The following is a 48,265-nucleotide window of genomic DNA, read 5'->3' as shown; positions in this document are numbered from 1 at the left end:
TAATCCGCGAAGAACCTTTTTTTGTGCCCTGTTGTAGGAGCCCACTTGTGGGCGACATCTTTCGCGACAACGCTTCAGGCCCTGTTGCCCTGTCGCCAAAAGCATCGCGCACAGGTGTGCGCTCCTACGGGGGTCGAAAAAAAACCCGCCTTGCGGCGGGTTCTTTTCAAGATCTTATTTGATCTTGCCTTCCTTGTATTCCACGTGCTTGCGGATGACGGGATCGTACTTCTTGATCAGCATCTTTTCCGGCGTGTTCTTCTTGTTCTTGTCCGTGGTGTAGAAGTGCCCGGTACCCGCGGAGGAGATCAGGCGAATCTTGTCGCGCTTGCCAGCCATTGTCGGACTCCTTTAGATCTTTTCGCCGCGGGAACGGAGGTCGGCCAGCACGGCTTCGATGCCGTTCTTGTCGATCGTACGCAGGGCGTGGTTCGAAACGCGCAGCTTGACCCAACGGTTCTCGCTGGCGACCCAGAAGCGACGCTCGTGCAGGTTCGGCAACCAGCGGCGACGGGTCTTGTTGTTCGCGTGCGACACATTGTTACCAGTGCGCACACCCTTGTTGGTGACTTGGCATCTACGGGCCATGCGGGCCTCCTAAGATTGGGTTCAACCGCCCTTTGGCCAGGACGGCAACGGCCCAGCCGCGACCCGTGAACACAGGGCGCCACGCGATGGCTGGAGGTGGAGCGATTCCCGCCAGTTCGAGGCCCGCATCGCGTGACGGGCCTGCCCGTGGTTACGGGTTGGCAGAGGGAAGCCGGGCATTCTCCCAGATCATGCCCCCTTCACGCAAGCCATGTGTGCGCTTGCCCGGGTTGTGTGAAACAATCCCGGCTTTCGCGCCACGCGCGCGAAGACCTACCCCAAGACGCAAGATTTCCGAGGATTGAAGACCATGGCAGACATCACCGCCAACGGCCAGGCCGGCCAGCCCCAGCTCGTGCTGCAGAAGATCTACGTGAAGGACGCTTCGTTCGAAGCCCCCAACGCCCCGCAGATCTTCCAGGAAATGGGCGAGACCGAAGCCCAGCCGCAGGTCCAGCTCAACCTTGGCCACAAGGCCGTCGACCTCGGCAACGACCTCTTCGAAGTGGTGCTGTCGCTGACGCTCACCTGCTCGCTGGGCGAGCGCACCGCCTACCTGGCGGAAGTGCACCAGGCCGGCATCTTCGGCATCGGCGGCTTCACCGATGAAGACCGCGACGGCATCCTCGGCTCGTACTGCCCGAACCTGCTGTTCCCGTATGGCCGCCAGATGGTCTCCGCCATGGTCCAGGAGGGTGGTTTCCCGCCGTTCCTGCTCCAGCCGATCAACTTCGACGCCCTCTACGCCGAACAGCAGCGCCAGCAGCTCGAGGGCGCCGGTGCCCACCCGCTCAACAGCTGAGCCCACGTGACGGCTCCTTCCCGACCCACCGTCGCCGTCCTCGGCGCCGGGTCCTGGGGCACCGCGCTGGCCGCGCTGCTGGCGCGCAACGACGTCCCCACGCGCTTGTGGGGGCGTGACGCCAGCGCCCTGGCCGAGATGGCCACGGCGCGGCGCAACCTGCGCTACCTGCCGGATCTCGACCTGCCGCCCGAGCTGGCCTACGAGGCCGACCTCGCCAGCGCCCTGCGCGGGGCGGGCATCGTGCTCATCGTGGTGCCCAGCCACGCGTTCGCGTCGGTGCTGGACGAGATCATCCCCATGCTCGACCCGGGTGCCCGCATTTCGTGGGCCACCAAGGGCTTCGAGACGGGTACCGGCCGCTTCCTGCACGAGCTGGTGAACGAGAAGCTGCCCGGGCACCCGGCCGCGGTGGTCACGGGCCCGTCGTTCGCCCGCGAGGTCACGGCGGGCCTGCCCAGCGCGGTCACGGTGCACGCCACCGACGAGGCCTTCGGCAAGGAGCTGGCCAACCTGCTCCATGCCCCGAACTTCCGCGCTTACACCGGCCACGACATCCTCGGGGCCGAGCTGGGTGGCGCCATGAAGAACGTGCTGGCGGTAGCCACGGGCGTGGCCGATGGCATGGAGCTGGGCCTCAACGCACGCGCCGGCCTCATCACCCGCGGCATGAACGAGATGCTCCGCCTGGGCGTGGCGCTCGGTGCCCGCGCCGAAACCCTCATGGGCCTGGCAGGCCTGGGCGACCTGGTGCTGACCTGTACCGGCGATCTTTCCCGCAACCGCCGCCTGGGCTTGGCCCTGGGCCGGGGTATCCCCCTGGACGAGGCCGTGCGCCAGATCGGCCAGGTGGTGGAAAGCGTGGTCACGGCCGACGAGGTGGCCCGCCTGGCGGGCTTCCACGGGCTCGACCTGCCCATCTCCGCCGCCGTGCGCGCCGTGCTCCATGGCGAGGTCACCCCGGAAGAGGGCGTGCGCCAGCTCATGGGCCGCGAACAGAAAGCCGAGTACCCCGTCGACCTGTTCGCGGGCCGCCGGGCCTAGCCCGGATCCGCCTCGCGCTTCGCTGAACCGGGCCGGTCCCGGGTAAAAAATCCTACGGGCATGCCGCCCGGCCTTTGCTAAGCTTCCTGTTTTGGTCGCGCAGGCAAGGCCGACACGGATGCAGCAACCGGACGACAAGCGCAGGCGAGCCGACCCGGCGGGGGAACTCCCCGTGGCATGGCAACGTGCCATGGGTGGCATCACGCCGAAGGCGCCCGCACCGGATCGCGTGGTGCTGGGGTTCTTTCTCGAGGGCGTCAACGACGACCATGAGCCGGCCGCCCGGCTCGATGTCGCCCCCGTGCTGCTCACGCAGGGCGAGGACGGCCGCTTCTCACGCCCGCTGCCGCTCGATAGCCGCCACCTGCCTGAGTCTGTTCTCAGTGTCGATGAGAAGCGCCTCGCGGCCACCGTCCTGGGCCTTCCTCAGACACTTCGCAAAAGCCGCAGCTACGCGCGCTTCGCCGGCCCGCTCGGCGACCAGCTGCTTGCCCAGGTACTCGACGCCGCCCCGTGCTTCTTCGGTGGCGTGGCCGGCCTGCGCCTGTCGCGCGGCGAGCCGCATGCGCTGAAGTGGCGCTGGAACGTGGAAAAGGATGGCAGCCAGAAGCTGTTGCCCGACGTGCCCGCCAGCCAGCGCTTGTTCCGCGTCGGCACCCTGTGGTTCCTCGACGCCGAGCATGCCGAGGTGGGCCCGCTCGATAGCGACCCGGCCGAAAGCGCATGGCTCGATCTGCCGCCCCTGCCACCGGAGAGCACCGGCACCTTCGTCGCCGGCCTCGGCGACATGCCCATGGGTTCGCGCGTGCCTGCGCCGCAGGTATTCGGCGAGATGCGCCGCGCCGAAGTATCCCCGCGGCCCATCCTCACGCTTCACGCGCTCACCCGCCATGCGCGCCTCGCCGCCGGCACGCCGCCGCTGGCGTACGGCCGCCTCTCGTTCGATTACGCGGGCGAACGCCTGCCCGGCCGCGGCGGCGAGCCACTGGTGCGCCGCGTGCGCAACGGCGTGCTGCTGGAAATCACGCGCCGCCGCGCCGAGGAACTCTCCAGCATGGAAAGCCTCGAAGCCGCCGGCCTCAACCCCGCGGTGGATACCGAAGGCCTCCCCTGGGACATGGCCGATACGCTGCCCGACGATGCCTGGCTGTTCCCGGGCAAGGGCTACGCGGGTGCGCTCGAAGTGAACACGCCGGCGCGCTGGCTCGCGCTGCGCCCCAAGCTCGAGGGCGATAACTTCGTCCTCGAGTACGCACCGAGTTTCCCGTTCGAGGTGCTCGAGGGCCCTGTGCATTGGTACGGCGAGGCCCGCGAGGACGATGCCGACCGCGCGTTCGACCTCGAGATCGGCATCGAGGTGGAAGGCAAGCGCGTGAACCTGCTGCCCGCCGTGGCGCAGGCGCTGGCCGAGCACCAGCTCAGCCTCAGCCCGCTGCCGGGCGAGGCGGAGGATTCCGTGTGGTACGCGCCGGTGGATGATCGCCGCCGAGTACCCGTTCGGCTGAAAGAACTCCGTGACTTGCTCGCGCCGCTCGCCGAGTACCTGGAAAAACCGCGCCAGCAGCTGCACCTGCCGCGGGTGCAGGCGGGGCGCCTCGAAGAACTCGTCCAGGCACTGCCCAGCGGCGGCTCGTTCGAGGCACCCGAGCGCCTGCGCGGTTTCACCAAGCGCCTGCGTGAAGCGGCCGAGCGCGCCAGCGATGCCGTGCCCGCGGGCCTGCAGGCCGAGCTGCGCGGTTACCAGCGCGATGGCCTGCGCTGGATGAACGCGCTGGCCGAGGCCGGCACCGGTGGCGTGCTCGCCGACGACATGGGCCTGGGCAAGACCCTGCAGCTCATCACGCACCTGCTCGCGCTGAAAGAAAGCGGCCAGCTCGAGTCCCCGGCGCTGGTGGTTGTACCGACCAGCCTGGTGCCGAACTGGGTCTCCGAAGTGGCGCGTTTCGCGCCCAGCCTGCGCCTGCTGGCGCTGCATGGCCCGCAGCGTGCGGAGACGTTCACCCGCATGGCGGAGCACGACGTCATCCTCACCACGTACGCGCTGTTGCCGCGCGACGTGGAGGCGCTGAAGAAGCAGCCGTTCTCGCTCGTCGTGCTCGACGAGGCGCAACAGGTGAAGAACCCACGCACGCAGGCGCGCCGCGCACTGCTGGCGCTGAAGATCCCGCGTTGCCTGTGCCTCACCGGCACGCCCCTCGAAAACCACCTTGGCGAGTTGTGGTCGCAGATCGATCTGGCCGTCCCCGGCCTGCTCGGCGACGAGGGTGCGTTCCGCCGACACTACCGCGCGCCGATCGAAAAACATTCCGATACCGACGTGCAGGAGCGCCTCAACCGGCGCATCGCGCCCTTCATCCTGCGCCGCACGAAGGCGCAGGTGGCATCGGAGCTGCCGGCGAAAACCGAGATCACGCGGCGCGTGGTCATGGAGCCGCGCCAGCGCGATCTGTACGAAAGCCTGCGCCTTTCGCTCGCAGAAGAATTGCGCGAGGTCATCGCGCAGCGTGGCATCGCGCACAGCGGCATCGTGGTGCTCGATGCGCTGCTGAAGCTGCGCCAGGTGTGCTGCGACCCGCGCCTCGTGAAACTCGAAGCCGCGCGTGGCGTGCGCGAATCGGCCAAGTTCGAACTGCTGATGGACATGCTGCCCGCGCTGCTGGCCGAGGGCCGCCGCGTGCTGCTCTTCAGCCAGTTCACCGAGATGCTCAAGCTCATCGCCAACGAGCTGGATCGCCGCCGCCTCAGCTATGTCACGCTCACCGGCGAAACGCGCGACCGCGCCGAGCCCGTGCAGCGTTTCCAGGATGGCGAGGTGCCGCTGTTCCTGCTCTCGCTCAAGGCGGGCGGCGTGGGCCTCAACCTCACCAGCGCCGATACGGTCATCCACTACGACCCGTGGTGGAACCCCGCCGCCGAGGCACAGGCCAGCGACCGCGCGCACCGCATCGGCCAGGACAAGCCGGTGTTCGTCTACCGCCTCATCACCGCGGGCACGGTGGAAGAGCGCATCGAGGAACTGAAGGCGCGCAAGGCGGAACTGGCCGATGCGGTGCTCGAGGGCGGTGGCAGCCGCGAGAAGCTGAGCTTCGACGAGAGCGACCTGGATGCGTTGCTGGCGCCTTCGAGCTAAAGGCAATCGCGCGCAAGCGCGCTCCCACAGTTAAGCGCCTGCATCTTGTGGGAGCGCGCTTGTTCTCGTGGGAGCGCGCTTGCGCGCGATGCGTTTGATCAGCGGCGCAGCGGCGTACCGCCAGCCTCGACGATCGCGAGCGCGGCGCCGCCAATGAGGCCGGGTTCCGGGTTCATGATGGCCTGGGTGGGCACCTGTTCCATCGTGTCGCGGAAGCGGCCCTTGGCTTCGAAGCGCTCGCGGAAATGCTTCTGGATCCACGGGATGAGGATGGGGGTCATGCCGCCGGTGAGGTAGACGCCATCCCATGCGCCGAGCGTCAGTACCAGGTCGCCCGCGACGCTGCCGAAGATGCCCGCGAACGTTTCAACCGCGCGCTGGCACATGGCGCAGCTGCCGTCGGTGGCGCGCTTGGTGATGTCTTCCGGGGTGATCTTCTCGTCGGGCTTCTGGCCCGAGATCTCGCAGATGGCGGTGTACAGGTTCTGCAGGCCGCCGCCGCTGATCAGGCGCTCGTTGGAGACACGCCCGTAGCGCAGGTTCAGCACCTTGAGGATTTCGATGTCCTCGGCGCTGTGCGCGGCGAAGCCGGCGTGGCCACCCTCGGTCTGCAGCACGCTCACCTTGTCGCCGCGGATGAGCAGGCCGCCCACGCCGAGGCCGGTGCCCGGGCCCACGACCACGAAGGTCTGTTCGTCCTTGCCGCCGATGCGCGGCACGGCGGCCCCGCCGACCTGCATCAGTTCGGTGGTGCCCTTGTCGTCGATGACCTTGTCCGGGCTCATCAGCATCACGGCCATGGACTGCGCCGCGAAATCGTTCACCAGGTGCACCCACTCGAGGTCGAGCTCGCCCGCGAGCGATTTGGCGTTGATGGCCCAGGGGTTGTTGGTGACCTTGACCGTCTCGCCGTTATCGATGCGGCCGGCGGCGGCGATGATCGCACGCTGCGCCTGGTGGCCGGTTTCCTTGAAATACTGCTTCGCGGCGTCGGCCAGCGAGGCGTAGTCCTTCACGTGGTAGCGCCGGATGCTTTCCTGGACAAGCGGTTGGTCTTCTTCCGGGTGGGCAATGCCAAAGCGGACATTCGTGCCGCCGAGGTCGGCAAGCAGGGTCGGCGCCGCGGCGCTCACGTTAGCCATGTTGGGGAACCTGTCGTATCAGGGAAGCCCGCAAGGTTGCCTCCTGCGGGGGCTCTCGTCTAGTGACGGTTTCCTCTTCACTCCGTTGACACAGCCGGGGAGTCCTGAATGGGGCCGTGGGGGTCGACACTTTGACGTAAACGATTACGTCGGCAGAATACCCCATCAGCCGGGTCCTTGGCACGCCTTCGCGCGCCAGCCCCGGCCTCATTCGGAGAGTCCTGATGGCAGCGGTCACCCTCGACAAGGTGCGCAAGGTTTACCCCAATGGCCACGTGGCCCTGAAAGAAGCAAGCTTCGAGATCGCCGATGGCGAGCTCCTGGTGCTCGTGGGCCCCTCGGGCTGTGGCAAGACCACCTTGCTGCGCATGATCGCCGGCCTCGAGTCCATATCCGGCGGCACGATGCGCATTGGTGACCGGGTGGTGAACGACGTGGCGCCGAAAGATCGCGACATCGCCATGGTGTTCCAGAACTACGCCCTGTACCCGCACATGACCGTGCGCGAGAACCTGGGCTTCGGCCTGCGCCTGCGCGGCGTGGACAAGGCGGAAGTGGACAAGCGCGTCGCCGCAGCGTCCGACATGCTCGGCCTCGATGAACGGCTCGACCATCGTCCGGCTGCGCTGTCGGGTGGCCAGCGCCAGCGCGTGGCCCTGGGCCGCGCCCTGGTGCGCGACCCCTCGGTGTTCCTGCTCGATGAGCCGTTGTCGAACCTGGATGCCAAGCTGCGCCTTTCCACCCGCGTGGAAATCGCCCGCATCCATCGCCGCGTCGGCGCCACCATGGTGTACGTGACGCACGACCAGATCGAGGCCATGACGCTGGGCCAGCGTATCGTGGTGCTCAATGGTGGCGTCATCCAGCAGCTCGATACGCCGATGAACCTCTACAACAAACCGGCCAACCTCTTCGTGGCGGGCTTCCTGGGCAGCCCGGCGATGAACCTGTTCCACGGCACGCTGCGCCGCGACGATGGCCTGCGCCTGGTGATGGCCGACGGCAGCATCACGCTGGGGGTGGATGCGCCCGCGCTGGCCGCGTACATCGACAAGCCGCTCATCGTTGGCCTGCGCCCTGAGGACCTGCTCACCACCGCCGACCACCCGGGCATCACCGAGCGCCTCCGCGCACACGTGGAAGTGGTGGAGCCGGTGGGCAACGAAGTGTTCCTCAACATGCGTCACGCGGACGAAGAGCTGGTGTCGCGCGTGCCCCCGCATTCGTCGATCCAGCCGGGCACCGATGTCGGCCTGGGCTTCCATGCCGGGCGCCTGCATTTCTTCGACCCGGAAACGACCTCGCGCATCGACGTTGCGTGAGCCCGGCGGCTGGGTAATTTCTCATATTGTGAATAAGAACCATTCTTATTAATATGGGCAGGCACCGCCCATGAAGAGGCGGCGAACCACTCCCCGATAACCGGCCGCCAGCCGGAGGCCCGTGCCTCCTTCGCAAGCTCCCGATCCCTAGCGAAGGACGATCCACGTGCGCCACTCCAGGAAGACCCACCTCGCCGCCGCCGTCGGCGCGGCGCTGCTTTGCGCCACCGCGGCCCACGCCGCCGATGCGCCCACCGCGGCGGCCGCGGCCGACGACCTGCCGCGCATCACCGTGACGGCCATCGGCTCGTCGCTGCGCTTCGACGTGCCCGCCACGGTCACTGTCATCGACCGCCAGAAAATGGACCGCCACCTGGTCGCGAACATCCGCGACCTCGTGAAATACGAGCCGGGCGTCTCCGTCGTCGGCACCGCCGGCCGCTGGGGCCTCGACAGCTACAACATCCGTGGCCTTGACGGTAACCGCGTCTCCATCCTCACCGATGGCGTGCCGGCCTCCAGTTCGTTTGGCTTTTCCACCACCGGCATGCGCGCCGGCCGCAGCTTTGTCGACCCCGACACGCTCAAGGCCGTGGAAATCACGCGCGGGCCGGCATCGGCGCTGAACCCGTCCGATTCGCTGGGTGGCACGGTGCGCTACACGACGAAAGACCCGGCGGATTACCTGCAAAGCGGGAAGGACACCTACGTTTCTGTCCGCGAGCGCTACGACAGCGCCAACCGCTCGCTGGGCACGTCGCTGACGCTGGCCGGCGGCCGCCCCGACAATGGCATCGTCATCGTGGCCAACCACGTCGAAGGCCACGACCTTGCCAACAAGGGCGAGGCATCGACGCGCAACTTCACGCGCACGCGCCCCGATCCGCTCACCTTCGACACGACCAGCGTGCTGGCGAAATACGTGCACGTGGCGGGGAGCGGGCGCGAGGACCGCGTCACGGCCGAGGTATACCGCAACAGCACCGACACCAACGTGCTTAGCGCCGTGGGCCAGGCGGGCACCACTCGCCTGCTTACCGACACCGCCGAGGACCGCGCCACGCGCCAGCGGGTGTCGGTGGGCCAGCGCTTCCCGACGCTGGCCATCGGCATCGCCGACACGCTGGCGTGGGACGCGTACTGGCAAAAATCGGAAACGGAATCCACGACGCGCACCTTGGCCAACGTGCCCACGCGCAATGCCACGTACGATCGCCTTTACCTCAGCGACCTCAACGAGAAGCTGTTCGGCGGCCACCTCACGCTGGGCAAGACGATCGACTCCGGTAGCGTGCAGCAGCGCATCGCCTACGGCGTGGAGGCCTCGCGCACCACGCCCACGGGGCAACTGGGCGGGCAGGGCACCAACATCGCCACGGGCGTGACCTCGAGCAGCTCGCCGTACATGCCCGAGAACTACCCGCTGCACTTCTTCCCGCGCAATGATACCGACCGCTATGCGGTGTTCGCGCAGGACGAGATCGCCCTCCTCGATGGCCGCCTGCGCATCACCCCGGGGGTGCGCTGGGACCACTACCGCTTCAAGCCCGACCCGGATGATGCGTACTACCAGAGCGCCTTCGTCCAGGATGGCCTCGGGGAGGTGAGCAAGAACCGCTTCTCGCCCAAGCTGGGCGTCACGTGGTCGGTCACCGATAACGTCGAGCTGTTCGGCAACTATAGCCAGGGCTTCCGCCCGCCGCTCTACAACGAACTGGCCGTGGCGTGGGGCACCGCGCGCCTCTACGGCATCGTGCCCAATGCCAGCCTCAAGCCCGAAACCAGCAAGGGCATCGAGGTCGGCGTGCGCGGCAACGGCGACCTGGGCTATTTCAGCGCCAGCGCGTACTACAACCGTTACCGCGATTTCATCTTCGGCGGGTTCACCCTGCCGCGTAGCGAATGGCCACAGTGGGCGCTCAACCAGAACCTGCTGATCGTCATGCAGGCGGTGAACTTCCCCAAGGCCACCATCAAGGGTGTCGAAGCATCCGGTGGGCTGATGCTGGGCTCGCTCAGCGATGCCCTGCGCGGCTGGCGCGTGGAGGGCAACCTCGCCGCGTCGAAGGGCGACAAGAAAACCTATGAAGGCGGCTGGTCGCCGCTCAACAGCGTCGACCCGCTTACCGCCACGCTGGGCATCGCCTACGACAACGAGACCTGGGGCGCGGAACTCGTCGGCAAGGGCGTGAAGCGCAAGTCGCGCCTCGACGACGACACGACCTTCCGCGCGCCCGGCTACGCCACGCTCGACCTTTACGCGCACTGGAAGCCGTGGGCACCGCTGGAGCTGATGGCCGGCGTCACCAACATCGCCGACCGCAAGTACTGGGACTGGGGCTCGCTGCACGGCGGCGTCCTCACCAATGTCGCGACGGGTGGTGGCATCGACGACACCCAGGCCCGCAACGCGCAGATCGAACGCCTGACCATGCCCGGCCGCGCGCTGGTCGTGTCGGCCCGTTACACCTTCTGAAGGAGGCCATGCCATGCAGGACATCCAGACCGCCCCGGCGCCGCGCATCGATATCCCGGCGCTACTCAACGGTTACCGCCGCTTGCGCGAGGCCGAGCCGGGCCTGCGCGCACGCGATGCCGCCCAGCGCCTTGGCGTGAGCGAAGGCGCGCTCGTCGCCAGCCGCGTCGGCGACGGCGTCACGCGGCTCGAAGGCGAGTTGCCCCAGATCATCCGCGACTTGCCTGCACTGGGCCGGGTCATGGCGCTGACGCGCAACGAGTATTGCGTGCACGAAAAGAAAGGCCAGTACGACCACATCGATATCGGCGGGGCCATGGGCATCGTGCTGGCGGGGGACATCGACCTGCGCCTGTTCCTGAAGCACTGGCGCTACGGGTTCGCGGTGAAGGAAGTGTCGCGCGGCAGGGAGCTGGAAAGCCTGCAGTTCTTCGACGGCGATGGCAAGGCCGTGCACAAGGTGTATGTCACGGAGGAGACCCACCGTTCCGCGTGGCGTGCGTTGCTGCATCGCTACACGGCGGCGGTGCAGTCGCCGCTCATCGATATCGTCGCGGTGGAGCAACCCCTGCCCGAGCAACAGGGCGACACAACGGTCGACGTGGACTCGTTGCGCGACCACTGGCGCGCCCTGCGCGATCCCCACGATTTTTTCGCCATGCTGAAGAAGCACAAGGTGACGCGCACGCAGGCCTTGCGCCTGGTCGGCGAGGAGTTCGCAACGCGCGTGGAAGACAGTGCGATCCGCACGCTGCTCGAAGGCGCATCGGCCGCCGGCGCGCCGTTGATGGTGTTCGTCGGCTCGCCCGGCGTGGTGCAGATCCACACGGGCCCCGTCGGCAACATCGTCATGGCCGGCCCGTGGCTCAATGTCATGGACCCCGACTTCAACCTCCACCTGCGCACCGATGCCATCGCCAGCAGCTGGGTGGTGCGCAAGCCCGTGCCCGAGGGCGTGGTCACCTCGCTCGAGTTGTACGCGGCGGATGGCACGCAGATCGTCCAGGTGTTCGGCAAGCGCAAGCCGGGCATTCCCGAGCGCGAGGACTGGCGTGCGCTGCTGGCAAACGTGGGGGTGGCGGCATGAACGCGCATCGCGTGCTGCTTGCCGCGGCGCTGGCGTTCGCGCCGGTGGCGGCCCACGCCGCCTCGCGCATCGTCTCGCTCGGTGGCGATGTCACCGAAACCCTCTATGCCATCCATGCGCAGGGCCAGTTGGCCGCGCGCGACAGCACCAGCACCTTCCCGTCCGCGGCACAGGCGCTGCCCGATGTCGGCTACGTGCGCCAGCTGAGCGCCGAAGGCGTGCTGGCGCTGCGCCCCGACCTCATCCTGGCCACGCACGACGCGGGGCCGCCGACGGCGATGGAGCAGATCCGCGGCGCGGGCGTGCGCGTGGAGTCGCTGCCCGCGTCGCGCACGCCGGCGGATATCGAAGCGAAGATCCGGCGCATCGGCGAGCTCACCGGGCATGCGGCCGAGGCGAATGCGCTGGCCGATACCGTGGCCACGCGGTTCAACGCGCTGGCGAAGGCGGTGGCCGCGATGCCGGCCCATCCGCGCGCGGTGTTCCTCATGTCGACCGGGCAGGGCAGCCCCATGGCGGCAGGTAACGACACGGCCGCCGATCGCGCCATCGTGCTGGCCGGGGGTGTCAACGCCGCGGCCGGCGTGCCGGGCTACAAGGCCGTATCGCCCGAGGCGCTGGTGGCGATGAAGCCGGAAGCCATCCTGCTGATGAAGGAACGCGAAGGCGCCGTGGGCGGCATCGACGGCGTCTTGCGGATGCCGGGCGTCGCCGATACGCCGGCAGGCAAGGCGAAGCGCATCTACTTCGTCGAAGGCCAGGCCTTGCTGGGTTTTGGCCCGCGCACCGCGGATAGCGCCGCGGCGTTGCAGGCCTGGTGGGCGTCTCGGTGAACAGCGTGGCCGCACCGCTGCCGCGGCGGCGCCACGGGCACCGGGCCATGCTCGGCGCGCTGGCGCTGCTGCTCGTCGCGGTGGCCACGTGGAGCCTCACGCGCGGCGCCATGGCGATCACGCCCGGCGACATCGCCGGTGCGCTGTCGCGCTGGCTCGCTGGCGCAGGCGCGCGTGGCGACGACAACGTGGTGCTCGCCTTGCGCTTGCCGCGCCTGGTGCTGGCCGTGATGGTCGGCGCCGCGCTCGCGACCGGGGGCACCACCATGCAGGGGCTGTTCCGCAACCCCCTGGCAGACCCGGGCCTGGTCGGCGTTTCCGCCGGCGCCGCGCTTGGCGCGGTGGGTGCGATTGTGCTGGGTGGCCAGTCGGGCTCCTGGGTCGTCGCCGTCGCCGCGTTCCTCGGCGGCCTCGCGGCGACGGCACTCGTGTTCGCCATAGGGCGGCGTCGCACCGGCGTGGCCAGCCTGCTGCTGGCCGGCGTGGCCATCAATGCCATCGCCATGGCGGGCGTGGGCCTGCTCACGTACCTCGCCAACGAGAACCAGCTGCGCGACCTCACGTTCTGGTCGCTCGGCAGCCTGGGCGGTGCGAGCTGGCCGCGCCTGGCCATCGTGGCGCCGTGGATCGTGCTGCCACTCATCCTCCTTCCACGTGCCGCCCGCGCATTGAATGCCCTGCTGCTCGGCGAGGGCGAGGCCGCCCTGCTGGGCTTCCGCCCCGAACGCCTGCAGCCGTGGCTCGTCGGGCTTGTCGCGTTGTCGGTCGGCGCCGCCGTGGCGTACACCGGCGTCATCGGGTTCGTGGGCCTCGTCGTGCCACACCTGCTGCGCATGGGCTTTGGCCCGGACCATCGTTTCCTCCTGCCGGCGTCCGCGCTGGGCGGGGCCACCCTCCTCGTTGCCGCCGACGCGCTGGCGCGCACGGTCGTCGCACCGGGTGAACTGCCCATCGGCGTGCTCACGGCGCTGGTCGGCGGCCCCTTCTTCCTCTGGCTGCTGCTCAGCCGCCGCGCCGGGGAGGCCGTGTCATGAGCCTGGCCAGGGACGGCCACCTTATCGCCCGGGGCGTCGGCGTGGTGCGCGGCGGGCGCACCATCCTCAGCGACGTATCGCTCGCCGCGCGGCCAGGCACGCTGCTGGTACTCGTGGGCCCGAACGGCGCCGGCAAGAGCACGCTGCTGGGCGCGCTCGCCGGCCGCCTGAGGCCTAATGCGGGCGGCGTCAGCCTGGACGGCATGCCGCTGGCGGCGTGGGAACCCCGCGCGCTGGCCCGGCGCCGCGCCATGCTGTCGCAGCGCGTGGACCTGGGCTTCGCGTTCACCGCCTTCGAAGTGGCGCTGCTCGGCCGCAGCCCGCACGCGCCCGACCGCGTGCGCGACGAGGCCATCGCCACGGCGGCGCTGCGGGCGGCCCACGCATGGGAGCTACGCCACCGGCGCTACACGGCCCTGAGCGGCGGCGAGCAGCAGCGGGTGCAGCTCGCCCGCGTGCTGGCCCAGGTGTGGGGCGGCGGCAGCGACGGGGCCTGGCTGCTCCTGGACGAGCCCGAGGCAGGCCTCGATATCGCCCACCAGCACTTCATCCTCCGCCGCGCGCGCGCCTGCGCCGCACTCGGCATGGGCGTGGTGGCTGTCCTGCACGACCTGAACCTGGCCGCGCGTTATGCCGACGAGGTGGCCGTGATGGCCCACGGCGCCCTGCTGCGCCACGGGCCACCGCAGGAGGCGCTGGAGACCGGCCTGCTCTCGGAGATCTACGGCATCCCGCTGGGCCGCGCGTTCGGCATCGGCGCGGCCTGAGCGGGCCTGCGACGACCTGACGCCCCGCCAGCCGCGCGCCGGGGCGTAAAATGGCGGGATAGCCACCCGCACAGGCAAGCCGATGACCTTTCCCGCCGTCCGTATGCGCCGCATGCGCCGCGATGCCTTCTCCCGCGCGCTGATGCGCGAAACCGTCCTCACCAGCGCCGACCTCATCATGGTGGCCTTCGTCGTGGAAGGCGAAGGCGTGCGCCAGCCCGTGCCGTCCATGCCGGGCGTGGAGCGCCTCTCCATCGACGAACTGGTGAAGCTCGGGGCCGAATGCGTGGCCCTGGGCATCCCGGCGCTGGCGCTGTTCCCGTCGGTCGATGCCTCGGCCAAGAGCGAAGACGCCCGCGAAGCATGGAACCCCGACGCGCTGTTCCAGCGCGCCACGCGTGAGCTCAAGCAGCGGTTCCCCGGGCTTGGCCTCATCGGCGATGTCGCCCTCGACCCGTACACCACGCACGGCCAGGACGGGCTCATCGACGCCGAGGGCTACGTCATGAACGAGCCGACCGTCGAGGCGCTCATCAAGATGTCGCTGGCCCAGGCGGAAGCGGGCATGGATTTCGTGGCCCCCTCCGACATGATGGACGGCCGCATCGGTGCCATCCGCGATGCGCTCGAAGGCGCGGGCCATATCCACACCCGCATCCTTGCCTACTCGGCGAAGTACGCCTCCAGTTTCTACGGCCCGTTCCGTGATGCGGTGGGCTCCGCCGCGAACCTGGGCAAGGGCAACAAGCATACGTACCAGATGGACGTCGGCAACAGCGACGAAGCCCTGCGCGAAGTGGCGCTCGACCTCGAAGAGGGCGCCGACGCCGTGATGGTGAAGCCCGGCCTGCCGTACCTGGATATCGTCCGCCGGGTAAAGGAAACCTTCGGCGCGCCCACCTTCGTCTACCAGGTGAGCGGCGAGTACGCGATGATCAAGGCCGCCGCGCAGAACGGCTGGCTCGACGAGAAAGCCGTGGTGCTCGAATCGCTGGTGGCGATGAAGCGCGCCGGCGCGGATGCGATCCTCACCTACTTCGCCATCGACGTGGCGCGCTGGCTGAAGGGCTAGACCTACCCCTGTGGGAGCGCGCTTGCGCGCGATGGTTGCTCGCGACACGTCCCATCGCGCGCAAGCGCGCTCCCACAGAATGCTTTCCTGCAAACCCGATGCCTCGTCGCATGACATAATCCCCGGCAGTTTTCCGGGAGCGGCGGATGGACGGGCATCACTTCCTACAGACGGCGGTCGTCTTCCTGCTGGCGACGGTCATCGCCGTCCCGCTGACGAAGCGCTTCCGTCTCGGCGCGGTGCTGGGCTTCCTGCTCGCGGGCGTCGTCATCGGCCCTTCCGCGCTGGGCCTGGTCAGCGATACCGAAGGCGTCGCCACCATCTCGGATTTCGGTGTCGTGCTGATGCTGTTCGTCATCGGCCTCGAGCTTTCACCGTCGCGCCTCTGGGTCATGCGCCGCGCGGTGTTCGGCACCGGTAGCCTGCAGGTCATCGTCTGCGCCATCGCGCTGGGTGCCATCGCCTACTACCTGTTCGGCCTGACCTGGAAAGCCGCCGTCATCGTGGGCGGCAGCCTGGCGCTGTCATCCACGGCGTTCGGCCTGCAGATCCTCGCCGAGCGCAAGGAGGCAGGCACGGCCTATGGCCGCCAGGCCTTTGCCATCCTGCTGTTCCAGGACCTCGCCGCCATCCCCCTCATCGCCGCGGTGCCCCTGCTGGGCGGCGCGCTGGCGCGCGATGCGCACGCGCCCGACCTGTTCAGCGTCCTGCGCGTGGTGGGCGCCATCCTTGGCGTCATCATCGGCGGCCGCCTGCTGTTGCGCCCGGTGTTCCGCTTCGTGGCCAGGGCGAAGAGCACCGAGGTGTCGACCGCCACGGCGCTGCTGGTCGTCATGGGTACCGCGTGGCTCATGGAGCTCGCCGGCATCTCCACCACGCTGGGCGCCTTCCTCGCCGGCATCATGCTGGCGGACTCGGAATACCGCCACGAACTCGAGTCCAACATCGAGCCCTTCAAAGGCCTGCTGCTCGGCCTGTTCTTCATCAGCGTGGGCATGTCGGTCGACCTGCAGCTGCTCATGGCCAGGCCGCTCGTCATCCTCGGGCTCGTCGCCGCGCTGCTCGCGGTGAAGGCGCTGCTCATCATGCCGCTGGGGCGGGTGGTGGGTGCCTTGACCAATGCCGACGCGGTGCGGCTGGCCGCCGTGCTGGCCGCCGGCGGCGAATTCGCGTTCGTGGTGCTGAACCTGGCGCAGCAACAACGCATCATCACCGAGCCGCAGCGCGGGCTCATGGTCATGGCCATCTCGCTGTCGATGGCGCTGACGCCGCTGCTGGTGATGCTTGCCGCACGGCTGGTGCACGAGCGTGCCCGCAAGCCCGATCGCGAGTTCGACACCATCGAGGCCGATACGCCGCGCGTCATCATCGCGGGCTTTGGCCGCATGGGCCAGATCGTCGCCCGCGTGCTGCGCGCACAGGGCATCCAGTTCGTGGCCCTCGAGAGCTCGGTGGAGCAAGTGGAAACGTCGCGCCGCTTCGGTGGCACGTCGCTTTTCTTCGGCGACCCGGGGCGCCCGGAGATGCTGCGCGCGGCACAGGCTGAAAAGGCCAGCGTCTTCGTCATCGCCACCGACGACCCGGAAGCCAACCTGCGCACCGCGCGGCTGGTGCGCCGCCAGTACCCGCACCTGAAGATCATCGCCCGCGCCCGCAACCGCCAGCACGTGTTCCGCCTGATGGATATCGGCGTCGACGACCCGGTGCGCGAAACGTTCTACTCAAGCCTCGTCATGACGCGCCACGTGCTGGAGGCGCTGGACATGCCGCCCGAGGTCGTCGAGGCGCGCATCGCGCGCTTCCGCAAGCACGATGAGCAGGTATTGCGCTCGCAGTACCTGGTCTACGACGACGATGCGGCGCTGGTGCAGAGCACGAAGGATGCGCTGAACGACCTGCAGCACCTGTTCGAGGCCGATGCCGTGGATGAGCGCGAGCGGGCTGAAGAAAAGTAGATCGGGAGACGGGTGATGGGAGTGGCATCCGGATGGCCCGAGGGTTCCAGCGAAGCCACTCCCGACACCCATTACCCATCACCCGCTAGTCTGGCTGCGCAGGCTGCCGCAACGTCTGCCTCACACTCGGGATCGCGCTGGCCCGCACGCCCAGCTCGTGAGCGATATCCACATAGCCCAGGTGCCGTGCCACGTCGCCGGCCGTGCGCCCGAAGGCGTCGGCCGCCTGGCGGTTGGCGCCACGGGTGAGCAGCACGCGCGCCGGTGGCAGCAGGGCGTGCATGGCGCATGCGTGCAGGGCGCTGACGCCCCGGTGGTCGGCGTGTTCCATCTTCGCGCCGGCATCGAGCAGCACCGGCACCAGCGCGCCAAGGTGCGTGGCATCCGCGTTCGTGCCGGGGCGCATGTGCGCGCCCAGCAGCAGGAGCAACGGCGTGGCGCCATCCTTGTCGGCCTTGTTCACGTCGGCGCCCTTGCCAATCACGATGTCGAGCAGGCGTCGCGCGCGGAGGCTGTCGGTACCGCCAAAGCAGAACTGCGTGGCCGCGTGCAGGGCGGTGTGGCCGTGGGCGTCTTCCGCGTTCGCATCGGCACCGGCGGCGAGCAGGCGTTCAACGATCTCGGGGTAGCCCAGCGCGGCGGCGATCATCAGGGCGGTGGTCTCGCCGGGCAGGCGCTGGTCGACGGCGACGCCGTGCGCGAGCAGGTGTTCGACCACCGCGTCGCGGCGTGCGTTGACGGCGGCGGCGAGTGGCGTGACGCCGGAGGCGGCGCTGGCCGTGGCATCGGCACCGGCCGCGATGAGGTGCGCCACGACATCGACCTGGCCGGCCCCCGCCGCGCGCAGCAGGGCCGTAGCGCCCTGGGCATCGCGTGTATCGACGTCGAAGCCAAGCTCGAGCAGCCGGTCGACGGCATGCGTATCACCCGCGGCGGCGGCCGCGGGCAGGTCGGCCGCACGCAGCGCGCGGCCCGGCAGCGGCCACTGGGGCCAGCTCAGCCAGCGTTCCACGTCGCCATGGCCGATGCCGAGGCCGTACGGCGTTTCGCCGTTCACGTCGGCGGCTTCAGGGTCGGCGCCGTGGGCGACGAGCTGGCGCACCAGTGGCAAGGCATCGCCGCCGTGTTCCAGCGCTGCATGCAGCGGCGTGCGCCCACCGGCGTCGCGCACGTTCGGGTCGAGGCCGCGTGCAAGCAATGCACCCAGCAGGCGCTGACAACCGGTGGCGGCGGCCATGTGCACCGGCGTACGGCCACGGGCATCGGCGCCGAACGGGTCGGCACCCGCGTCCAGCATGGCGAGCGCCAGCCGTTCATCGGTGCCATCGAGGCGGCAGATGGCCTGGCCCAGCAGGCCCGTGCCCGCGGGCGAGGCGCCGGCACGCATCAGCTGCAGCAACGCGTCGGCGGATTGCGGGAGCTGCGGCAGCAGCGCATCGAACAGGCGGCGCCCCAGCGTGCCCTCGGCCTCGTCCGCCGGCACCGCAAGGCGCGCTTCGGCCGACAGGCCGTGGTCGAACAGCCACGCCCGCGCATGGTCGAAGCCGGGCCCGGCGAGGTCGATGTACAGCCCGGCGAGTTCGTCGGCGGGCCATTCGCGCACCTTGGCCGCGAAGGTGGAGGCCACGGCCCAGTGGCCGAAGCGCAGTGCATCGTGCAGGTGCAGCGGCGAATCCGCGCCGGCTTCGGGGAGCACCGATTCGCTCAGCGACGTGGGCAGCGGCGTATCCGGGTCGAGCAGCGCGACGAAATCCCAGCGGCCGCCCGCGGCGGCGTGGTCGAGCGGGCTACGGCCATCGGCACCTGGCTCCTTCGCCTGCGCGCCCATGGCAAGCAGCGCGCGCACGGTGGCGGGCTGTGCGCGGGGCGATTGCGTGGCGAGGGTGAGCGCGTCGCGGCCGTGGCCATCGCGCGGCGCGGCGTCGGCCTGCGCATCGGCAAGGAGCTGCACGATGCCGGTGGCGCCCGAGCGGGCGGCTTCCATCAGCGCGGTGGTGCCGTGGCGGTCGGCGAGGTTCGGGTTGGCGTGGGCCTGGAGCAACGCGCGCACCACCTGTTCGTGGCCCTCGGCGGCCGCGGCGATGAGCGCCGTGCGGCCGTGCGCGCTGGCACCGTTCACCGGGGCCTTGTGGCGCAGCAGCACCTTGATGCCTTCGGCATCGTCGTCGGCGATGCTGGCGGCGGCGACGAGGGCCGGCTCGGCCCCCACGGGCGCGGGCTTGGCACCGTGTTCGAGGAGGAAGCGGGCGAGTGCCCAGTTGGCGGCACGGCAGGCGATGGCCAGCGGCGTCTCGCCCGCGGCGTTCACCGCGTCGACCGGCGCGCCGGCATCGAGCAGCATGGCGGCCACGGTGGGTTCGGCGCTGAGCACCGCACCGTGCAACGCCGTGTTGCCTTCCGCATCGGTGGCCTTCGCGTTCGCGCCATTGGTGAGCAGCGTAAGCACGGCATCGGGGCGGCCATGCCAGCTGTCGCGGCATGCGGCCAGGAGCGCCGTGACGCCGTGGTGGGGGCGGTCCACCTGCGCACCGCGCGCGATCAGCGCGCGCAGCAGCCGCGTATCGGCGGAGAGCGCGGCGAGCGTGAGGACGGGGCGCTGGTCGCGGTCGCCGGCTTCCGCTTCGGTATCCGGGTTCGCGCCGGCTTCGACCAGTGCCACGGCACGGGCGACATCGCCGGCGCGGATCGCCTCGAGCAGGGCACCGTCGCGGATCGCCGGCTGGCGTTCTTCGGTCGAGAGCTCGGGGATGGGCGTGGGGGTCGGCACCACGTGGGCATCGCTCACCACCGGCTCGCGGCGGGTATCGGCGCGCGCCGTGCGGATATGGCCGCGGCGATCGCACAGCAGCGCGCGCAGCGTGCGGTTCGCGATGAGCAACGAGCACAGCGGCAGCAACACCACGGCATAGGCGCCCAGCGCGGCAAGGCGCATCTCGGCTGGCAGCACGCCGTAGAGACCTGACAGCGCCACGGCGCAGAACGCAAGCACCAGCAGGCCCAGCGCGGCGGGCACGAAATGGGTGAAGAAGCGCTCCTCGGCGGAAAGGTGGCGACCGAAGCTGGCCGAGCGCGCCACGGCGGTGAAGATCCACGAGCCGTTGCCACTGTCCTCGGGGTAGGCGTCATCCCACAGGTAAACAAGGCCGAACGCAGGCCACACGCGCCAAAGGGTACCCAGCGCCACCACGAGCGCGACAGCGAGCATGAGCGCCCACGCGAGGCTGGGCGCCTGGGTGAGCTTGAGCAGCGGGTAGGCCACCAGCACGAACACCGCGAAGGTGTAGACGGTGAACATCACCACGTAGGCCGAGCCGCGGCGGAGCGCGGTGCGCAGGTAGCTCGGCTCGGGGTCGAACCCGATGGCGTGGCACACCGCCGCCATGGCCAGGGCATTGGCAAGCAGGAGCGGGATGAGCGCAAGCGGCGAGGCGGTGAGGCCGGCACACGCGACAGCGGCAAGGGCGGGCAGGAACCAGGGCAGCGCCTTGATCAGCGGCGGTCGACGACGTTTGGGATTGGCCATGCGCGCGAGTATACGGACCGCGCCACGCCTGCGCGGTAACGCCGTGTTAACCCGTGCGCAGGGGCCCGCGCATGCGCCGTTCCGGCCAGGTCAGGCCCGGACGATGGACGCGTTGGGGTCGATCTCGCGGTTGAGGTTGGGCTGGTTGCAGACACTGAGCGTTTCGTTGGGCGGCGCCTGCAGGTGCCAGCCCTGTGAGCCCAGGTTGGCGAGGACTTTCTCAGTGTCTTCCTGCGGCAGCTTGCGCTGCGGCGTGAGCTCCACCTCGAGCACGAAGCGGAGCTCGCCAAGCAGCAGGACGAGGGGTTCCGGGAGCAGGTCGAAGGCCTCGCGGCGGTTAAGCCACACGTAGGTATCGGGCTTGCGCAGGCTGGCGTAGACGAAGCAGTGCATGACGGCAGGTCTCGCGGCGGCTCGGTGGGCCAGTCTACCGGATCGGCCCGCGGGCGGCGGCCCGAAACTGTGTCCTGTTTCAGGATTGTTGCACCAGCACTTGCAAAATCTTGGTCAAGTCGGCCAGAGTTCCACCCCAGATTGTTAAACGCGCGTATGAAAACGGCTAACTTTTCACGTTTTCCGCCCCGTTCAGTCCCGTCAGAACAATAAGCAGGAGCCGCTCCGCATGCAGATCACATTCCACACCCGCCCGCTGGCCGTCGCGGCCCTTTCGCTGGCCATCGCCGGCGCGCTCGTGGCTCCGCAGGCCGCGCACGCCAGTGCCTTCCAGCTCAAGGAAAACAGCGCCAAGGCGCTCGGCCGCGCGTTCGCCGGCTCCGCCGCCGCGGGTGACGATGCCTCCGTCATCGTGAACAACCCGGCCGCCATGTCGCTGCTGGAGGGCAACACCTTCCAGGCCGACGTCACCGGCATCAACTTCAGCACCAAGTTCCACGGCACCGCCACGGATGCCCAGGGCCGTCCCATCTCCGGCGGCAACGGCGGCGACGCCGGCACCACCATCCCGGTCCCGGCCCTGTACTTCGCCTCGAAGGTCAGCGACCGCGTCCACGTCGGCCTGGGCCTCACCGCCCCGTTCGGCTTCAAGACCGAGTACGACTCCGACTGGAAGGGCCGCTACAACGGCGTGAAGTCCGACTTCAAGTCGTTCGACGCCACGCTGTCGGCCTCGTTCGACGTCACCGATAACTTCGCCCTGGGCGCCAGCTTCATCGCGCAGAAGACCAGCGCCGAGCTCACCAGCGCCATCAATTACAACACCGTCGGCCTGGGCCTGATCCAGCGCGCCGCCGCCTCGGGCCAGATCTCGCCGCTGGTCGCGCGTGCCCTGGCACAGCAGTACGCCGCCATCGTGCCCCCGGGCAGCGACGGCATGGCCAAGATCAAGGGCGACGACTGGGCCTACGGCTGGCAGCTGGGCGCCATCTGGAAGCTCACCGCGCAGGATCGCTTCGCGCTGAACTGGCGCAGCTCGATCAAGCACCACCTGGAAGGCACGGGTAACTTCACCATGCCGGCCAACGTCACGGCCGTGCTCTCCAACCCCACGGTTGGCGCGCTGCTGGGCTCGGGCCAGCCGCCCTTCACGCACACCGATGGCACCGCCGGCTTCGAAACCCCGGCCGTGGCCACCGCCAGCTTCTGGCACCAGGACGAGAAGTTCGGCCTCGGCTTCGACCTGTCGTGGACCAAGTGGGATTCGTTCAAGAACCTCACGGTCAACTACTCGAACCCGAACCAGCCGGCCACCTCTGAAGTCTACGAGTGGCGCAACAGCTGGTTCGCTTCGGTCGGCGGCGAGTACTACGTCAACGACAAGTTCACCGTCCGCGGCGGTATCGCGGTCGACACCACCCCGACGTACGACGACACCCGCTCGCCGCGCGTGCCGGATTCGACCCGCAAGTGGGTCGCCTTCGGTGTCGGCTACAAGGCCACCGACAAGTTCGAGATCAACGCCGGCTACGCCCACATCTTCGTGAACAAGGCGCACATCGGCGGCTCGGTCAGCGCCACGCAGGATCGCCTCGTCGGCGAGAACGACGACAAGGGCAACCTGCTCAGCCTGTCGGCCAAGTACCAGTTCTGATCGCCGCCGGCGGTTGGTAGCTGAAAAAAAACCTCCCCGTCGCTGGGGAGGTTTTTTTTTGCGCCCTTGCTGTGGCTGTGGGAGCGCGCCTGCGCGCGATCGCGCGCAAGCGCGCTCCCACAGGTTATCCGCCTCAGTAGGCGTATTCCTTGAACACGGGATCCACCGAGCCATTCCACTTCCCGTGGAACTGCTCCAGCTTCGTATCGGCCTGCGTCTTGCCCGAGAGGGCGATCTCCAGCAACGGCTCGAGGTAGATCGATTCGTCGGCCCCGCGGTTGCCCACCACGTTGCGGCGCTTCAGGCCGTGGTCGGCGATCTTCAGCGCCTCGAGCGAGAGTTCCCGCACCGTGTGGTTGCGGAACGCGAGGTCGAGCGCGTGCTTCGGCACGCCATCGCGCAGGGCGTGGCGCTCGGCGTTGCTGAAATCCTTGACCAGGTCCCACGCGGCATCGAGGGCCACGTCGTCGTACAGCAGGCCCACCCAGAACGCGGGCAGGGCGCAAAGCTGGTTCCACGGGCTGGCGTCGGCGCCGCGCATTTCCAGGTACTGCTTCAGGCGCACCTCCGGGAAAGCCGTGGTGAGGTGGTCGGCCCAGTCCTTCATGGTGGGCTTCACGCCTGGCAACTCGGCAAGCTCGCCACGCATGAACGTGCGGAAATCCTTGCCCGAGAGGTCGAGATAAGTGCCGTCGCGGTAGCTGAAGTACATGGGCACGCCGAGGATGTAATCGACGTAGCGCTCGTAGCCGAAGCCGTCTTCGAACACGAAATCGAGCATGCCCGTGCGGTCGGCGTCGGTATCGGTCCATACATGGGAGCGGAACGACTTGTAGCCGTTCGGCTTGCCCTCGGTGAAGGGCGAATTGGCGAAGAGCGCCGTGGCGATGGGCTGCAGCGCCAGCGCCACCCGGAACTTTTTCACCATGTCGGCTTCGCTGGCGTAATCCAGGTTCACCTGCACGGTGCAGGTGCGGGTCATCATGTCCAGGCCGAGCGAGCCGACCTTGGGCATGTACTCGCGCATGATCTTGTAGCGGCCCTTGGGCATCCATGGCATCTGGTCGCGGCGCCACTTCGGCTGGAACCCCATGCCCAGGAAGCCGATGCCGAATTCGTCGGCCACCGAGCGGACTTCCTGCAGGTGGGTGCTCACCTCTTCACAGGTCTGGTGGATCGTTTCCAGCGGCGCGCCGGAAAGCTCCAACTGGCCGGCCGGCTCCAGGGTGATGTTGGCCTTGCCCTTCGTCAGCGCGACCGGCGTGTCGCCCTCGCGGGCGATGTCCCAGTCGTACCGCGCGGCCAGGCCCTCGAGGATGGCCCGGATGCCGGGGCGGGGGCCTTCGAACGGGGGCGGAGTGAGGTCGTCAGCATAAAAGCCGAACTTCTCGTGCTCGGTACCGATGCGCCATTGCTCGCGCGGCTTCTCACCCTCGGCGACATAGGCGACCAGGTCGTTGCGGTCGCCGATGGGCGTGCTTTTCGCGGCGCTGGGAATGGACACGGAACTTCCTTGGAGATGGTGCGTTGTGGGTGCGTTGCGTCCACATGGGGGCAATCGATGGCGCGCAAAAGGTCGCCAGAACGCGCGCAGGGTAACAAAAGAGGAGGTGGGGGGTGGGAAGTGGGGGCGCGGATCGCGGCGAAGGCGCGAGTCGGCTGGCATGGCCGCGCGTCGTTTGAGGCGAGCTTGGAGTGCATCGCCCCTAATCCGTGCGCCCCCACTTCCCACCTCCCGCCCCCGCTCCCAACGAAAAAGGCCGCCCCGACGGACGGCCTTTTTCGGCGTACAGCGAGGCGGCGGGCCTGCCTCAGCGCTTCATCGAATTAAAAAACTCGTCGTTCGACTTGGTGTTCTTCATCTTGTCGAGCATGAACTCCATGGCGGCCAGTTCATCCATCGGGTGCAGCAGCTTGCGCAGGATCCAGATCTTGGCCAGCAGGTCGGGATCGATGAGCAGGTCTTCGCGGCGGGTGCCCGAGCGGTTGATGTCGATGGCCGGGTAGACGCGCTTCTCGGAGATGCGGCGGGACAGGTGCACTTCCATGTTGCCCGTGCCCTTGAACTCCTCGTAGATCACCTCGTCCATCTTCGAACCGGTATCGGTCAACGCCGTGGCGATGATGGTGAGGCTGCCGCCTTCTTCCACGTTGCGCGCCGCGCCGAAGAAGCGCTTGGGGCGCTGCAGGGCGTTGGCGTCCACGCCACCGGTGAGCACCTTGCCCGAGCTGGGCACCACGGTGTTGTAGGCGCGGGCCAGGCGGGTGATGGAGTCGAGCAGGATCACCACGTCCTTCTTGTGCTCGACCAGGCGCTTGGCGCGCTCGATGACCATCTCGGCCACCTGCACGTGGCGCACGGCGGGCTCGTCGAAGGTGGAGCTGATGACTTCGGCGCGGACGGTGCGGGCGATTTCCGTGACTTCTTCCGGGCGTTCATCGATCAGGAGCATGATCAGGTGGACGTCGGGGTGGTTGTACTGGATGGCCTGGGCGATGTTCTGCAGCATCATCGTCTTGCCGGATTTCGGCTGCGAGACGATGAGGCCACGCTGGCCGCGGCCGATCGGCGCCACCAGGTCGAGGATGCGGCCCGTGATGTCCTCGGTGGAGCCGTTGCCACGCTCGAGCTTGAACGCCTTGCGCGGGAACAGCGGGGTGAGGTTCTCGAACAGCAGCTTGTTCTTGGACGCCTCCGGCGGGTCGCCGTTGATGTCGTCCACCTTGAGCATGGCGAAGTAGCGCTCGCCTTCCTTCGGGTGGCGGACGCGGCCGGTGATGTAGTCGCCGGTGCGCAGGTTGAAGCGGCGGATCTGGCTCGGCGAGACGTAGATGTCGTCGGGGCCGGCCAGGTACGACTCGTCGGCGGAGCGCAGGAAGCCGAAGCCGTCCTGCAGGATCTCGAGCACGCCTTCGGCCCAGATGCCGCCGCCGGAGCGGGCATGCGCCTTGAGGATGTTGAACACCACGTCCTGCTTGCGCTGGCGGGCCACGCCCTCACGGATACCCAGCGACTCGGCGAACTCCAGCAGCTGGATGGAGTTCTTGCGCTTGAGCTCGGTGAGGTTGATCAGGCGATCGTTGCTGCCGGCGTCGGCGTTCTCGTCGTCGTCGACGGGGTAGCCATTGTTGTTGTTGCGCTGGTGCTGGTAGTTGCCACCACCGTTGCCGTTGTTGCCGCCGCCATTGCCACCGCCACCACCGCCGCCCTGGCGCTGCTGATTGCGCTCGTTGCGGCGGCGACGGCCACGGCCTTCGCGCTCGCGGCGGTCGCCGTTGTTGCCACCCTGCTGGCCGCCACCGCCATGCTGGCCACCACCCTGCTGCTGGCCGCCTTCACGCGGCTCCTGCGGCTGGCGGGCTTCGGCCGGCGGGTTGCCGTTGCCTAGCTGGAGCTCGGCCTGCGGCGCGGGTGCCGGGGCCGGAGCGGGGGCGGGTGCTGGCGCAGGGGCGGGAGCCGGCGCGCTCGTCTCTACCTTGGGAGCCTCCGCGGCCGGTGCCGCTGCCTTGCGGCGGGTGCGGGGACGCGGCTCGGTCGCAGGCTGGTCGCCGGCGCCCTTGGCGTCGATGGAATCTTTCGTTTCGATATCGGACACGGGCAAACCTCACGGGGCGCCGTTGGAAGAAGGAGGTGGGAAGGTTCGCGGCATGGGGGACAGCGAGGTGTCCCGGGGCGAACGCTTAGAGCCTAGCATCGCGTGAGGCGCAACGTAAAGCGCCCCACGCAGCGGCTAACGGAAGCCTAACGGCTTCAGATGGACTTCTGGATGAACTGGTCGAGCTGGCCCTTGCTGACGGCGCCGATCTGGGTGGCTTCCACCTTGCCGTTCTTGAAGAGCATGAGGGTGGGAATGCCGCGGACGCCGAACTGGCGCGGGGTCTGCTGGTTTTCGTCGATGTTGATCTTGACGATCTTCACCTTGCCCTCGTAAGTACCGGCGAGCTCGTCGAGCGCCGGGGCAATGGCTTTGCACGGGCCGCACCATTCCGCCCAGAAGTCGAGCAGGACGGGGGTGTCGGATTCGAGGACGTCCCTGGAAAAGGCGGCGTCGCTGGTATGGGTGATCTTGTCGCTCACCGTGGTCTCCAGGCGGGTGTTAAAGGGGGTTGACGACCGTGACGCTGGCATCGGCTACACTTAGGAGCCCCATGTCGCGGGGTTAACCGGAACCGAAGGTCTTGGCCATTGCAGCCGTGGGCCCTCATTCCAACCCAACTAGGGGCGCGATTCAAGCGATTCAAGATGCCGGCGGGTGGTTTCCGTTGACATAGGTAAACCGGTTCACGCAGCCGGTTCACCTATGCCAGCGGTGGCCGCCGGGCTGGGCATCCGCGCCCCCCAACACCCGTCCCGTGGTGCATTCCCTGCCGCCGGGACGGCGCCGCGCCAGCGCGGCGCAAGCTTCCAGGCCCATCATGTCCCAGACCGTACTTACCGACGTTTTCTACGAAAACCTAGACCTCCATCCCCTGCTGCACCAGGGCCTCGCCGCCGCCGGCATCACCCGTTGCACGCCCATCCAGGCGCTGACCCTCCCGGTCGCCCTCACGGGCCGCGACGTCGCCGGCCAGGCCCAGACGGGCACCGGCAAGACCTTCGCCTTCCTCGTCGCCCTGGTCGACCGGCTCCTGAAGAACCCGGCCGCCCCCGGGCGCAAGGATGCCGACCCGCGCGCCCTGGTCATCGCGCCCACCCGCGAGCTCGCCATCCAGATCGAGAAGGATTTCCAGACGATCGGCAAGGGCACGGGCCTGCGCAGCGCGCTCATCTACGGCGGCGTCGATTACGACAAGCAACGCCAGCAGCTGCGTGATGGCTGCGACATCATCATCGCCACCCCGGGCCGCCTGCTCGATTACTACAAGCAGGACGTGTTCGGCTTTGGCAGCGTCGAGGTCATGGTCATCGACGAAGCCGACCGCATGTTCGACCTCGGCTTCATCAAGGACGTGCGCTTCATCTTCCGCCGCCTGCCGGCCCGCGAGCAGCGCCAGGTGCTGCTGTTCTCCGCCACGCTCAGCCATCGCGTGCTCGAGCTTGCCTACGAGCACATGCACGAGGCCGAGAAGCTGGTGGTCGAGACCGAAAACGTCACGGCCGATCGCGTCCGCCAGGTGGTCTACTTCCCCTCGAAGGAAGAAAAGATGCCGCTGTTGCTGAACCTGCTCGAGGAGAGCAAGGCCGAGCGCAGCATCATCTTCGTCAACACCAAGGCGGCCGCCGAGCGCATCACCGACCGCCTCAAGCGCCACAACTTCCGCGTCGGCGCCATCTCGGGCGACGTGCCGCAGGTGAAGCGCCAGAAACTGCTCCAGCGTTTCCAGGATGGCCAGATCGACATGCTCGTGGCCACCGATGTCGCCGCCCGCGGCCTGCACATCCCGGCTGTCAGCCACGTCTTCAACTACGACCTGCCGCAGGACGCCGAAGACTACGTGCACCGCATCGGCCGCACCGCGCGCCTGGGTGCCGAAGGCGACGCCATCAGCTTCGCGTGCGACCTGTACGCCATGGGCCTGCCGGATATCGAGACCTACATCAACCAGAAGATCCCCGCCGCGTCGATCGACGCGCGGATGCTGGTGATGCCGGCGCCCCGCCCGCGTGCCGATGGCGTGCAGGATGAAATCGACGACCCGAACGACACGGGCGGCCACGTGCCGACGCGCGGCGCCCCGCCCGAGAAGGGCGGCCGTGGCGCCGGTGGTCGCGGTGGCCGTGGTGGCCCCGGTTCGCGTTCGGGCAGCCGTTCCGGCGAGCGTTCCGGTACGCGCGAGCGTCGTCCCCGCGAAGACAAGCCGGCCGCCGCCACCTCCACCGAGGTGCCGGTGAAGACGGTGGTCGTCGCGGAAACCGTCGCCGACCTGCCCGCCGCCGCCGAGGCCATGGCCGCGGATTCGGCACCGAAGAAGCGCCGCCGCCGTGGCGGCCGTGGGCGCGGCCGTCGCGAAGGTGGTGGCGAGGGTACGCCGCAGGTGCGCATCCAGGACACCGACAGCTCGGCCGCGCCGCGTCCGGGCTCGGGTGAGGCCGGTGCCTCGAACAGCAACCGCCGCCCGTCGCGCCACGTGGCCGCCGCCCGCCCGGCCGCCGCCCCCGCGCCAGCCGCGCCGGTGAAGAAGGAAGGCTTCTTCCGCCGCCTTGGCCGGATTTTCGGCGGGCGCTGAGGCGCCTGGCGCGGCCATCGCGCGCAAGCGCGCTCCCACGGGGGCGTGCTTGCGCTGAATCCGCGATCGCCGCCAGCCAAAACGCCCGTCGCATCCCGTATCCTCTAGGCTTCACGGGCCAACGGGTAACGCGGTGATCGGTTTCGATCTGGTGAGCAAACGATACGAGGGCGACCACCAGGCCCTTACGGATGTCTCCTTCCAGGTCGACGCCGGCGAGATGGCTTTCGTCACCGGGCACTCCGGGGCCGGCAAGAGCACCCTGCTCAAGCTGCTCGCCATGATCGAGCGCCCCACCAATGGCGTGGTCACGCTCGACGGCCAGAAGCTCAACACCGTCCGCCCGTCCGATATCCCCAGGGTCCGCCGCAAGCTGGGCATGGTCTTCCAGGACCACCGCCTGCTGCTCGATCGCAGCGTGTTCGCCAATGTCGAGCTGCCGCTCATCATCGCCGGCGTCACGCCCACCGAGCGTGCCCGCCGCGTGCGTGCCGCGCTGGAGAAAGTCGGCCTGCTCAGCTACGAGAAGCAACTGCCCGGCACCCTGTCCACCGGCGAGCAGCAACGCGTGGGCATCGCCCGCGCCATCGTGGCCAAGCCGGCCGTGCTCATCGCCGACGAGCCCACGGGCAACCTCGACCCGCAGCTGGCCATGGAGATCATGGGCCTGTTCGCTGAATTCCAGGCGGTGGGCACCGCCGTCCTCGTGGCCAGCCACGACCTGATGCTTATCAAGCGCATGAAGAAACGCGTTGTCGTCCTCGACCACGGCAAGCTGGTGGCCGACGTGCCGGCCACGGAGGTGGTATGAACACCGTCCGCGAACCGCGCCGCACGCCCGAGCCCGACAAGACCCGGCGTACCACGCCGCGCCACGTGGGCGCGTGGCGCGAGCACCACTTCTGGAGCATGTCGATCAGCTGGCGTCGCCTCGCCGCGCGCCCCCTGGGCACGCTGCTCACCGTGGCGGTCATGGGCGTGGCCCTGGCGCTGCCGCTGGCGTTCTACCTGCTGCTGGGCAATGTCGAGCGCATGGGCGATGCGCTGGGCCGCAACCAGACCATCAGCGCGTTCATGAAGCCGGGGCAGGGCGCCGGCATGGCCGAAACGGCCGCGTCTGCGTTGCGCGGGCGCCCCGAGGTCGAGGCCATCACCGTGCGCACGCCGAAGGATGGCCTGGCCGAGCTGGCCGAAGTGCAGGGGTTCTCCGGCGCATTGCAGTCACTCGATGAAAACCCGCTGCCCTATGTGCTGTCGGTGCAGCCGAAGGCGCACCTCTCCGCCGATGACGCGGCCCGCCTTGTCGATTCGATGAAGGCCACGCCGGGCGTCGACATGGTGCAGGACACCGGTGCGTGGCGGCAGCGGCTCGACGCCATCCTCGGCGTCGGCGCGCGCGCCACCACCCTGCTGGCGCTGCTGCTCGGCATCGCCGCGCTGCTGGTGGTGGGCAACACCATCCGCGTCGACATCCAGAGCCGCGCCGAGGAGATCGGCGTGCTGCTGCTCATCGGCGCCAGCCGCCCCTTCGTGCGGCGTCCCTACCTTTACGCGGGCATCTGGCTCGGCTTGCTCGCCGGCATCCTCGCCGTGGTGCTCGCGGTCGTCATCGAGCTGGCCATGGCCGGCCCGGTGGGGCGCCTCGCCGCCGCCTACGACGGTAGCGTGCAGTTCGGCGGCTTGCCCGCGTGGTTGCTCGTTTCGGTGCCGGTGGCGTCGGCGGTGCTCGGCTGGCTTGGGGCGCGGCTGGTCAGCGCGCGCCAGATCCGCCGCGCGGCGACGGCCTGAGGGGCGCCCGGTGGCTACCAACATCGGTTCAGGCGTCGCCGGCGCCACGCCACGCATCCTGCTCGTGGATGGCTCGAAGGTGGTCCGCTCGCTCATCTCGCGCGTGGTCACCGCCGAGGTGCCGGGTGTCGAGATCATCGGCGTGGGCACGGGGGCCGAGGCGCAATCCGAGCTCCAGCGCGGCGTCTTCGATTTCGTCACGGTGGCCTTGCGCCTGCCGGACATGGATGGCCTGGACGTCGCGCGCTTTGTCCGCGAGGCCACGCCGCAGATCTACATGCCCATTGTCGTCGTGTCGGGTGATGTCGAACAGCGCCTTCACCGCCGCGAACTTGGCGAGTTCGTTACCGACTACTTCGACAAATCACTCGGCTTCGAGGCGCTCGCCGAATTCATCCGCGGCTACGTGCGCCCCGAGGGCGGCGCCGAAGGCGAAGTGCTGTACGTGGAGGACAGCCGCGTCGTGGCGCTGGCCACGCGCCGCATGATGGAGAAATACGGCCTCACCGTGCACCATGTCATCAGCGCGGAAGAGGCCATCGACTTCCTTCGCATCGCCAAGGCGAAGGGCCACGTCGGCGCCGACGTGGTGCTTACCGATGTCAGCCTCAAGGGCGAGCTCACCGGCGGCGACCTGGTCGAACGCATCCGCAATGAGTTCGGCTACGGCAAGGGCAAGCTGCCCACGCTCATCATGACGGGCGATGAGAACCCCGCGAACCAGGCCGCGCTGCTGCGCGCTGGCGCGAACGACCTCGTCGAGAAGCCCGTCGAGGAAAAGCTGCTCATCACCAAGCTCCTGTTCCAGCTGCGCGTTGCCCTGCACCTGCGCACGAAGGCGGACGCTTGAACGATCGCGTGCGTCTGGATGCCTCCTGGAAGGCGCGCATCGGTGATTACCTCGACCGGCCGGAGATGCTGGCGCTTTCCACCTTTCTGCGTGACGAAAAAGCGCACGGCAAGGTCATCTACCCACCGGGCCCCGAGATCTTCAACGCCTTCGAACACACGCCCTTTGAAAAGGTGCGCGTCGTCATCCTCGGCCAGGATCCCTACCACGGCCCCGGCCAGGCGCATGGCCTTAGCTTCTCCGTGCGGCCCGGCGTGCGCGTACCGCCGTCGCTACAGAACATGTTCAAGGAAATCGAGGCCTGCCTCGATATCGCGCGCCCCGACCATGGTTGCCTCACGCCGTGGGCCGATCGTGGCGTGCTGCTGCTCAACGCGGTGCTCACCGTGGAAGCGGGGCAGGCAGGATCGCACCAGGGCAAAGGGTGGGAAGGCTTCACCGATGCCGCCATCGACGCGCTCAACCGCGAGCGCGAAGGCCTCGTCTTCATGCTGTGGGGCAGCCACGCGCAGAAGAAGGGCCAGTTGATCGACAGCAAGCGCCACTGCGTGCTGCGCAGCGTGCACCCGTCGCCGCTATCGGCGCATCGTGGTTTCATGGGCTGCGCACATTTTGCGAAAGCCAATGCGTATCTCGCATCGCGCGGCGAGGCGCCTGTCGACTGGTCGCTGCCGCCACGGGCAACTCTTGAAGCCTAGAACGACAGAAGCCCGCGGCGTGAGCGCGCGGGCTTTAGCAACCACGTACTTGTCATCGTGACATGGTCCGCCTCACCGGCCATCCGGACGACGATGGTGAGGTCTTGATCGGCGTTGCCGATCGACCCGTGAACGATATCGATAGACCATCGACTGTGCAATCAGACGCGGCTCAAGCGCGAACGTTGTTAGACGATCTCAAAGAGATAGCCGAGCGCAGTCCGGATCGCGCAAAGCGTCTCAGGCGTGACGAAGGAAACGGGAACCCGCGAATGCCGCGTCGATGCGCGGAGCCGCTCGATGCTGACCGTGGCAACCATGTCGCACTTGGCCCAGCGCGTGCCAGGCTTTTCGCGCCACCCCGCGGGCATGGCCGTCGCAGGTACCGCGACGTGCCAGGGAGCGAGCACGCGTGGCGGGGTCATGCTGATCGGTATGACATTGACTAGCCCGGGCCGGGATGACATTCGGCGGTTCACCACGACAACCGGACGCACCTTCGTCATCTCGCCTGTGCGGATCTGGTCCTGCGGCGGGAATTCGCAGACGAGGACCATGCCTGGCCGGATGCGTGATCGAAGCCCCATCCTGACAGGGTAAGGAGAGTGTTCATGGTCATCTGTCCGCCTTGGGTGCCGGGTAAGGTCAGGGCGCGCCGCTTCCTGCAGTAGGGAGAGCCCGATGGGATCGCGATCCCTTGAGAATGACTCGCCCAGCCTCCAAATGTGATGCAGGGCGGATACTTAGGGGTCGCCCAGGCTGCCGGGCCGCCCCGGTCGGCCGTCTGCCTCCTGAATGCCACCGGGGGTCCGCTGGACATCCCAAGGCTATTTCTGTACCATTGAGTACAGCTAACCAGTTTGAACTCCGGCTGGGGTTAGCACTCCCATAGGGAGACTGCTAACCTGCACCGATCATTTCAGGAGGTTCCACACATGTCCCAAGCCCTCGCCACCCGTAACTACGGGCTACCGAGCGTCGTTGGCAGTCTGGATTCCTACATCGCGGCCGTACACCGCATCCCGGTGCTCAGCCTTGACGAGGAGCAGACGCTAGCGCGGCGCTTCCACGACGACGCCGACCTCGACGCCGCCCGCCAGCTGGTGATGTCCCACTTGCGCTTCGTGGTGCACGTGGCCCGCGGCTACAACGGCTATGGCCTGCAGCTCTCCGACCTTATCCAGGAAGGCAACATCGGCCTGATGAAGGCGGTGAAGCGCTTCGACCCCGACCAGGGCGTGCGCCTCGTCAGCTTCGCCGTGCACTGGATCCGTGCCGAGATGCACGAGTTCATCCTGCGCAACTGGCGCATCGTCAAGGTGGCCACCACCAAGGCGCAGCGCAAGCTGTTCTTCAACCTGCGCAAGAGCAAGAAGCGCCTGGGCTGGATGAACGCCGAGGAGGTTCGCGTGGTCGCCCACGACCTGGGCGTGCCCGAAGCCACCGTGCGTGAGATGGAAAGCCGCCTCTCGGGCCGCGACGTGGGCTTCGAAGCCCCGGCCGATGCCGACGAGGACGAGAAGCCGGCACCGGCGGCGTTCCTGGTCGACGAAGGAGCCGACCCGTACGACAACCTGGCCGAGGCCGATGCCTCGGATAACCAGATGAGCGCACTGGGTTCGGCCCTCGCCAACCTCGACGCCCGCTCGCGCGACATCATCCAGCGCCGCTGGCTGGCCGAGGACAACAAGGCCACGTTGCAGGATCTTGCCGATGAGTACGGTGTTTCCGCCGAGCGCATCCGCCAGATCGAAGCCAACGCCATGAAGAAGATGCGCGTCGCCATCGCCGCCTGAGCGCGGCGAACGGCGTAAGATCCGGGACGGCCCCCTCGTGGGGCCGTTTTCCGTTGCCCCCGACGTGGAGAGAAGGATGCCCAGGGCCCTGGTCATCGAAGATGACGAAGTCACCGCCCGCGATATCGTCGCGGAGCTGGGCGCCCACGGCCTGCATGCCGACTGGGTGGCCAACGGCCGCGACGGCCTGGCCCGCGCGCTCGAGGATGGCTACGACATCATCACCCTTGATCGCATGCTGCCCGGCATGGACGGCATCGACGTGGTGTCCGAGCTGCGCAAGCGCGCGGTGGAAACCCCGGTGCTGATGATCAGCGCGCTCTCCGACGTGGATGAGCGTGTCCGCGGCCTGCGCGCCGGTGGCGACGATTACCTCACCAAGCCCTTCTCGCCCGATGAGCTAGCCGCCCGCGCCGAGGTGCTGCTGCGCCGCCGCCGCCCCGCTGCCGGGGAAACCCGCCTGCGCGTGGAGGATCTCGAGCTCGACCTTGTCCGCCACAACGCCTTGCGCAACGGCCAGCCGCTCACGTTGCTACCCACCGAGTTCCGCCTGCTCGAGTTCCTCATGCGCAACGCCGGCCAGGTGGTGACGCGGCAGATGATCTTCGAGCATGTGTGGGGCTTCCATTTCGATCCCGGCACCAACGTGATCGATGTCCATATCGGCCGCCTGCGTCGCAAGATCGACGGGGCCGGCCAGGTGCCGCTCATCCGCACGGTGCGTGGCTCGGGGTATGTCCTTGCGCCCGCTGACTGACGCCTGGCGTTCGGCCACCTCGCGCCTCATCCTCATCTACGGGGCGCTGTTCGCCATCTGGTGCGTGGTGCTGCTGGGCGTCGTCCAGTGGGAGTCGTCGCGCTACCTCACCAACGTGGTGGACGGCATGCTTAGCGCGCGCATCCACTACCTCGAAAAGACCGACCCACGCCGCCTCATGGATACGGTGGATGCCGCCAGCGCCATCGACGCCACGGGCTTCATGGCCGTGGGCCTGTTCGATGCGCAGGGCCGTCGCATCGCCGGCAACGTGGCCAAGGTGCCCCAAGGCCTCGACACCGATGGCGTGGTGCAACCGGTATCGGCGATGGTGGAAGACCACCCGAGCGAGAACGGCCGCCGTGCCCGTGGCCTGGCCAGCACGCTGCCCAACGGCCAGCGGCTTGTCGTGGTGAAGGAAAGCGCCACCATTGATGGCCTTGGCGCCATCATCCGCCGTGGCGCCCTGTGGGGGCTTTCGCTCACGCTGCTGCCTGGCCTGCTGGGTGGCATCCTCATCGCGCGCCGCCCCGCGCGCCGCGTCCGCCAGATCCAGCAAGCCATGGAGCCCATCCGCGAGGGTGATCTCAGCGTGCGCCTGCCGGTGAGTGGCGCGGGTGACGAGGTCGACCTGCTGGCGGGCACCGTCAACCAGGCCATGGGCGAGATCGAGCGCCTGCTCGGCGAGGTCAAAGGCGTCACCGACAACATCGCGCACGACCTGCGCACGCCACTCACGCGCATGCGCACGCGGCTCTACCGCGTGCAGCAGCAGTTCGCCGGCCAGCCCGAGGGCGACCAGCTCGAGGCCGCCGTCGAGGAGATCGACACCGTGCTGGCGCGTTTCCGCGCGCTGCTGCGTGTATCGGAACTGGAAGACCGCCAGCGCAGCGCCTGCTTCGAGGACATGGACCTCGGCGTGGTGCTCAAGAACGTCCACGAGTTCTATGCGCCGCTGGCCGAGGACCGGCACCAGCTGTTCGAACTGGACGTGGGCAAGCTGCCGCCCCTGCGCGGCGACCCGCAGCTGATGTTCGAAGCCTTCGCCAACCTGGTGGGCAACGCCATCAAGTTCACGCCCAACGGTGGCGCCATCCGCCTCGTGGCCCTTACCGACCCGACGGGTGATGCCCGCATCGACATCGCCGACACCGGCCCGGGTATCCCGGTGGGCGAGCGCGAAGCCGTGTTCCGCCGGTTCTACCGGGGCGACGAGACGCGTGCAAAGCCCGGCTGTGGCCTGGGTTTGGCCATCGTCAGCGCCATCGTGCGCCTGCATGGCTACTCACTCGCCGTGGGCGGCAACGAGCGCGGCGCGGTGTTCTCGGTGACCTGCCCGGCGGTGTAGCCGGTAACGCCTAAATAAATCTTAACTACGCCGCAGGTTCTGGCGGGGGCAAAATTCGCCGCGACGCAACATTCGCGCTCGGAAACCGTCCTCCCCATGATTGGCATCGTCCGGATCGCCCTCACGCGGCCGTATACCTTCGTCGTCCTCGCCCTGCTGATCCTCATCGTGGGGCCGCTGGCCGCGATGCGGACGCCGACGGATATCTTCCCCGACATCAAGATCCCCGTGATCGCCGTGGTGTGGCAGTACAACGGCCTGCCGCCCGACCAGATGGTGGGCCGCGTATCGTCGCCGTTCGAGCGCGTGCTCACCACCACGGTGAACGACGTCGAGCACATCGAGGCCAACTCGATCCAGGGCTTCGGCATCATCAAGATCTTCTTCCAGCCCACGGTGGATATCCGCACCGCCAATGCGCAGGTGACCGCGGTGGCGCAGACGCTGCTGCGGCAGCTGCCGCAGGGCACGACGCCGCCGCTGATCCTGAACTACAACGCGTCGACGGTGCCCATCATCCAGCTGGCGCTATCGGGTGACGGCCTCACCGAACAGAACCTTGCCGACCTTGGCCTCAACATCATCCGCCCGCAGCTCACCTCGGTGCCGGGCGCGGCCATCCCGTACCCGTTCGGCGGCAAGACCCGCCAGGTGCAGATCGACATCGACCCGGCGGCGCTGCAGGCGCGCGGGCTTTCCGCGCAGGACGTGGCCAACGCGCTCGCGGCGCAGAACCTGATCACGCCGGTGGGTACGCAGAAGATCGGCGATTTCGAGTACACGCTGCAGCTCAACAATTCGCCCTCCGACATCGACGAGCTGGGCAACCTGCCGGTGAAATCGGTGAACGGCGCCACGGTATTCATCCGCGACGTGGCCCACGTGCGCGACGGTGCGCCGCCGCAGACCAATATCGTGCACGTGGACGGTAACCGCTCCGTGCTGATGACCGTGCTGAAGAACGGCTCCGCATCCACCCTGGCCATCATCCAGGGCATCAAGGATCGCGTGAAGTCGATGAAGGACGCGCTGCCTGAGTCGCTGAAGATCGCGCCCATCGGCGACCAGTCGCTGTTCGTGTCCGGCGCGATCGCCGGCGTGGCCCGCGAGGGTGTGATCGCCGCGGCGCTCACCAGCCTCATGATCCTGCTGTTCCTGGGTAGCTGGCGCTCGACGGTGATCATCGCCACGTCGATCCCGCTGGCGATCCTCGGCTCCATCGCCATGCTCTCGGCATTCGGCGAGACGATGAACATCATGACGCTGGGTGGCCTGGCGCTGGCCGTGGGCATCCTCGTCGATGACGCGACGGTGACCATCGAGAACATCAACTGGCATCTCGAGCACGGCAAGGACGTGGAAACCGCGATCCTCGATGGCGCGGCGCAGATCGTGACGCCGGCCTTCGTGTCGCTGCTCTGCATCTGCATCGTGTTCGTGCCGATGTTCTTCCTCGAAGGCGTGGCGCGCTTCCTCTTCGTGCCGATGGCCGAGGCGGTGATGTTCGCGATGATCTGCTCGTTCATCCTCTCGCGCACGCTGGTGCCGACCATGGCGAAGTACCTGCTGAAGGCGCATACGCAGGACGATCCGCATGGCGACCACGGCAAGGTGTCAAAGAACCCGCTGGTGCGTTTCCAACGTGGGTTCGAGGCGCGCTTCGAGAAGCTGCGCGAGGGTTACCACGGCATCCTGGCGCTGGCGCTGAAGCACAGCAAGGTGTTCGTCACCGGCTTCATGGCGTTCGTGCTGCTGTCGTTCCTGCTGGTGCCCATGCTGGGCCGCAACTTCTTTCCCTCGGTGGATTCGGGCCAGATCCTCATGCACGTGCGTGCCCCGGTGGGTACCCGCGTGGAAGAGACCGCCAACCTGTTCGCCGACGTCACCAGGGAAGTGCGCAAGATCATCCCGCCGGAAGAACTTGGCACGGTGGTCGACAACATGGGCCTGTCGTCGTCGGGCATCAACAACACCTATAACAACACCGGCACCATCGGCTCGCACGATGGCGATATCCAGATATCGCTGAAAGAAGACCACAAGCCGACCGCCGAGTACGTGCGCCAGCTGCGCGAGAAGCTGCCGCGCCTGTTCCCCACGGCCACGTTCTCGTTCCCGCCGGCCGATATCATTAGCCAGATCCTGAACTTCGGTTCGCCGGCGCCGATCGACCTGCAGATCCGCGGCCCGAACGTGTCGGCGAACTATGCCTACGCTTCCACCCTGCTGCGCGAGATCCGCCGCGTGCCGGGCGTGGTCGATGCGCGCATCCAGCAGTCGCAGTCGAGCCCGGGCTTCAACGTGGACGTGGACCGCAGCCGTGCGCAGCAGGTGGGTATCACCGAGCGCGATGTCACGAGCAGCCTGGGCGTTAACCTCGCGGGTTCCAGCCAGATCGCCCCCACCTTCTGGCTCAACCCGCAGAACGGCGTCTCGTACCCGATCGTGATGCAGACACCGCAGTACGCCATCGACAGCCTGCCCGACCTCGCCAACGTGCCGATCAGCCCGAGCAGCGGTGCGGCTGGCTCGCAGGTGCTCGGTGGCCTTGCGTCGTTCAAGCGCACCACCACCAGCGCGGTCGTCAGCCAGTACAACATCCAGTCGATGGTGGAGATATTCGCCACCACGCAGGATCGCGACCTGGGCGCCGTCGCCACCGATATCCAGAAGATCCTGGATGCGCACAAGAAGGATCTGCCGAAGGCCTCCAGCACCGCGCTGCTTGGCCAGGTACAGACGATGAACAGCGCCTTCACCGGCCTGATCCTCGGCCTCGTCGGCGCTATCGTGCTCATCTACCTGCTCATCGTGGTGAACTTCCAGTCGTGGAGCGACCCGTTCGTGATCGTCACCGCGCTGCCGGCGGCCATCGCCGGCATCATCTGGATCCTGTTTGCCACGCACACCACGCTTTCGGTGCCAGCCCTCACCGGCGCCATCATGTGCATGGGCGTGGCCACGGCGAACTCGATCCTTGTGGTGAGCTTCTGCCGTGAGCGCCTCGCGGATACCGGCGACGCCCTGGCGGCGGCGCTGGAGGGTGGCTTCGTCCGCTTCCGCCCGGTGCTCATGACCGCGCTGGCCATGATCATCGGCATGGCGCCCATGGCGCTTGGCCTGGGCGAGGGTGGCGAGCAGAACGCACCGCTTGGCCGCGCCGTCATTGGCGGCCTTATCTTCGCCACCACCGCCACGCTGCTGTTCGTGCCCGTGGTGTTCAGCATGATCCACGGCCGTCGCGGCCACACATCACCTACCCCGGCGAACGCTTCCGGAGAGCCCGTCCATGTCGCCTGATACGATCCCCACCCCGCAGCCGCGCCGCCTCCGCGTCGCCGGCATCATCGCCGCGATCGTCGTCCTTGCCATCGTCGTGGCCGGTGTCGCCACGCGTGCCAACGAATCGCGCAACCTCCGCGACTGGACCAACGAGCAGGCGGTGCCCAGTGTCGTCCTGGTGAACCCCGAAGGCGGGCAGGGCGGCGGCGACCTCAACCTGCCGGGCCGCCTGCAGGCCTATATCCGCGCACCGATCTACGCGCGCACCAGCGGCTACCTCAAATCGTGGAAGTACGATATCGGGCAGAAGGTGAAAGCCGGCGACACGCTGGCCGAAATCGAAACCCCCGACCTCGACCAGCAATTGCTGCAGGCCAAGGCCGACCTGGCCAGCGCCCGTGCCAACGAAGCGCTGGCGAAGACCACCGCCGACCGCTGGCAGGCCATGCGCGATTCCGATTCGGTGTCGAAGCAGGAAGTGGACGAGAAGACCGGCGACTACGCCGCCAAGCACGCGCTGGCCGCCGCCGCCGCCGCGAACCTCGAGCGCATCCAGGCCACCAAGGGCTTCGCGAAGCTGGTGGCGCCGTTCGACGGCATCGTCACCGCCCGTGAGACCGACGTGGGCGCCCTGATCAACGCCGGTGGCGGCGGGCAGGAATTGTTCGTGGTGTCGGATACGCACAAGCTGCGCATGTACGTGAACGTGCCGCAGAACTACGCCCCGGCCGTGAAGCAAGGCGCCACCGTGAAGCTGAGCGTGCCGGAATACCCGGGCAAGGACTTCACGGGCACCGTGGAATCCACCTCGTCCGCGATCAACGCCGCCAGCGGCACCACCCTGGTACAGGTCTCGGTGGACAACGCCGACGGCAAGCTGCTGCCGGGCGCCTATGCCAGCGTCACGTTCGACCTGCCCGCCGATGCCGCGTTGTACCGCGTGCCGGCCAGCGCGCTGGTGTACGACGGCAAGGGCCTGCGCATCGCCACCGTGGATGCGCAGAACAAGGTCGCCTTCAAGGATGTCACCATCGCGCAGGATTTCGGCAAGACGGTGCAGCTCGCCAGCGGCATCACGGCGAGCGATCGCGTGATCGAAAGCCCGCCCGATGGCCTCGCCAATGGCGACACCGTCCGCGTGACGCAGCCCCAGGCAAAGAAGGAAGGCGGCAATGCCAAGGCGTGAACCCTTGCGGCTGCTGGCGGGCCTGCTGCTTTCGGCCGGGCTCGGCGCCTGCTCGCTGGCGCCGGCCTACAAGACGCCCGAGGTGCCGGTCACCGAGCAGTTCACCAACACCAACTCGCCGTGGGTGGAAGCGAAGCCGGCCGACCACCTCGACCGTTCGTCGTGGTGGACGCTTTACGGTGACCACCGGCTCGACGACCTGCAGGGCCAGCTGCTGAAAAACAACGCCACGCTGGCCGCCGCCTACGCGCATTACCAGCAGGCCGAAGCCTTCACCAAGCAGGCACGCGCGGGTTTGTTCCCGACCTTTGGCCTCAACGGCAATGCAACGCGCAACCGCGAGTCCGACACGCGCCCGTTGCGCGGCGCCACGTCGCCGGCGTACTACAACTCGTACACCATCAGCGGCCAGCTCGATTACGAAGTGGACCTGTGGGGTCGCGTGCGTGACACCGTGGCCGCCGGTACGGCCGAGCAGGCCGCGTCCGCCGCGGATCTCGCCGGTGCGCAGTTGAGCCTGCAGGCGCAGCTTGCCGACAGCTACCTCCAGCTCAATGGGCAGGACCGCCAGATCAAGGTGCTCAATGACAGCATCGATGCATTCACGAAGGCGCTGCAGCTGACGCAGTCGCGGCACGAGGGCGGCATCGCGTCCGGCCTCGACGTGGCGCGTGCGCAGACCCAGCTTTCCAATGCGAAGTCGCAGCTGACCCAGGCGCAAGCCCAACGCGCCCTCGTGCTGCATGCCATCGCGGTGCTGGTGGGCGATAGCGCCTCCAGCTTCACGCTCGAGACGAAGGACGACGCCGTGAAGGTGCCGACCATCCCGCTCGACGTGCCGTCGGCGCTGCTGCAGCGCCGCCCCGATGTCGCGGCCGCCGAGCGCCGCACCGCCGCCGCGAACGCGCGCGTCGGCGTGGCCCGCTCCGCCTACTTCCCACAGGTGACCCTGGACGGGCAGGGCGGCTGGCAGAGCGATGCGTGGGGCAACATCGCCACCGCGCCGAACCGCTTCTGGGCCATCGGCCCCTCGCTGCTGCTCAACGTGTTCGACGGCGGCCGCCGCAAGGCCGCCGTGGAATCGGCAAAGGCCGCGACGGATGAAGCCGGTGCCAAGTACCGCGACGTGGTACTCAATGCCTTCGCCCAGGTCGAAGACAACCTGACCCTGCTGCGCGACCTCGGTGGCGCATTGAACGACCAGCGCGCCGCGGCCGACGCCGCCCAGCGTTCGGTGGACCTCTCGCTCGACCGCTACCGCCAGGGCGCCGTGGGCTACCTCGACGTGGTGCAGGCGCAGACCGCCGAGCTCGACGCCCGCCGCAGCGTCATCGACCTCGAAACTCGCCAGCTCCGCGCCAGCGTCGCTCTAATCCGTGCCCTGGGCGGCGGCTGGCAGGCCAGCTAAGTAACCCATATAGGAGCCAGCTTGCTGGCGATGGCCCTTGCCCCAGGCCCCATCGCCAGCAAGCTGGCTCCCACAGTAAGAACAGATATGATCCGGCGATGGAAACCCTCCTCGCCCGGCAACAGGACGCCCACCGCCGCGACGGCACGCCGCCTGTGGCCGTGCGCATCGACCGCATCGACCGCGCCATCGGCGCGCTGGTCGACCACGCCAGCGATATCGCGGACGCGCTGAGCGCCGACTTCGGCCACCGATCGCGCCAGGGCAGCCTGGTCAGCGATGTGGCCGCCTCGATCGAGCCGCTGAAGCACGCGAAGCGCCATGTGCGGCGGTGGATGCGCCGTGACCATCGCAGCGTCTCGCCCGCGCCGCTCGCGCTGCTGGGTGCCCGCGCATGGGTCGATTACCAGCCCAAGGGCGTCGTCGGCGTCATCGCGCCGTGGAACTTCCCGTTCAACCTCACGTTCGCGCCACTGGCGGGCATCCTGGCCGCCGGCAACCGGGCGATGATCAAGCCGTCGGAGTTCACGCCGAAGTCGTCGGCGCTGATGCAGGCGATGGTTGCCCAGGCGTTCGACGACAGCGAAGTGGCCGTGGTGACGGGCGACCAGGCCGTGGGCGAGGCGTTTGCCGCGCTGCCGTTCGACCACCTGCTGTTCACAGGCGCCACGGCGGTGGCGAAGCACGTCATGCGCGCCGCCGCCGAAAACCTCGTGCCTGTCACCCTGGAGCTCGGTGGCAAGTCACCCGCCATCATCGGCCGCGACGCCGACCTCGATCTCGCCGCGCGCCGCCTGTTGTTCGGCAAGACGCTTAACGCGGGGCAGATCTGCGTGGCACCGGATTACGCGCTGGTGCCGAAGGAGTCGATCGACGCTTTCGCCGATGCGCTGGCGCGGAACGTGGCGGTGATGTTCCCCACGTTCCGCGACAACCCCGACTACACGTCGATCATCAATGACCGCAACAAGGCGCGGCTGGAAAGTTACCTGCGCGACGCGCGCGAGAAGGGCGCGATGGTTCGCGAACTCCATGCCGCGGGTGAAGCGTTGAACGATCGCCGCATGCCGCCGACGCTGGTGCTTGGTGCCACCGACGACATGGCCGTGCTTCGCGACGAGATCTTCGGACCCATCCTGCCGCTCGTGCCGTATGGCCGCCTGGAAGATGCCATCGCATACGTCAACGCGCGGCCGAGGCCGCTGAGCCTCTACTACTTCGGCAACGGCCGCGCCGACCAGGAGCACGTGCTGGCGAACATCGTCGCTGGCGGCGTCACGCTCAACGACACCATCGTGCACCTGACGCAGGACAACCTGCCGTTCGGCGGTGTGGGTCCATCGGGCATGGGCGCGTACCACGGCGTCGATGGCTTCCGTACCTTCAGCCATGCGCGCTCCGTGTATCGGCAATCGCGCTTCGATATCACGGCCATGCTGCGGCCGCCGTACGGCAAGGCCATTCAACGCGTTCTCGACTTCAAGATCCGGCGTTAGGTCATAGTCACCTGTGGGAGCGCGCTTGCGCGCGATGGGGGGTGCCGCAAGCTCCCATCGCTTGCAAGCAAGCTCCTACATTTGGCGCGAAAAAAAGGGCCCCGCGGGGCCCTTTTTTTCAGCATTTCCGAGAGGCGTTGCTTACAGCTTCGCGCCCAGCAGTTCTTCCAGCTTGCGCTGGTCGACCGCGAACTTGCGGATGCCTTCGGCCAGCTTGTCGGTGGCCATCGCGTCTTCGTTGTGGCCCCAGCGGAACTGGGCCTCGGTGAGCTTCTTCGCCGGCGGCTCGGCCTTCTTGCCGGTGTCCTTCAGCGCCTCGGGCAGGTTCGCGTCGGTCTCGTCCAGTTCCTTCAGCAGGTCGGGCGAGATGGTGAGGCGGTCGCAGCCGGCAAGCGCCTGGATCTGGCCGATGTTGCGGAAGCTGGCGCCCATCACCACGGTCTTATAGCCGTGGGTCTTGTAGTAATCGTAGATGCGGCGCACCGACTTCACGCCCGGGTCTTCTTCCGGCGCGTAGGTCTTCTTGTCGGTGTTGGCCACGTACCAGTCGAAGATGCGGCCCACGAACGGCGAGATGAGGAACGCGCCAGCCTCGGCACAGGCCACGGCCTGTTCGAAGCTGAAGAGCAGCGTCATGTTGCAGTTGATGCCTTCCTTCTGCAGCTTCTCGGCGGCCTTGATGCCCTCCCACGTGGAGGCGAGCTTGATCAGCACGCGCTTCGGATCGACGCCGACATCCTTGTACATGCCGAGCAGGCGCTTGGCCTTGGCCATGCTGGCCTCTTCATCGAACGAGAGGCGGGCATCCACCTCGGTGGAAACATAGCCGGGGACGATCTTCAGGATTTCGCGGCCGATGAGCACGGCCAGGCGGTCGCCGGCATCGACCAGCTGCTGCGCGCGGTCGTTGCCCTGTTCCTTCGCCCACTTCACGGCCTCGTCGACGTACTGGGCGTACTCGGGGATGCTGGCCGCCTTGAGCAGCAGGGACGGGTTGGTGGTCGCGTCCTCCGGCTTGAAGGTTTTCATGGCCGACATGTCGCCGGTATCGGCGACGACCTTGGTCATCTTGCGCAGTTGTTCGAGTTGGCTGGTCACGTTGGGAGCTTCCGTTACCTGTGGGGAAAAAGATTGTCGCGCCATGGCGGCAGCGGGGGTAGGCATCCGATGGTATCGGTTGCCATGTTCAATATAGGTCGATGGGGTCGACATCAAGGCTCCAGCGCACCTTGCGGGCCGCGGGCAGGCCAGCCAGCGCGTGCTGCCAGGGCCTCAGGAACCCGTGGAGGCGCGCGCGCGTCGAGGCCTCGACCAGCAGCTGCCCGCGGTGCCGGCCCGCGCGCAGGGGCATGGGGGCGGGCATGGGGCCGGAAAGGCGCAGGTCGCCGGGCTCGCCCACCGCGAGGTGGGCGTCGTGGAGAAATGCATCCACTTCCGCGCGGCCATGCGCGTCCGCGCGCAGCAGCACCTGGTGCGAGAACGGCGGCAGCTCGAGCAGGCGGCGCTCGGTGAGCAGCTCGCCCGCCACGGCCGCATAGCCGCCGCGGAGCAGGGCATGCAGCATCGGGTGGTCGGGGTGGTGGGTCTGCAGCAGCACGCTGCCGGGGCGCGTGGCGCGGCCCGCACGGCCCGCCACCTGCACCACGAGCTGGGCCAGCCGCTCGCTGGCGCGGAAGTCGACGCTGTGCAGGCCTTCGTCCACGCCCACGATGGCCACCAGGGTGAGGTTCGGCAGGTCGTGCCCCTTGGCCAGCATCTGCGTGCCCACGAGGATGGCCGGCTTGTCGTCGCGCAGGCCGTCGAGGATCTCGCCGAAGGCCTCGCGCCGCCGCGTCGTCTCGCGGTCGATGCGCAGCACGGGCACGCCGGGGAAACGCTCGGCCAGCGCCTCTTCCAGCCGCTCGGTGCCCTGGCCCTGCGGGCTGAGGTTCGCCGAACCGCACGCGGGGCACGCGGCGGGCTGCGCCACGGTGTTGTCGCAGTGGTGGCAGATGAGCCGGCGGCGGCCGGCGTGCAGGGTCATGGGGCGGTCGCAGCGCGGGCAATCGGCATGCCAGCCGCAGTCGTGGCAGAGCAGCACGGGCGCATAGCCGCGGCGGTTGCGGAACACCAGCGCCTGTTCGCCGCGGCCCACGCACGCCGCCACGGCGTGCACCAGCGTGGGCGACAGGCCGTGGTCGAGGCGCTGCGCGCGCATGTCCACGATCTGCACGCGCGTGGGTTGCGCGGCACCCGGGCGGGCGCGCAGCACGAGCCGCTTGTAGCGCCCGGCTTCGACGTTGGCGAGGCTTTCCAGGGAAGGCGTGGCGGAGCCCAGCACCACCGGCACGCCGTGCGCGCGGGCGCGCACCAGGGCCAGGTCGCGGGCGTGGTAGCGGAAACCTTCTTGCTGCTTGTAAGAGGGGTCGTGCTCCTCGTCGACGATGACCAGGCCGGCATGCGGCAGCGGCGTGAAGACCGCCGAGCGCGTGCCGATCACCACCTTCGCCGTGCCCTCGCGCGCCCGCAGCCACGCCCGGGCGCGGTCGCCCTCGGCGAGGTTGGAATGCAGCACCTCGATGGCGATGCCCAGGCGTTCGCGGAGGCGGCGTACGGTCTGCGGGGCGAGGCCGATCTCCGGCACCAGCAGGAGGGTCTGCCGGCCCTCCGCCAGGGCCTTCTCGATCAGGGCGAGGTACACCTCGGTCTTGCCGCTGCCGGTGACGCCATCGAGCAGGTAGGGCTGGAAGCCGCCAAAGCCCTCGGCGACCCCGGCCACCGCGGCCGCCTGCTCGGCGCTCAGTGCCGGGCCCGGTGCCGGCGCGGCGGGCAAGGTAGCCTCCTTCAGTTCCAGTTTCTCGACCAGCCCCGCCTCGATGAGGCGACGCGCGGCGGCGCGCCAGTCAGGCAGGGCGAAGCCCAGTTCATCAGCGGCGCGTGGGCCGGCGTGGAGCGCCTCGAGCAGGGCGGCGGACCCGCCCTTGCGGCTGCGGGCGTCGCGGGCGCTGCGGCCCTGCATCGTCAGCGCCCACACCTCGCGGCCGGTGGCCGGCAATGGCTTCGGTTCGCGCAGGGCCAGGGGCAGGGCGTTGGCAAAGGCCTCGCCGGGGGCGCCGGCCCAGTACTCGGCCGCCCACGACAACGTGGCCAGCAACTCGGCGTCGAGCAACGGGGCGTCGTCGAGCACCTCGGCCGCCCGCTTCAACCGCTTTGCCCCGACGGCCGCCTCGGCCGCCGGGTCGATGACGATGCCCACCATCTCGCCCCGGCCGAACGGCACGCGCACGCGCGACCCTGCCCCGGCGACCCCGGCCAGGGGTGGCAGGTAGTCGAACAGGGTGAGGAGGGGAACCGGAAGGGCGACGCGGAGGACGGCGGTCATGCGAGGCCTAGTTTAACGGGGTCTGGCGATTTCGCTGGTCAATGATTGACCACGGTGGCGACCACTTGGACCGCCTTGAGGTGTTTCTAAGGAGGAATCCACCCTAAGTGCCCGTAGGCCGGGACCTTTCCATCTTATCCACAACTGCTGTGGATAAGTCTGTGGATGAGCTTCGGATGGAGGCCCTTCAGGCGCATGGTTAAGCCACCGGGGTCACGTTGAACACATTTTAACCAAGCTGAAATGTACTTATAAATCAGATATTTGAAAATGACTTGCCAGCGGGGTTCACTCGGCGTCCGCAAAACCTTGACAAAGGCGAAGGGACCTCGCTGCCTGTGCACAACCACTTGCCGGGTAGGAAAAAATCCTAGTGGGAAATACCGATGATGACGGCGATGAGCACCGCGAAGAACAGTAGCCAGAAATAGACGCTGCCTATCAACCAATACTTAAGGATAGTCATGCCCCATCCCTGGCGGTAGACGCGCTTCTGCATCAGCAGGAGGTACACGGGCATCCAGATCCACATGGCGACGCTCACCAGGGTGATCAGCGTACCGGCGACCGGCACGTGGCCCTTGATGGCGGATGCCGCGAAGCCCAGCAGGGTGAGCAGCATCAGGGCGAAGAACAGGAAGGCGTGGCTGTGCAGGGCCACGATAAGGTGCTCGACGTACAGCCGCCGCCTGAACACATAGAACAGCTTCAGCAGCAGCGCGAACACCGGGATCATGACGAACATGGTCTGCGGCAGCACGCCGAAGATGCCCTCGACGATGCGATGGATGGCCTCCTTCTGCTGGGGGCCGGGGTTGGTCGCCAGGGTGAGGTTGGCCTTCAGACGGTCCAGGCCGGCGTTGAGGCGCGCATTCACCGCGTCGGGCAACCAGGTGACGTGGAAGGTGAGGTCGCCGGTGCCGTCGTTGAAGATCCGCACCGGCTTCAGCTTGACGTCGTCATCGCCGCCGCTGCCCTGCGGCTGGATGGGCGGCGCCTTGAGCTCGGCGAGCCGCTTGTTGGCGGCGTCGCGCATCATCCCCTGCACATGGTCGAGACCGCTCTTCACCACCGCCGGCGTGGCCGGGTCGCTTTGCGTCGACAATAGCGCACGGGTCTCACGCGTGTAGATCTCGTGCACCTCGTCCGCGTCGTCGGCCTGCGCGAGCTGGCTCAGGGTATCGGCCTCGCTCTTCTCGTGGGCGCCGAAGCTCACGCCGTTGATGGCCACGTGCATGAAGAAGAAGCACAGCAGGCAGAACACGAACATGAGGCGGAACGGCGCGATGTAGCGCACGCGCCGGC

General features: G+C 68.1%; 37 protein-coding genes (1 of these 37 running past the window's edge). 25 read left to right on the top strand and 12 right to left on the bottom strand.

What is annotated here, in order from left to right; genetic code table 11:
• Positions 1-182: hypothetical protein (locus VI08_RS22190; protein WP_232309495.1), on the top strand; the 182-nt coding region annotated here is incomplete at its 5' end.
• On the opposite strand, the gene rpmG is transcribed toward VI08_RS22190, so the two are convergent.
• Together rpmG and rpmB are read right to left on the bottom strand one after the other, a co-directional pair.
• A complete protein-coding gene (rpmG, locus tag VI08_RS08045) occupies positions 175-339 on the bottom strand; it encodes a 50S ribosomal protein L33 (RefSeq protein ID WP_045829048.1) in 165 nt (54 codons plus the stop codon). The genes VI08_RS22190 and rpmG overlap by 8 nt on opposite strands.
• Before the next feature lie 12 nt (positions 340-351).
• Entirely contained in the window at positions 352-588 is a 237-nt protein-coding gene (rpmB, locus tag VI08_RS08040) for a 50S ribosomal protein L28 (protein ID WP_045829047.1), read from the bottom strand.
• A gap of 310 nt (positions 589-898) precedes the next feature.
• Between rpmB and secB the strand changes: the two genes are divergently transcribed.
• The 3 genes from secB to VI08_RS08025 all read left to right on the top strand — a co-directional run bounded on the left by secB (position 899) and on the right by VI08_RS08025 (position 5,564).
• Complete coding sequence (secB, locus tag VI08_RS08035) at positions 899-1,390, top strand: protein-export chaperone SecB (RefSeq protein ID WP_045829046.1); 492 nt, start codon at positions 899-901, stop codon at positions 1,388-1,390.
• Between the two features lie 6 nt (positions 1,391-1,396).
• Complete coding sequence (locus tag VI08_RS08030) at positions 1,397-2,434, top strand: NAD(P)H-dependent glycerol-3-phosphate dehydrogenase (RefSeq protein ID WP_045829045.1); 1,038 nt, start codon at positions 1,397-1,399, stop codon at positions 2,432-2,434.
• Positions 2,435-2,552: 118 nt separating this feature from the next.
• Positions 2,553-5,564: a DEAD/DEAH box helicase gene (locus tag VI08_RS08025; RefSeq protein WP_045829044.1), complete on the top strand. Its 3,012-nt coding sequence runs from the start codon at positions 2,553-2,555 to the stop codon at positions 5,562-5,564.
• Between the two features lie 98 nt (positions 5,565-5,662).
• Here VI08_RS08025 and glk read toward each other — a convergent pair whose 3' ends face one another.
• The gene (gene glk, locus VI08_RS08020; protein WP_052697774.1) at positions 5,663-6,706 is read right to left on the bottom strand and encodes a glucokinase; all 1,044 of its coding nucleotides are present in this window, start codon (positions 6,704-6,706) and stop codon (positions 5,663-5,665) included.
• 224 nt (positions 6,707-6,930) lie between these two features.
• On the opposite strand from glk, the gene VI08_RS08015 reads away from it, so the two are divergent.
• The 8 genes from VI08_RS08015 to VI08_RS07980 all read left to right on the top strand — a co-directional run bounded on the left by VI08_RS08015 (position 6,931) and on the right by VI08_RS07980 (position 17,252).
• Complete coding sequence (locus VI08_RS08015) at positions 6,931-8,028, top strand: ABC transporter ATP-binding protein (protein WP_045829043.1); 1,098 nt, start codon at positions 6,931-6,933, stop codon at positions 8,026-8,028.
• A gap of 166 nt (positions 8,029-8,194) precedes the next feature.
• On the top strand, positions 8,195-10,504 hold the full coding sequence (locus tag VI08_RS08010) for a TonB-dependent hemoglobin/transferrin/lactoferrin family receptor (RefSeq protein ID WP_052697773.1): 2,310 nt from the start codon (positions 8,195-8,197) through the stop codon (positions 10,502-10,504).
• Between the two features lie 13 nt (positions 10,505-10,517).
• Positions 10,518-11,591 carry a hemin-degrading factor gene (locus VI08_RS08005; protein WP_045829042.1) on the top strand — a complete coding sequence of 358 codons (1,074 nt, stop codon included), beginning with the start codon at positions 10,518-10,520 and terminating at the stop codon, positions 11,589-11,591.
• Positions 11,588-12,424, top strand: a complete 837-nt coding sequence (locus VI08_RS08000) for a heme/hemin ABC transporter substrate-binding protein (protein WP_045829041.1) — start codon at positions 11,588-11,590, stop codon at positions 12,422-12,424. The genes VI08_RS08005 and VI08_RS08000 overlap by 4 nt, the downstream gene beginning before the upstream one ends.
• Positions 12,421-13,458, top strand: coding sequence for a FecCD family ABC transporter permease (locus VI08_RS07995; RefSeq protein ID WP_232309493.1), 1,038 nt, complete (start codon positions 12,421-12,423; stop codon positions 13,456-13,458). Before VI08_RS08000 ends, VI08_RS07995 begins: the two co-directional genes overlap by 4 nt.
• Positions 13,455-14,225: a heme ABC transporter ATP-binding protein gene (locus VI08_RS07990; protein ID WP_045829039.1), complete on the top strand. Its 771-nt coding sequence runs from the start codon at positions 13,455-13,457 to the stop codon at positions 14,223-14,225. The genes VI08_RS07995 and VI08_RS07990 overlap by 4 nt, the downstream gene beginning before the upstream one ends.
• An 82-nt stretch (positions 14,226-14,307) precedes the next feature.
• Positions 14,308-15,297, top strand: coding sequence for a porphobilinogen synthase (gene hemB / locus VI08_RS07985; protein WP_045829038.1), 990 nt, complete (start codon positions 14,308-14,310; stop codon positions 15,295-15,297).
• A gap of 146 nt (positions 15,298-15,443) precedes the next feature.
• Positions 15,444-17,252 carry a monovalent cation:proton antiporter-2 (CPA2) family protein gene (locus tag VI08_RS07980; RefSeq protein ID WP_045829037.1) on the top strand — a complete coding sequence of 603 codons (1,809 nt, stop codon included), beginning with the start codon at positions 15,444-15,446 and terminating at the stop codon, positions 17,250-17,252.
• A gap of 85 nt (positions 17,253-17,337) precedes the next feature.
• On the opposite strand, the gene VI08_RS07975 is transcribed toward VI08_RS07980, so the two are convergent.
• Entirely contained in the window at positions 17,338-20,775 is a 3,438-nt protein-coding gene (locus VI08_RS07975) for an ankyrin repeat domain-containing protein (protein ID WP_045829036.1), read from the bottom strand.
• A 90-nt stretch (positions 20,776-20,865) separates the two neighbouring features.
• Positions 20,866-21,168 (bottom strand): YcgL domain-containing protein, encoded by a 303-nt coding sequence (locus VI08_RS07970; protein WP_045829035.1) that lies wholly within the window; start codon positions 21,166-21,168, stop codon positions 20,866-20,868.
• A gap of 229 nt (positions 21,169-21,397) precedes the next feature.
• Here VI08_RS07970 and VI08_RS07965 point away from each other — a divergent pair, with 229 nt between their 5' ends.
• On the top strand, positions 21,398-22,822 hold the full coding sequence (locus tag VI08_RS07965) for an OmpP1/FadL family transporter (RefSeq protein ID WP_045829034.1): 1,425 nt from the start codon (positions 21,398-21,400) through the stop codon (positions 22,820-22,822).
• Positions 22,823-22,955: 133 nt separating this feature from the next.
• Here VI08_RS07965 and VI08_RS07960 read toward each other — a convergent pair whose 3' ends face one another.
• The 3 genes from VI08_RS07960 to trxA all read right to left on the bottom strand — a co-directional run bounded on the left by VI08_RS07960 (position 22,956) and on the right by trxA (position 26,900).
• Positions 22,956-24,326 carry a glutamate--cysteine ligase gene (locus VI08_RS07960; RefSeq protein ID WP_045829033.1) on the bottom strand — a complete coding sequence of 457 codons (1,371 nt, stop codon included), beginning with the start codon at positions 24,324-24,326 and terminating at the stop codon, positions 22,956-22,958.
• Positions 24,327-24,633: 307 nt separating this feature from the next.
• Positions 24,634-26,418: a transcription termination factor Rho gene (gene rho, locus VI08_RS07955; RefSeq protein WP_084621371.1), complete on the bottom strand. Its 1,785-nt coding sequence runs from the start codon at positions 26,416-26,418 to the stop codon at positions 24,634-24,636.
• A gap of 155 nt (positions 26,419-26,573) precedes the next feature.
• Entirely contained in the window at positions 26,574-26,900 is a 327-nt protein-coding gene (trxA, locus tag VI08_RS07950) for a thioredoxin TrxA (RefSeq protein WP_045829032.1), read from the bottom strand.
• 338 nt (positions 26,901-27,238) lie between these two features.
• Between trxA and VI08_RS07945 the strand changes: the two genes are divergently transcribed.
• The 5 genes from VI08_RS07945 (at position 27,239) to ung (ending at position 32,326) form a co-directional block, all read left to right on the top strand.
• On the top strand, positions 27,239-28,990 hold the full coding sequence (locus VI08_RS07945; RefSeq protein ID WP_045829031.1) for a DEAD/DEAH box helicase: 1,752 nt from the start codon (positions 27,239-27,241) through the stop codon (positions 28,988-28,990).
• A gap of 133 nt (positions 28,991-29,123) precedes the next feature.
• Positions 29,124-29,801: a cell division ATP-binding protein FtsE gene (ftsE, locus tag VI08_RS07940; RefSeq protein WP_045829030.1), complete on the top strand. Its 678-nt coding sequence runs from the start codon at positions 29,124-29,126 to the stop codon at positions 29,799-29,801.
• Entirely contained in the window at positions 29,798-30,778 is a 981-nt protein-coding gene (gene ftsX / locus VI08_RS07935) for a permease-like cell division protein FtsX (RefSeq protein ID WP_052697772.1), read from the top strand. The genes ftsE and ftsX overlap by 4 nt, the downstream gene beginning before the upstream one ends.
• 10 nt (positions 30,779-30,788) lie before the next feature.
• Positions 30,789-31,628 carry a response regulator gene (locus VI08_RS07930; protein ID WP_045829029.1) on the top strand — a complete coding sequence of 280 codons (840 nt, stop codon included), beginning with the start codon at positions 30,789-30,791 and terminating at the stop codon, positions 31,626-31,628.
• A complete protein-coding gene (gene ung, locus VI08_RS07925; RefSeq protein WP_045829028.1) occupies positions 31,625-32,326 on the top strand; it encodes a uracil-DNA glycosylase in 702 nt (233 codons plus the stop codon). The genes VI08_RS07930 and ung overlap by 4 nt, the downstream gene beginning before the upstream one ends.
• Positions 32,327-32,514: 188 nt before the next feature.
• Here the strand turns inward: ung and VI08_RS07920 are convergent, their stop codons facing one another.
• Positions 32,515-32,883 carry a type II toxin-antitoxin system PemK/MazF family toxin gene (locus tag VI08_RS07920; RefSeq protein ID WP_052697771.1) on the bottom strand — a complete coding sequence of 123 codons (369 nt, stop codon included), beginning with the start codon at positions 32,881-32,883 and terminating at the stop codon, positions 32,515-32,517.
• Between the two features lie 378 nt (positions 32,884-33,261).
• On the opposite strand from VI08_RS07920, the gene rpoH reads away from it, so the two are divergent.
• From rpoH to VI08_RS07885, 7 genes are all read left to right on the top strand, one after another.
• Positions 33,262-34,122: an RNA polymerase sigma factor RpoH gene (gene rpoH, locus VI08_RS07915; RefSeq protein ID WP_045829026.1), complete on the top strand. Its 861-nt coding sequence runs from the start codon at positions 33,262-33,264 to the stop codon at positions 34,120-34,122.
• A gap of 76 nt (positions 34,123-34,198) precedes the next feature.
• Positions 34,199-34,879, top strand: a complete 681-nt coding sequence (locus tag VI08_RS07910; protein WP_045829025.1) for a response regulator transcription factor — start codon at positions 34,199-34,201, stop codon at positions 34,877-34,879.
• Positions 34,857-36,227 carry a sensor histidine kinase gene (locus tag VI08_RS07905; RefSeq protein ID WP_045829024.1) on the top strand — a complete coding sequence of 457 codons (1,371 nt, stop codon included), beginning with the start codon at positions 34,857-34,859 and terminating at the stop codon, positions 36,225-36,227. Before VI08_RS07910 ends, VI08_RS07905 begins: the two co-directional genes overlap by 23 nt.
• Before the next feature lie 96 nt (positions 36,228-36,323).
• Entirely contained in the window at positions 36,324-39,527 is a 3,204-nt protein-coding gene (locus tag VI08_RS07900) for an efflux RND transporter permease subunit (protein ID WP_045829023.1), read from the top strand.
• Positions 39,517-40,695, top strand: coding sequence for an efflux RND transporter periplasmic adaptor subunit (locus VI08_RS07895; protein WP_045829022.1), 1,179 nt, complete (start codon positions 39,517-39,519; stop codon positions 40,693-40,695). The genes VI08_RS07900 and VI08_RS07895 overlap by 11 nt, the downstream gene beginning before the upstream one ends.
• Positions 40,682-42,103, top strand: a complete 1,422-nt coding sequence (locus VI08_RS07890) for an efflux transporter outer membrane subunit (RefSeq protein ID WP_045829021.1) — start codon at positions 40,682-40,684, stop codon at positions 42,101-42,103. The genes VI08_RS07895 and VI08_RS07890 overlap by 14 nt, the downstream gene beginning before the upstream one ends.
• 98 nt (positions 42,104-42,201) lie before the next feature.
• Positions 42,202-43,599 carry a coniferyl aldehyde dehydrogenase gene (locus VI08_RS07885; RefSeq protein ID WP_045829020.1) on the top strand — a complete coding sequence of 466 codons (1,398 nt, stop codon included), beginning with the start codon at positions 42,202-42,204 and terminating at the stop codon, positions 43,597-43,599.
• 141 nt (positions 43,600-43,740) lie between these two features.
• Here VI08_RS07885 and tal read toward each other — a convergent pair whose 3' ends face one another.
• The 3 genes from tal to VI08_RS07870 form a co-directional block, all read right to left on the bottom strand.
• The gene (gene tal, locus VI08_RS07880) at positions 43,741-44,697 is read right to left on the bottom strand and encodes a transaldolase (protein WP_045829019.1); all 957 of its coding nucleotides are present in this window, start codon (positions 44,695-44,697) and stop codon (positions 43,741-43,743) included.
• 88 nt (positions 44,698-44,785) lie between these two features.
• On the bottom strand, positions 44,786-46,960 hold the full coding sequence (locus VI08_RS07875) for a primosomal protein N' (RefSeq protein ID WP_045829018.1): 2,175 nt from the start codon (positions 46,958-46,960) through the stop codon (positions 44,786-44,788).
• Between the two features lie 370 nt (positions 46,961-47,330).
• Positions 47,331-48,265 carry the 3' portion of a DUF3667 domain-containing protein gene (locus VI08_RS07870; RefSeq protein ID WP_045829017.1) on the bottom strand. It continues 229 nt past the right edge of the window, so 935 of the gene's 1,164 nt are visible here — the last part of the coding sequence; its start codon lies beyond the right edge, outside the window — the gene reads right to left on this strand; it ends in the stop codon at positions 47,331-47,333.

Origin of the sequence: Luteibacter yeojuensis (genome assembly GCF_000964085.1) — a bacterium.
GTDB classification, from domain to species: domain Bacteria; phylum Pseudomonadota; class Gammaproteobacteria; order Xanthomonadales; family Rhodanobacteraceae; genus Luteibacter; species Luteibacter yeojuensis_A.
This window is presented reverse-complemented; position numbering and strand designations above follow the sequence as displayed.

Coding starts and splice junctions, on each gene's coding strand:
- rpmG (WP_045829048.1), bottom strand. CDS start 339: ATGGCTGGCAAGCGCGACAAGATTCGCCTGATCTCCTCCGCGGGTACC.
- rpmB (WP_045829047.1), bottom strand. CDS start 588: ATGGCCCGTAGATGCCAAGTCACCAACAAGGGTGTGCGCACTGGTAAC.
- secB (WP_045829046.1), top strand. CDS start 899: ATGGCAGACATCACCGCCAACGGCCAGGCCGGCCAGCCCCAGCTCGTG.
- VI08_RS08025 (WP_045829044.1), top strand. CDS start 2,553: ATGCAGCAACCGGACGACAAGCGCAGGCGAGCCGACCCGGCGGGGGAA.
- glk (WP_052697774.1), bottom strand. CDS start 6,706: ATGGCTAACGTGAGCGCCGCGGCGCCGACCCTGCTTGCCGACCTCGGC.
- VI08_RS08015 (WP_045829043.1), top strand. CDS start 6,931: ATGGCAGCGGTCACCCTCGACAAGGTGCGCAAGGTTTACCCCAATGGC.
- VI08_RS08005 (WP_045829042.1), top strand. CDS start 10,518: ATGCAGGACATCCAGACCGCCCCGGCGCCGCGCATCGATATCCCGGCG.
- VI08_RS08000 (WP_045829041.1), top strand. CDS start 11,588: ATGAACGCGCATCGCGTGCTGCTTGCCGCGGCGCTGGCGTTCGCGCCG.
- VI08_RS07990 (WP_045829039.1), top strand. CDS start 13,455: ATGAGCCTGGCCAGGGACGGCCACCTTATCGCCCGGGGCGTCGGCGTG.
- hemB (WP_045829038.1), top strand. CDS start 14,308: ATGACCTTTCCCGCCGTCCGTATGCGCCGCATGCGCCGCGATGCCTTC.
- VI08_RS07980 (WP_045829037.1), top strand. CDS start 15,444: ATGGACGGGCATCACTTCCTACAGACGGCGGTCGTCTTCCTGCTGGCG.
- VI08_RS07975 (WP_045829036.1), bottom strand. CDS start 20,775: ATGGCCAATCCCAAACGTCGTCGACCGCCGCTGATCAAGGCGCTGCCC.
- VI08_RS07970 (WP_045829035.1), bottom strand. CDS start 21,168: ATGCACTGCTTCGTCTACGCCAGCCTGCGCAAGCCCGATACCTACGTG.
- VI08_RS07965 (WP_045829034.1), top strand. CDS start 21,398: ATGCAGATCACATTCCACACCCGCCCGCTGGCCGTCGCGGCCCTTTCG.
- VI08_RS07945 (WP_045829031.1), top strand. CDS start 27,239: ATGTCCCAGACCGTACTTACCGACGTTTTCTACGAAAACCTAGACCTC.
- ftsX (WP_052697772.1), top strand. CDS start 29,798: ATGAACACCGTCCGCGAACCGCGCCGCACGCCCGAGCCCGACAAGACC.
- VI08_RS07920 (WP_052697771.1), bottom strand. CDS start 32,883: ATGGTCCTCGTCTGCGAATTCCCGCCGCAGGACCAGATCCGCACAGGC.
- rpoH (WP_045829026.1), top strand. CDS start 33,262: ATGTCCCAAGCCCTCGCCACCCGTAACTACGGGCTACCGAGCGTCGTT.
- VI08_RS07910 (WP_045829025.1), top strand. CDS start 34,199: ATGCCCAGGGCCCTGGTCATCGAAGATGACGAAGTCACCGCCCGCGAT.
- VI08_RS07905 (WP_045829024.1), top strand. CDS start 34,857: ATGTCCTTGCGCCCGCTGACTGACGCCTGGCGTTCGGCCACCTCGCGC.
- VI08_RS07900 (WP_045829023.1), top strand. CDS start 36,324: ATGATTGGCATCGTCCGGATCGCCCTCACGCGGCCGTATACCTTCGTC.
- VI08_RS07895 (WP_045829022.1), top strand. CDS start 39,517: ATGTCGCCTGATACGATCCCCACCCCGCAGCCGCGCCGCCTCCGCGTC.
- VI08_RS07890 (WP_045829021.1), top strand. CDS start 40,682: ATGCCAAGGCGTGAACCCTTGCGGCTGCTGGCGGGCCTGCTGCTTTCG.
- VI08_RS07885 (WP_045829020.1), top strand. CDS start 42,202: ATGGAAACCCTCCTCGCCCGGCAACAGGACGCCCACCGCCGCGACGGC.
- VI08_RS07875 (WP_045829018.1), bottom strand. CDS start 46,960: ATGACCGCCGTCCTCCGCGTCGCCCTTCCGGTTCCCCTCCTCACCCTG.